The organism is Vibrio sp. PNB23_22_6, from assembly GCF_052877535.1.
The window spans coordinates 1-57,671 of the sequence record NZ_JBNFXP010000004.1 but is presented as its reverse complement, the minus strand read 5'-3'; the positions used below and the strand labels follow the sequence as shown (position 1 = coordinate 57,671).

Sequence of the window (57,671 nt, the reverse complement as noted above, 5' to 3'; positions counted from 1 at the left end):
TGGTCAACGACCACGTATTCACAGCGCGTGATCACTTGTTGAAGTATTCTCACGAGCTTGTTCATTTCTTCATGTGTCGCTTCACCGATAAATGCTAGGGTAATATGGAAGTTTGACGCACGCGTCTTACGACCAGATGACCGTTTCTGTGCCAGTATCTCTTGAGCCTGTCTAATCTTCGCCTTTGCTGAAGCATCGAACGTTAAAGCAAAGAACAATCTCATCATGCCTCCTGCGACTATCGCTTAACCAAGTAAGTTGAGGTTATGTTGATACCGTAACGAGTTTGGCAAATTATAGCTGATAAAAGAAAGCCCAGAGTTAAACTCTGGGCTATCGAATTACATCGCTGGTGCTAAGCAAGGCTTATACAAACACATTTCGCCTTCCGGGCGAGTTTTAAAACGGCGATGAAGCCACATGTACTGACTTGGGCTAGCTAAAATCGATTTTTCGACAATCTTGTTCACGAATACCGCCGCTTGGTCAGGATCGTTTTTCGGGAAGCCGTCAACAGGCGCACTGATCGTTAAGGTGTAATGACCATCCTCACCTCTCACCATCGTAAATGGAACAATCGCACAATCTGTCTGGTCTACCAATAAGCTGGTTCCCGTTGTCGTACATGCTTTTGATACCGCAAACAATGGTGCGAACGTTGAACGACGAACACCATAATCATGATCAGGAGCGTACCAAACACGTTGACCCGTATTCAGTGCTTCAAACATACCTTTCACGTTTTTACGGTCAATCAAAGTACGATTTGAGCGAGAACGCCCTTGGTACTGGAAATAGTCAAAGCAAGGGTTATTGTTTGGTCGGTACACGCCTGTTCCTGATTTTTTAATACCAAACGCTCTCGCGCCTAGCTCTAAGTTCATGGAATGCACAGCCAACATCAACACGCCTTTACCCTGCTTTTCAAGGGCCTCAATATGCTCCATGCCTTCGATAGTAACGTGTTTATTTATCCTTCTATCAGACCAAAACCAAGCCATTGCAGTTTCAAACAGCGCAATGCCCGAATTATCAATGTTATCTTTTAAAATCTTCTCACGTTCTTTGTCATCCATTTTTGGGAAGCACAGCTCTAAATTGCGCCTAATGGTTACTTGACGCTTTTTCATCAAACGCATGGCAATACGACCGATCCCTCGACCTAAAGCAAGTTGCGTATGAAATGGGAGAAGACTAAAAAGATACATTATTCCGATAATGGTAAGAGTTCCCCAGTAGCGTGGTGCCAACAATGCTGCTTTAAATTTGGGCGCGTTATATTTATTCATGAATAGGTCATCAGACGAGTCCGTGGTCGGACGGTAAAAATAAAATGTTTGATAAAATAAACTTTTATCATTGATTGTGCTTATAACAAAAACTAAAGCGCGCGGATTCTATGTTTGTTCGACACACGACACAATAAGAACTTACCCAAACTCCGACTGTCGTTTCCAAAATTGACATAAAAGTACAGATTTCACACAAAGTGAGTAATGACATCATGGATCAGTCCGCTAGTTAGGGAGAAGTCAGAATAAATAGAAGTGCTCTTATCAACTCAATATGGATAGCAGAATCACACGCTAAAAGTTTGTTTTTCTAGACTGCCAAGTGTACAGTTATGCCCTCTTGTTTGCTGACGCAATTCTTTTAACCAATTGGAATAAGAATGAACATCGACACCTTGTTCGCCTTTGGCGGAATTGTCTTCTTCCTCGCGGTCATTCCCGGCCCAAACGCTTTGCTCATCTTATTTACTGCACTGACACAAAGCCGCAGATTTGCCATTGCGAATATCCTAGGGATTTGGCTTGGTTTTCTTATCCATGCTTTTATTTCCGCAAAGGGCCTAAGTTTGCTTCTTTCTCAATCTGCCGTGGCATTCAATGCATTCAAATGGATAGGGGTTGCTTATTTAATCTGGCTAGGTCTCAACAATCTTAAAAGCGGGCTCAAGATGGCTGAACAAAAGCTCAAGCTTGACCGAAAAATCGAGAAACAAACACTTAAGCAAGCGTTTGTAAAAGGGTTACTCACGAATCTTCTCAATCCAAAAATCGTGCTATTTTACTTATCAATCTTTCCTCAATTCGTTCAGCCTACCCATATTCTTGAACAAAGTATGATGTTAGGTATGCTTCAAGCCTGTATTGTCGCAAGTTGGTTTTTATTTGTGATTTTTTTCGCGAGCAAAGTAAAAGCGATGCTCACGGCATCAAAAACCAGCAAATGGCTTAACTATATCAGTGGTGGTTTGTTCATCTTTTTTGGTATTGGTTTAGCCAACACTCGCTTGTAAGATTGAAACTCCACCGCTATCTAGTGCTCGGTGTAATCATGATAAGGGCAGACCTTTCCTTTCAGGAAGACCATATTCTCCCTCTGTTGCCTCGCCTTCAAACCAAGTCATTCTCACTGAGCCAAGCATCTTGAGGTTACTTGGGTATACACATTCATTGATATATTTTTCTGTATTAGCTTTGTGCAGTTTTCACCAACACTAACGTTTACATCAATAGAGAAGCATCGCCCAAACTTTCTCTTTATTTTTGTGTAAATACAGACCATTTTTGTCTATATACCTGCTGTTTATCACTGTCCTACAATGCCAGCCAAATCGAGTTTTTGCCCATAAAGGAGATAACCGACTGTCCCGACCAGAACAATTCCTACCCCAGTCCAGTTAACATACACGATCCCGACAGGCATGCTTTTCACGGTGACAGATAGTAAGAAAAATGCAATGCCATAACCAATTCGTACCAACTTACTTGGCATCATTTGAGTGAACTGTTCGGTCTTAGGAATATAAGAAGTGGCAATCACTTCACATACGATTGCAAGAGGCAAAGAAATCATAGGAGGCATGGCAACAAGCATTTTGAACATAAACAATCAACGCGCAATCAAATATATACTCGATGAAATATCGGAGTCTCTGAATAGCGCATGATAAGCAAATCCGCATGGCCGAACATAAAAAGGTGATGTAAGTCAAATTTTAGCAGGTAATAATGTTCTGCCAGCTAAGCGGCGTTCATGTTCGAACAAATACCTCAACCAACCCTGACTTATTGTTGCTGTTGCGCGATAGCAAAATAGATTTGCATGTCAATTGGCTCCGGCGTATTGAGCAGCATCTTACCTATTTCTCTCTGAAAGTGCCCATAATTACCAAGCTCTTCCGTCAATCCTAGACGCTCATAATTATCCTGACAGGTAAACATACCGTAAGCATAGTGAAATCGACAAATGTCATTGTGTTTGTCATACCCGAATTCATAAAGCGCCTGATCGATTTCTTCTGGTGTATAAGTACTTTTATCTCCAAATGAGCGCAATAAAACCGTAGGCACTTGCTGAGCAATGCTCTGAATTTTCTCTTTCTTTTTAAAAAGACCGAACATAACGTCCTCCACTGACGATATTAATACTAGCGTAGTACCGAAGAGCCTTTAATTTCTAGCTGCTGTCAGGATGATAAAATTATAGTAGTCTGTTTTCATAACGTGCACCAAATACAAATCAAACGTTGCAATATGATGTAATCAGAAACATTGGAGCCATCACACTTGATGATTTAACATGAAGCGCACACCACAGCCCCTTCGTACGCATCATAGCCATTTGCGTATCGACAATCGGCATTAATTGCGTTAACTTTAGATGTATAGACGTCTAAAGTTAAGCTTAGGGAGAAAGCCGTGCCAATTAGAATTCCAGATCAACTACCCGCTACCGATGTTTTAAGGACAGAAAACATCTTTGTGATGAGCGAGAGCCGCGCGGCAAGTCAGGAAATCCGTCCACTCCGAGTGCTTATTCTCAATTTAATGCCAAAGAAAATTGAAACAGAAACTCAGTTTCTGCGCCTGCTTTCAAACAGCCCTCTGCAAGTGAATGTTGAACTGCTGCGCATTGATAACCGCCCGAGTAAAAATACCCCAACAAAGCATTTAGACACTTTCTATCGTCAATTTGAAATGGTCAAAGACAAAAACTTCGATGGTATGATCATCACAGGAGCACCACTTGGCCTCGTTCAGTTTGAAGACGTTATCTATTGGGATCATCTCAAAACCATCATGGAATGGGCGAAAGACCATGTGACATCGACACTTTATGTCTGTTGGGCGGCGCAAGCCGGCTTAAAACTGCTTTACGATTTGCCGAAGAAAACACGCAAAGAAAAACTCTCCGGGGTATATCATCATAAAATTCACAACACTTACCACCCTGTGTTGAGAGGCTTCGACGATTCATTCTTAGCGCCCCATTCTCGCTATGCGGACTTTTCACTTGAGTTTCTCGAAACGCATACCGACCTTGATATCTTAGCGACATCCGATGTCGCAGGCGTATACTTGGCTACCACGAAAGACAAACGAAATGTGTTTGTGACTGGTCATCCAGAATACGACTCTCATACACTACACAATGAATATATTCGTGACTTAAGTGAAGGGATGGAACCTGCCATGCCCGTCAATTACTATCCTAACAATAACCCTGACAACCCGCCGTTTGCGAGTTGGCGCAGTCACGGACACTTACTGTTCTCTAACTGGTTGAACTACTGTGTTTACCAACAAACACCTTACGATCTCGACCATTTCAGCGAGTCCGCCTTTACCAAAGATGATTAGAGAAGTTATTTAGAGATTGTGAACTCAGCCGCCAGTTGGCGGCTTTTTCATACCAGTTTGCAAGCCCGATCGCATTGTCATTTATCCTGCATGGGTTTTCGTTTAGTAATCCATATCATGCAAAAAGGTTCAGGGATGGGGAATGAAAAATGAAGCTCACAAAACTTGGTACGTTATTGCTGATCAGTCAGTTAGGCGTCGTCGGCTGTGTAACAGTAAACGAGAACGGTCCAGTCGTTGAGGCCGATCCTGTCACTATGGCAGAATCCCGTATTGCCCTTGGGCTTGGTTATTTAAACAGTGGTAGCATGATCCGGGCACACGACAACTTACAGCAAGCACTGACGCACGCGCCAAACTACTACCGCGCACAACTCTCCATGGCCCATTACTATGAGGTGGTGGGCGAAGATAGCAAAGCTGAAAACATATATAAGCGTTCCCTGCGTCAACACAGCAATAACGGAAATGTTCTAAACAATTACGGGACTTTCCTGTGCAAACGAGGCGATTTCCCACAAGCAGACCAAATGTTCAATCGCGCGATCCAACAGCCCTATTACTACCTCATTCCCGCAAGTTATGAAAACGCAGGGTTCTGCGCGTTAAAATCAAATAATCCAGACAAGGCAAAATACTACTTCTCTCGTGCTATTGATCATGATCCTCATCGCCCGAAATCGATTCTACAATTAGCTAAGCTCGAGATTGATAGCGGAAACTACACCGATGCACGCCTTCGCTTAATGCGATTTAATCAAATGTATGGCGTTAAGCGACCTTCTCTTCAACTAATGGTCGAGCTTGAGCGGGAAGCTGGTAATAGAGTATTGGAGCAAAAATACCAAAAGCAATTGGATAAGTTAACCTGAGTTCAGGTTAACTCGTGAGAAACGGTCTAAAGCGTTATTCAAAGATAAGATACGGCTTGCTCTCTAACAGCACCTTTCTCACTGGCGTTTTAAACACCTCACCCAACCCCTCTTGGGTTAATACTTCATCAGCCGTACCAGATGAATAAAGGACGCCGTTACTCAACAGTAGCACTTTATCTGCATGCCTTAATGTTCGATTCAAATCGTGATTGGCAACCAAGACGGCAATGTCTTGTGCTGCCACTGCGTTTATCAGTTGATAGAGCAAACCTTCTTGCGCAATATCTAATGGCGCGGCGGGTTCATCCAAAATCAGTAGCTGAGAAAAAGGATTAATGGTTCGCCACACTTGCAAGCATACGCCTGCCAAACGCACGCGTTGCCACTCACCACCAGACAACGTTTGAATACTGCGATGAAGCTTATCTTGTAGCTGAACTAATGCCACAACCATGTTTAAGGCATCACGCACTTTGCTCTGAGTAATATTAGAATCAGCAATATTGGTGCCACTTGGTAAAGATAAGGCAAGGTATTGGAATACGTCGATATTAAACGCTGGTCTAGATTGTTGACACAAATAGCCTCGCAGGTGTGCTTGTTCTGGCAGTGGCATGGCTAGCAGATCTTTACCATCAATCATCACTTCCCCCTTCACGAGCTCGCGATGGGGTAACGTACCAGAAATCGCGCCCAATAGAGTACTTTTTCCCGAGCCATTTGGTCCGACAACATGCACTACCTCCCCTGCTTTACATTCAAATGAAAGTGGCAAAAGTCGATTACCGACGGTAATGTGCTTAACGTGCATCATGGCTTTTCACCAACATCCAAATAAAAATAGGCGCGCCAATCGTCGTTGTCATCACCCCAAGTGGCAGCTCGGCAGAATCTAATAGCAATCTCGCACCGATATCCGCCAACACTAATAGCGCCGCACCAGAAATCGCCGACAATGGCAAGAGATAACGATTTTCAGTACCAAACGCTAAACGTAGTAAATGGGGAACAACCAAACCGACAAAGCTGATGATGCCGCCCAGTGCGACAGAACCTCCAACCAAAATTGAAATAGCAAAGATCAATTTCCAACGCATTTGGTGTACATCGATACCTAACTGGGTCGCGTGAATCTCACCAAGCATCAGCTTATCTAACGGTTTGCCTTTGCTGCACAACCAAATCAATACTGGTAGCAGCACTAATGTCACGGAGTGCTGATACCAACTCGCACCACCAATACTGCCCATCAACCAGTACATTAACTGGCGTAAACTCAAATCATCGCTGAAGTAGAATGCCCAAGTTACGATAGCGCTAGATAAAATACCTAATGCCACACCAACAAGGAGTAGACGCGCGGTCGTCAAATGCATCGCCCTCGCAATGCCAACTAATATGACCGTAAACAGCATTGAGCCGGCAATGGCTGCCAACATAAAGATCATTGGTGAAGGTAAAACGGGCAAGGCAAACATGGCGAACACCATCGCCAAACTCGCACCACCAGAGATCCCAAGCACGCCCGGTTCGGCTAATACGTTACCAAGCAGTACTTGCAGCGTTGCACCAGAGACGGCCAGTGCTGCGCCAATAATGGCAGCAGAGACAAGACGCGGCAAACGCAAATCCAACAAGAGTTTTTGTTCAAATGTTGAGAGAGATTGAAAAGGAGAAAGAAAAACCTCTCCTACCATCAGGTGAATGGCAGAGAGCAGAACGAGAATCACTGACATGATTAAAAGATTACGCTGCCAGCGGCGCTCCTTGTTTAGGATAAGTTGTTGAAAATCCATAGTAGCCGATAAATACAAACAAGGCTTAACCTTACAGTTAAGCCTCGGTAAATTGCAAACGACTTAGTCGTCTTAATTGCCAATACCTAGGGTTATTTGGCATCAATCGTAGACTAATTCGCCATCTTCAAAGCGAGTCTTCACTTCACATACCATTAATGCAGCGCGTTGACCGATCGCGACACGGCGATTCGGAAATACAATCGCTTCATTATCATTCTTCGCCATCAGCGGCTTATCACCATCATGGCCAAATACTTCACCGTGCACAAACGACGTAAAGTTCTCGACGTTGTCATCAAACATGAAATCGAAGTCTTCGTGCAAGCGAACAATAGAGCGGCTGACACGGTACTTGATGCAAGGTTTCGATAAGTGTTCAGCTTGCGCTTCGGCAAGTAGATTGCGCAAAGACAAGTCGAATGCGGTTAGCCTATCCAGGTCATTTTCACCAATGCGAGCCACACGTCCCAGCTCCATGGTTAACGCTTGGGCACCATAGTTCTCAGCACTAAACCAACTGAACGTACTCGTTGGGGAGTTAGACAACAGTACCGCTTCGATGTGTGCGCTGTCTAGAAAGTCGATTAAGGCTTTGCTACGCACTGGGTGACGCGTTTTTGGGCTAACAGCGAAGGTGTAATGCTTAGAATCACGAATTGCACAGTGCAAATCGAGATGCCAACGTGTTTCGGTCGCAGTATCTTGGTAGAAGTCTCTCACCAACAACTTAAGCGTATCTGCGATCGTCAACTCTTTGCTTGGGTTGTGTTTTTTTTCATCAAACAGACGGTTGAGGTTTTCTTCAAGGAATCTCGTATGCGCCAATGTTGCATCTGGATGAGCAATAATAAACAGACAGCGAGCCTCGACTTTTTGGAAGCCTGATTCGATGTCTTTGATCATAGTATCCACCAGCTCCATCGGTGCCGTTTCATCCCCATGCACACCACATGAGATGATGATGTTCTTGGTTTCCTGCGTATATTCATCAGGAATCACTTCTAGCACACCACGCTGATAAAGTTTCAGTGTTACACCGTTAGGCAGCAGCAGCTCCGCTGGCGCAACATCAGTATCTACAGCTAACGTGTCGGTTAAAAACGATTGGCGAAAGAGAGACTTCGTCATACGTTACTCCTTAATAGCACGGCGGGTATGTTAATAAATTGTACAAAGAATTTTTGTCGTTGCGATCCCACTTATGAGCAGAAGCCAGCAATTTTCTCAAAAATCCCATACCTTTTCGCGCCATGCTCTCGAATCAAGCATTGAGGCGTTCATTTTCCAAACAATTACAAGGTGTTAGGGCTATGAATTTTACCACAGCCCTTAATATGATCATTATGATTTGATCAACTTTTGGCGTTTATTCACTGCGCTGGGCAAGTAAGCGTTCAAATTCATCGACTTTATCACGCACAAGCTCAACACTTTGCTGCCAGAACTCAGGTTGAGTAAGGTCCATCGATAAGTGTTTTGTTACCACATCTTCCGCCATCATGTTGCCTGTATCACGCAATAATGCGACGTAATCACCGTAGAAACTTTCCCCTTTCGATTCGCGCTGCGCGTAAATACCTTTACTAAATAAGAAGCCAAATAGGTACGGATAGTTGTAGAAACTCACACCTGAAATCGAGAAGTGTAACTTGCTCGCCCAGAAGTAAGGATCCGCTTCACTCATTACATCGCCATACCACTCTTTCCACGTCTCAGACATTAGTTCACAGAAGTCATCTGCCGTGAGTTCACCGTTTTGGCGACGCTCATAGAAGGCTTTCTCGAACTCGTAACGAACGGGAATATTTATCATCAATGCCAACGCGGAAGACAACTCCTCCCAAAGCATTTCGAGTTTGTCATCCACACTTTCTGCTTTTGAAATCAGATGATCACGAACGATGTTTTCCGCAAAGATAGATGCCGTCTCGGCCAAGGTCATTGGGTAGTATGTTTGACACAGCGGTAGGTCACGAATAACCCAGTTGTGAAATGCGTGCCCCAGTTCGTGCGCAAGCGTCATTAAATCAGAGCGGCTACCACTCCATGTCATGAATACCAATGGCGTACGAGTCGCTGGCAGCTTAGTACAGTATGCGCCAAGGCGTTTGTTAGCATTAGGTGCTGCATCAATCCAGCCATTTTTAACCATCATACGCACAAACTCTGACATCTCTGGATTAACCGTTTCAAATGCCTCACAGATAACGTCTATCGCTTCATCGAAGCCATAAACCTTTGCCTCACCGCTTAACGCTGGCATTGCCGCTAGGTGATTCCATGGTTTCATTTCATCCAAGCCGTGCACTTTCGCCATTAACAGACCCGCTTTCTGACCAACACCCCGGCTGTCTTTTGCTACTTTCATCATCGCATCAAGCGTTTCAGCTTTGATTCGGCTACCGTGCAGGCTTGGGTCAAGGAAGTGAACATCGTGCTTCGTCGAACGCTTTTTGTTTTCGGTCAAACGCCAACCAGATAAGGCATTAAGAATCGCAGAAAAAGACTCTCGGTGAGTAGCCATTGCACTTTGCACGCCTTTCCATGCTGCTTCTTGTCGTTCAAACTCAGAGCCATAAAGGATGCTCGCAGCCTGTGAAAAACCAAGCTCTTCACTGTTTCCATCTGCATATTCTAACTTCACTTTTAGTGAACCAGTTAGGTTGTCATACAGTTTGCCCCACGCTGATTTACCATCCACGCTCATCGCCGCAAGTAGCTTCTCTTCTTCTGTACTTAGACGGCTATCGGCTAACTTTCTCGAATTGAGAATTGAGAATGCTTGTCCACTGATGTCTGGATTTTCGTGATCAAGTACACGAGCGATAAATTCTTCATCGGCGTGCGTCAATGTTAAGTCAAACGCACTGAATGCTTGGGATAGCTCCGAGAACAGACGCGTCATTCGACCAAGCAACGCTTTTGCTTCAGCATTCGTCGCATCCACCGAGGAATAACAGTTGGCAAAATTAGCAATTGTACCTGCCAAACGGCTTGCCGCTTCACTGGTTAAAATGGCATTTTGCATCACGTCTACAGACTGACAATCTGTCGACTGTTTGTTAAGCAAGTCGATACACTGCTCTACCAGTGCAATATCATCTTGAATTCGTGGATCCGCAAGGTCGTTATAAACGATGGATAAGTCCCAACTAGGAGTGGTCATTTGTAGTTCCTTTTGATGTAATCGAGCCACTTCTTCGCGCTCTTAAACTCAGTAGAGCTCGAGATCGTGGCTACTTCCGTGACTCATTTTCAACAAATGGTACGCCTATAGAGCGAACTGAGGCGTAAATTTGATCATCGATGGTAATCGTTATATGTGTTACTGACGCATTTCCTATCGCTAATGTCGAATACCATCGTGGATTGCGCCAATCTACACCCAACACGTGGGCAAGAATCATTCTTATTACGCCACCATGCGTGACAATTAGCAAGTTGTCATTGATATCGTTGATTATTTGAGACCAAACACAACTAACGCGCTGGTAAAACGCTTCTAGAGTTTCAGCATTTGGCAGGGGGTGCTGCGCGGGTGCGTTCCAAAAAGCATTCAGCTTAGCCCAATGATCAGATATCGTATCGAATGGCACGCCATCAAAGTCACCGAAATTGAGCTCTTGTAGATCGTTTTCTACATTTATCGGTAACAGTTGCTGCTCTGCAATGATCTGCGCCAAGTCGTGACAACGTGACAGCGGCGACGAGATGATACCCGCTACCGATTCCCCTCTCCTTTCCCAAGCTTGAGCTATTTTTAGTTGCTCAACGTGATCCACTTTGAGATCCGTCTGGCCATGTAAACCAGGAGGTGCGACAACCTTTCCATGCCGGACTAAATAGAGATTAAGCGTCTTCATGTATTGATATTCTATGATTTCAGTTCAAGAGGCAAGCCTGCGGCCACAAAGGTCACTTGATCGCACACCTGAGCCAACTGCTGATGCATTCTCCCTGCATTATCGACAAAGTAGCGACTTACTGCACCAAGTGGGACGATGCCCAATCCCACTTCGTTAGACACAAAAATCAGTGTCGCATTTGAGCTAGACACTGCTTTTACGAGTTTTTCAATCTGTGCTTCTAGCTGCTCATTACAGCAACCGTCACCCAATTCAAATATCCAGTTGTTAATCCAAAGCGTTAAGCAATCCACCAGCACAACATCTTTTAGGCCGAAGCTACTAATAAGCTCTGGCAGATGTAGTGGGCACTCATGCTCTTGCCAACCTTCCCCTCGCTGCTTCTGATGGTGTGTGATACGTTGCTGCATCTCTTCATCAAATGGTAGTGCCGTCGCGACATAATGCAGCATCGATTGGTTTTCTTTCGCCCAGTGCAGCGCTCTGCTTTCTGCCAAACTGGATTTTCCGGAGCGAGCTCCGCCTAGGATGAGTTGCTTCATGATATGTGGTAAAACGCAATAAGAGTGAGATAAACAAGTAGCTCGGACAATTGTTGAGCCGCCCCAAGACAATCCCCCGTAAAACCACCAATGCGTTGTGTTAACCAACGCTTAAAGCCAATGCGAAACAGTGCTAGAACCAGCGCGATGATCACCGCCTGACTCACGCCAAGTAAAAGCGCGACAACACCACTAGTGAATAGCAAGATCGTCACTTCTAAGCTTGATTGCTTATTCGCTAGCGGTTTACTTTTCGAGGTGTCAGCATCACTGACATAAGGCATGTCATAAATCAGCGTGGCAGCCAATGCCCGACTCACGGTATAAGCCACGACAATGATCAACCAAAACTGAGGTACTCTGACTAGCTCGCTCCAGAATACAAATTTTGCTAACAGCGCCATCACCAGCGTCACCGCACCATAAGTGCCAATGCGACTGTCTTTCATAATTGATAAACGACGCTCTATGGTCATTCCACCGCCAATACCATCGGCCGTATCGGTCAGTCCGTCTTCGTGGAACGCCCCCGTTAACAGCAGGCTAAAAGCCATGGTTAACACTATCGCGACAGAAGGAGGAAAGAGAAGCGCAGTCAGTGAAAATACCACCGCGCATAGCAAGCCAAGTACCACACCAACGAGTGCGAAGTATCGACCCGCTTGATTCATACGTTCGTCACTGTAAGGTAAATGGGCAGGAACCGGCAAACGGCTAAAAAAGCTAACCGCTAACAGAAAAAGCTCGCCTTGATACCGCAGCGAACGAGTTTCTGATGACGTCATATTTTCAGAACAAGACACTAAACCGTTACTCCTGCACTCTCAAAGCTCGCCATTTTGTTGTAAAACTGAGCGGCTGCTTTGACGAGAGGTAATGCCAGCGCAGCGCCTGTACCCTCACCTAACCGCAAACCCAGATCTAACAGTGGCTCTGCTTTTAGGCACTCCAAAACAAATTTGTGACCATTTTCTTCAGAGTGGTGAGCAAACAACATGTAGTCACGCGTTTCTGCATCCAATAAGGTCGCGACATAAGCAGCAACAGAGACAATAAATCCATCGACTAGTACTGGCGTTTTAAGGCGCTTGGCTTCAAGAAATGCTCCCACCATCTGCACGATTTCAAATCCCCCCACTTGCGCTAATACGCCTTTGGCATCTAGCTCGTGGCAACGACTCACAGCTTGCGCAACCAACTTGATTTTACGGTTCAATTGCTCTTGAGCGATGCCGGTACCATAACCGACACAATGCTCGACTTCCAAAGGACTGAGTGCTGTTAACAGTGCAGAAGCGGAGCTTGTATTACCAATTCCCATCTCACCGAACATGAGTAAGTTTGAACCGTTTTGAATGCTTTGTTCAGCCACTTTTGCACCAAATTCTAAGCCCAAGCCAACTTGCTCTAGAGACATTGCGGTTTGCTTAGAAAAGTTTGCGGTACCGTTACCTAATCGCTTTTCAATCAAATTAGGATGATGTTTAAAATCAGGAACCAACGTATCGATTGGCGATAGCATGCCACAGTCGATCACTTTAAAATCGATTTGGTTAATATCGCAAAAGCAGTTAATCGCTGCGCCGCCCGCTAAAAAATTAGCAACCATTTGTTGTGTGACCGCGCTTGGAGCAATGCTTATGCCCTCTTCAGCAATACCATGGTCACCGGCAAAGATCAGCATAATTGGATTACAGATTTCTATATTGTCAACCGCTTGTGACTTACCTTGACTTTGAATGAGCGCAAGTTCTAATGCGATCTTCTCAAGTTGGCCAAGTGCTCCTAAAGGTTTGGTTTTGTTATCAATGCGCGCTTGAATTTCGGGGACAAAAGAGCGTTCCATGATGATGGTTCCTTTCTATTTATTTTGGGCGAGCGACAGAGAAAGCGTGTTCCAACCAAGCGATAAAACTACCTTGGCGATAATGTGCTAAAATTAACGTTCATGCGACGTCCTTGGTCTTAGAAAATCTTTTGAGATTTAAAATCTCTTAATTTGTAGATAGGACAAGTGTACCCCTCTTCTACCCAATTTCATCTGATTTTCTGTGTTAAAAGGCGTTTTTGTCATTTTAAGTTTCATTTTGATAAGCACATGAATTTACCAAATTAGTTTACTCCTTTAGACCAAGTCCAAAGCGTTGTCTGCTATGTATACCCAAGTAACCTCGAGATGCTTGGTTCAGCGTATCTAATACTAAAAAGTGAGGAACCATGTTTGCCAATCAAAGTCGCCGTCCCGCGAAAAAAAGTAAGTCTAATCCCCCACGCCATCGCCGGCGAGCCATTCCCTTGTCATTTTCCTAATCAAACGACCCGCACACTCTGCGGGTCACTTTGATGAGTTAAACACGACTTAAATGCCGAGGGGGATGAAATACGCTACACTAGCGTATGCAGCTGTTCTCAATAAGGAAGAATACCATGAGTAACGATACAAACGCCTGTGTGATTATCGCCGGAGCGACAGGGTTAGTAGGTAAAGAAATCGTTACCAACCTAGTGTCACAGTCTGGCATTGAAACCTTGTATTGCCTTTCTCGTCGAACTTTGGATGAGGTATCTGATCCTGAAAATAAAATCATTCCTATCATCGATGCAGACCTTTCTATCCACCACTGGGATGAACAACAACCGACGCCAAAAATTGGTTTCATTTGTTTGGGTACCACGCTTAAACAAGCGGGCAGCAAAGAAAACTTACGTAAAGTTGATGTCGAGCTAGTGTGTAAGGTCGCGCAACAAATGAAAATGATTGGGGTGAAACGCTTAGCCGTTGTCTCTAGCTTAGGTGCAAATGCCACCTCCTTATCCCATTACCTCGCTTGCAAAGGGCAGATGGAAAAGACCATTGAGAAGATAGGATTTGAAGAGGTGGTCTTTGTTCGACCTGGACCTCTCGTTGGAGAACGGACAACGCCACGTAAAGATGAAAGGCTGCTTCAAAGTGTTTTCAAGGTCATTCGCCCACTTATGATAGGAAAGTTGGCTGATTTCGTTCCAATTAACGCGAAAGACGTTGCCAACGCGATGATTTATCAAGTATTCAGCTACCAGAAAGATCCTGTGGTCTATCTGCATAGACGTGACATGCTCGATTTATTGCATCATTACGACTGACGTTAGGCACTTCGCCTTCCTGCATGCCCGTGTAGCATGACAAGTTACTAGGCGACTCGGTCTGGGAGTAATTCTATGCACTCGCAGAGTCATTGTATCTAAAACATCGCTCCGTCATGTCTCAATCAATATTTGCGACACAACCAAAACTTCTGGTACGAATCACCTTGTTAGCTGTACAATTTTCGTTAAATGTGAACAAATAAATAGTTAAGAATGCTAGAGCCAAATTTAGATAAATACCAAGCAATTATCTTTGATTTAGACGGAACCTTGATAAACTCTATGGTCGCTCACGCTGCTGCTTGGGAACAAACCTGCAATAAATTCAATATTCCCTACGACAAGGAGTGGCTTGATGATCTGGGTGGCATGCCCTCTCGCAAAGTTGCACTTGAGATTATCAAACGTTATGCGCTGACAATCGATCCCATCGCTGTTACAAAAGACAAAATTGCAAATTTTGAGGTGATTGAGAACAAGGGAAATATTATTCCTCAAATATACAACCTTCTAAAAGAGTATCAACGTTCTAAAAAGATAGGCATTGGAACTGGTGCTCAATACCGACATGCCAAAGAGATCCTAGACGCCACCGATATTCAGAGCCGCATTGAAGCTTTGGTTACTTCTGATGACGTAGAGAATCATAAACCTAATCCAGATACCTTCTTGAGAGTTGCGGAAAAGCTCAATACTGATACCGAAAAGTGTGTCGTATTCGAAGATACGACCATTGGTCGACAGGCAGCTAACAGAGCAGGGATGGATTGCTATCTCGTCAAACATGGCGAAATTATCGACTTCTACCCTGCAATTAAAACTAGAGAAGAATAATGAAAGAGTGCCTTATCGCTCCCTCTATACTTTCTTCCACTCTTGTTCGTCTTGGTTAAGATGCCGCCAATATCACTAGGTGCCGAATCTGACGTTTGGTCACACAGAAAAACCACACTGAATTTTCGTAATAAAACCACACATCTTGTTGACAGCCATCACACTTAGGTGCAAATTAGCCACATATCACACACTAAGATAAGAAAATACATGAACTCTAAAGTAATGACGGAAAAAAACAACGAGACTCTAGTAAAACCTTCTCTTCTAGGCGAGATGCAATTTTTCGCTAAACTAACTCTTGCCATGACTGCAATCGTAATACTAGTTTCATCAGCTTGGTTCTAATCTTTTAGAATTTAAGCCCGATAGAAAGTGTGTAGTGCGGTGTCAATTGAGCCTCTTATACATACTACCTTCCTAAAAAGATGCCATTGCAATAGATTATAGATTGACGACCCGTTCTCTTATCTGCGTTGAGAGTAAAGAGACATAAGTAATATACCAAGTAGGCCATTGGGAAGAACATCACCATTTTATAATCAAGTTCAAAGACTTCTTTGTATCGTGGTATCAAAGAGTGACTACAAACAATGATTATGCCCCTAATAAAGAATATCAACGAAAACAGCAGAGGTGTGTCATTTATAGAACACATCTTTAAAGATATTTCTCTACCTAGCGAAAAATAAATGAGAAAATAAAAAGCAGAAGTTACCTCCTGCTCTTCCTCTCAACAAGTAATGGTGTTTGTCTTAGCGTTAAAGATCTAAACCAGATTTATTAGCAATACGTTTAAGGGTTGATTTTGCCTGTTTGATATCTTCTAGCCAATTGTCATTCTGCGCCCACATCTCAATCACCAGCGGAGAACTGTAGTCTATCTCTGCTAATGTCTTAAAAATGGCTGCGAAATCTACCTGACCTTCACCAATAACCAGATCACGGAACTGCCCTTGACACGTTTCCGACACTCGCAGAGTGTCCTTCAAGTGGACTTGAACTAGATGATCACGACTCAGTTTTAACTCGGTACATACATCGTAATTCCACCCTGAGATGTTGCCTACATCTGGGTAAGCCATAAAGTATGGTGATGGAATCTCACGCTTAAGTACTTCAAACTTACTCAATGAGTTAAGGTAAGGCGTATCCATTATCTCAACACCTAACATAATACCTGCACGCTCTGCCATCTTCGTAGCTTCTTTCATGCCTTCAATAAAGCGAGTATGAGTCTCAGCTGATTGTGATTCATAGTAAACGTCGTAGCCTGCCATTTGAATACAGCGAATACCTAGCTTATAAGCAAGAGCGATGGCCTTATCCATGATGACAAAAGATTCCTTGCGCACGGCTTCATCCATTGAACCAAAAGGGAACTTACGGTGGGCACTCAAACACATCGATTGAAAAGGCATCTCGTACTTTTCACAAAGTCTGCGCAATTCATAAATCTCTGCGTCAGACCAATCCAATCGCGCTCGACGTTCTTCAGTTTCATCGACTGAAATTTCAACAAAGTCAAAGCCTAGTTCTTTCGCATAAATGAAACGTTCTTCCCACGTCAGAGAAGTTGGCATTGCCTTCTCGTAAATACCTAATCTGAATTTGTTTTTTGAATCAAACATCTTTATTCCTTAAAAGAGTTGTTGTTCGATACTTTCAGTAACTTTTTTAATTTTCCTTGCTAACTCTTCGTAGCCTAGTGCTTTCATTTTTGGTGTTAGCGAAGAAACACTTACTGCATATACCGGAAATTTATTTTTATCGAAAATAGGCACAGCCACGCATGAAATACCCGCTTCATTCTCTTCATCATCAAGGGCATAACCTTGCTCTTTAATCTGCTCAAGAACCTTGAAAAAGTCTCCTTTATCCAAGATGGTATTTTCGGTTAATGGCTTCATCGTGCTTGCGTTACGTTGCCAGTACGCCTCACGTACTGTCTCTGGACTAAACGCCAAGTAGCACTTACCCGCTGCCGAGCAATACATTGGTGAATGCAAACCAACATAAGTTCGGGTTCTAAATGATGCATCTGCTGGCTCAAATTTATCCTTAAAGATAATGTTGTCAGCATCAAAAGAGAGGAAGTTCACCGTCTGTTTTACATCAAGTAACAGACCTTCAAGGTGAGGTTTAACCGCTCCTGTCACATCAGAGTTTAATGCTGTGTGACCGAGGTGAACGAGTTTCATCGTCAATCGGTACTCCTTACCTGATAGCATTTGAGCCACGTAACCAGAAGCTTCAAACGTTGATAAGATGCGATGAATTGATGACTTATTAAATCCAGTCCCCTCAGAAATTTTTTGCAGCGAAACACCATTAGGGTAATCCCCGAGGAATTCCAATACAGTTAAGGCTTTAGACAGCGATTTAATTTGTTCACTCATATAAGTACTACCAGTGTTTTCCTATTTCTCTGTGGAAGTTATCCGCGATCTCACATCCATTTTCACCAGCCAATGCTCGGCCAGCTATGAAAGATTTTGCAGTAAGGTTCTTAAATAAATGCAGATCTTCTGGAACAATACCACCTGTTATAGATAGTTCAATTCCCAGTTCAGATAAATTTTTCATTTTGGCTAAATCTTCCTTGGTCCAACTTACACCAGCAAGCTCAGCATCACGTGAACGGTGGTAAATTGCTTGAGTAATGCCCATATCAATCCACGCCTTCGCATCTTCTAATGTCCAGTGACCATAAAGCTCGATTTGAACTTCACCACCAAACTCATCGGTCACTTTTTTCGCCGAGCGGATAGTCTCAATATGTGCTGCTGCACTCACTGTTACCCAGTTCGCCCCAGCCTCCATTGCAAGGCGAGTCAAGATAGCACTGGCATCGGTAATTTTCATATCGCATACAATGGTATGATTCGGGTACTTCTCACGCACAACCCGCACACTGTCTACCCCATGGGCAAACGCCAAAATTGTACCGACTTCAATCACATCTAATTTGTCTGCTACCTTTTCAACTGATACGAGTGCAGTTTGAATATCGGTTGCATCAAGTGCCATTTGTAGTAATGGTCTAGACATCACTCTCTTCCTCAAATTGTTTGAATAGCTCTACCAGTCGCTGATAATTTTTGAATTTTTTCTGATAGCGTTGGTAGTTGTCTCTGTTTGGATAAATTCGCTTACTGCCAGTCGCTAGTGTGTTGCTACACTCTTTTAGTGAAGTAAACTCACCTGCACCAACCATAGCCACCATTGCCGCTCCCAAAGAGCCGGTTTCATCAAGACTTGAAACTTCAACAGTCAATCCAGTTAGGTCCGCAAGCATCTGCATCCATACTGGGCTTGATGATGGACCACCAGTAACTTTAAGTACATCCGCCTTAGGGAAACGCTGACGCATACGCTCCAAATGAACGTTATGGCAGAATAGAATACCTTCCCAGATCGCTTGAATCGTATGGCCCTTGGTGTGGTGAGACTGCAAACCATAGAAGCCGGACTTAAGACCAAGACCTGCATTTGAGCCATATAGGAATGGTATAAAGTAGATACTACTGCTTGCTGGCTCTAGGGCTTCGACTAAGGCTTGGTTTTCAGCATGGTTTAGTTCACCGTCTTCACCTAGATAGTCAGCAAACCACTCATAGTTTCCTGCTGAAGTGGGACTAGCTTCATGAATGATATACTCACCATCAACCGCGTAGTGGCCATAGACAAAGTTATGTGATGCCTCTGTTACCTGCTTGGAGATACCAGAGGTTACCGCCCAAGTGCCCATTACATAGTTCAGTGTCTCCTCTGAGGAATTGATTCCAGAGCAGACTGCAGTTGAAACAACATCAAACAGACCACCAAACACTGGTGTGCCCTCACTTAACCCTGTTTCTGCTGCAACTTGTGCTGTGACTTTGCCAGCTTGCTGCTGTGGTGTCACAACAGGAGGCAATGCGTTCCAGATCTCTTCAATGCCAAAAGTCTCAAGCAAAGATTTGTCATATTGCCCAGTAATTGAATTGAAGAAGTTACTCTCCGAAATATTGGTTAACTCTGCCGCAACCTCACCCGTTAGGCGATAACGTAGGTAGTCATGAGACATCAGTACCGCACCAATTTGGTTATAGCGCTCGAAGTCGTTCTCTTTAATCCAACGGATAATAGAGACAGGGTGCCCGGTCCAAAGCGTTTGCAGAGTGGTTGGATAGATCTCTTGTGCCTTACCTTCCGCTAGCCACTGTTTAACTATTGGCAATGCACGCGAGTCCGAAGACATAATGCCATAGCCTAGGTTCTTCCCTTGCTTATCAAGTAGATAAACTCCCTTACCTTGAGCTGAAATGCTAAGCCCTTTGATTGCTGTTGGGTCAACCTGTGTTGTGCCAATGAGCTGTTTAATCACCGTCACCGCATTTGACCAAAGTGCGTCTAAGTCTCGCTCAACCCAACCTTGTTTGTCATTAATGACGCTTGCTGAAACACGCGCTAAACCTTGTTGCTCACCCTTTGCGTTGAACAGTGCGGCCTTCATAAACGTACCGCCTGAATCAATACCAATGTAGTAATTCATTATTTCGCTTCCAGTAAATCGTTGTGAATCTTCACCACTAACTTTCGCACTGGCTCACTGTTGCCATCTTCGATGTTGGTGACGTGGACGATATTCGGAGTGAATAGGTAGAACTGGTTCGGTGTCGCTTTAATAAAGTTAAGCTCAACACCTTCAGCCTTGTAAAACTGTAAGTCACGGTGTTCTAGGTATGGCTCCGCATCAATGTGCTCGCCAGTGTCGAAGGACCAAGCCATCGTTTCTGAGCCACGCAGAACAATCTGTAGATCTGAGTGGTACTTATGTACTTCTGGCTGAAAGTTTTCTAAAGGCTCTTTTTCGTATTCTAGAACCACAAACCACGCTCGATTCGACTCAAAGCTCGGCAACTCATGACGACCCAGCCCCAAAGATTGAGTATCTAAGCTATTGAGGTATTCAAGGACATTTTGCACAACAACCGGGTATGACTTAGTCATCAGTGTTGGCTGAGTATTTCCAACTAACATATAAATTCTCTTTTCACGAACTTCTACAGCAGCAACTCACGCAGTAAGTTAGCTAGGCTCGTTTCATCATCATTTGATTTTTCTGTTACAAGATTGGCATTCGCTTTCACCGTTTCATCGGCGTTTTGCATCGCAATACCAAGGCCAGCTGCGCTAAGCATCGAAATATCATTATGGTTATCTCCCACTGCAATACACTCCCCTAATGAGATGCCTAGAGGTTGAATATAATCACTAAGTGCATTGCCTTTTGTATTACCAGCGGCTGAGAAGTCAACACGATCAACCCAAGATCGTTCACCATTAAAGTTTTGTTTTACAAATGGAAGATTGGCAAAACTATCAATGTCTCTTCCCTCAACAACAAACTTCCAAACAAATTCTGTTTGTTGCACCTCATGGTGGAAGTCCTCCACTTTCTGAATATTTGGGCGCTTCTCTACAGGGAATGTTTGGGACCATTCTAGCAGCGAATCCATATAGGCAATTGGACGCTTTACTGAATAGAGCATTGCATCACGAGCATACATCACCATTTTCATACCATGCGCTTCAGAGATAGAAATAAACTCAGCGGCATTCTGTTTTGAGATTGAATTTTCATTTACAACAGAGTCTGTTGCGTAATCAAAAACATAAGTGCCGTTACAGCAGATTATTGGCGTTGTCAGCCCCAGCATGTCGTAGTAAGGTTTTGCCGCAATATGATGACGACCCGTGACAATCACGACGTGTGTCTGCCGCGAAATTTCCTCAATGACTTCCACCAAAGTTGGGCCGATGGAATGTGCTGAGTTCAATACTGTTCCATCAAGATCTAACGCCAATAATTTATGCATAGTTGCTGCCTTTATTTCTGACCATAGTAAGAATTAGCACCGTGCTTACGACTATAGTGCTTATCCAGTAGCTCTCGTTGAATAGCAATTTCAGGGTTAATGGCACGAGTCGCGGTTGCCATTGCAGCAATTTCTTCCATTACGACTGCATTGTGTACTGCATCTGTTCCGTCTTTACCCCAAGTAAAAGGGGCATGACCACAAATAATTGCACCAGGCATGGCAGTAGGATCGATATCGCGTTTACTAAACTCTTCTATAATTACAAGACCAGTATTTTTTTCGTAATCGTTACTAATCTCTTCAATTGTTAACTGCCGGGTACATGGTACGTCCCCATAAAAATAATCAGCATGAGTAGTACCTAAGGCCGGGATATCTTTACCTGCTTGGGCCCAAATGGTCGCGTTGCGAGAGTGCGTATGTACGATGCCACCAATACTTGGGAATGCCTTATAGAGTTCGATATGTGTCGCAGTATCGCTTGATGGATTTAAGTGGCCTTCAACATGATTACCCTCGAGATCAATAACTACAATGTCGTCTGTTGTCATAACATCATATTCAACACCAGAAGGCTTTATAGCGATTACACCGCGTTCTCGGTCAATTTCAGAAACATTACCCCAGGTAAACGTAACTAGGCCATACTTAGGTAGTTGCAAGTTTGCTTTTAGCACTCGCTCTTTGAGTTCTTGGTACATAAATGCCTGCCGATATTTTGATAATTTAATTCATGAAGTCGGGTAGAAATTAGGCTACCCCGTAGAAGATACAGGGTGACCTAGTCCGGAACTATTTAGCTGCAACTTTGATCTTGTTGATCATAGTGTCACCATTCTTCTCAATATATGCACTCCATACTGGTTGGATAGCCTTTTGGAATGCGGCACCATCTACGTCACGGTTAACTTTCATACCGTTCGCTTCTAGTTTAGCGATCATCTCATCTTCTTTTTCGATGCTTAGCTTACGTTGCATTGCTACTGCTTCAGTTGCTACTTCTTCAATAACTTTTTGCTCTTCAGCGCTTAGATTATTGAACTTACGTAAGTTCATCGTTAGAACTAGTGGAGAATATGCATGCTGGGTAAGGCTCAGATACTTCTGTACTTCATCAAACTTAAATGACAACGTAACTGAAATTGGGTGATCTTGAGAGTCAACAACCCCTGTCTCTAGAGCAGTGTATAGTTCAGCAACTGGAAGCTGTTGAGGGTTAGCACCAAGTTCATTAAACATATCGTTTAGTGCTTTCGAGCCATTCACGCGCATTTGTAAACCTTTCACATCAGCCGGAACACGAATTGGTTTTTCGTTGTTCGTCATGTTACGGTAGCCATTTTCTGGGTAACCAAGCCCTTTTAAGCCAAACTTCTCAAAGTTTTTCAAAACCTCTTTACCTGGTTCGCCATCAAGTACCTTATAAGCCGTTTCACGATTAGGGAACATGAACGGTAATGTGAAGGCTGCAGACTCAGGCATCATACCGTTGTAGTTATTTAGACCAACCATCGCAAAGTCAACGATACCTGCACGACTGCCATCGATCATTTGCTTATCATTGCCAAGCTGGCCTTGAGGATAGATATTGATCTTAATATCGCCGTTTGTACGAGCTTCAACTTCTTTTTTAAAGAACAGAGACAGATCCTGTTGAAGGTCTGATTCTGGTGCCGCATGAGCCAGTTTCAAAGTCGTTGCAGCAAAAGCGTTTGAGCCCATTGCGATTGTTGATGCTATTACAGTGAGTTTTAGTAGGGTTTTCATTTTTATTTTCTCCATCGAGGGTTAACCAATGACAAATGACATTGGTATAGTGATGATGCTCGGAAAGATGATAAACAACGTGAGCAGAGCTATGTAGGCGCCAATGAATGGAAGTACTCCTTTCACCGCCGTTGACATTGGAACTTTAGCGACACCACACACCACATTGAGTACCGTGCCTACAGGAGGCGTAATTAGGCCAATTGAACAGTTAATTACAAACAGCAGGCCAAAATACGTAGGGTCGATGCCGGCCATTTTGATAACAGGCATCAATAAAGGAACAAGAATTAGGATTGTTGGGCTTAAATCCATTACCATGCCAACACACAATACCAGTAGCATGATCACTGCCATAAGTAGACGTGGGCTATCAACCAGTGGGCCTAACATTTCTGCAAGTTGTTGAGGAAGCTGGGCGACGGTAATTAGCCAAGCTGCTACCATTGCACAACCAACCAAGAACATAACCATTGCGGTCGATCTGCCAGCGTTGATTACTATTTCATAGAATTTCTTAATGGTTAGCTCGCGGTAAACAAACGTCGAAATAAAGATTGCGTATACCGCTGCAACAACTGCTGCTTCTGTTGGTGTAAAGATACCGAATCGAATACCAACAATGATGATAATCGGTAGCAATAGTGCCCAAACACCATCTTTCAGTGCTGCACGTTTCTCTGTTTTGGTCGCTTTTGGCGATGTATCTAGATTCTCTTTTCGAACCGTCATACGCCAAACAAACATCAACGTTACCCCCATCAACACGCCGGGTACGATACCGCCAAGGAATAGGTTTTTAATTGAAATACCGCCAGCAACACCAACTAAAATCAGTGGGATTGATGGTGGAATAACGGGTGCAATGATACCGCCTGACGCTAGTAGACCCATTGAAGGAGCTTCCGGGTATTTTGCCGCTTTCATCATAGGGTAAAGAATACTAACCAGTGCTGCTGCGTCCGCCACTGCAGAGCCTGATAGACCGGCAAGCAGTACCGAAGTCATGATAGCCACATAGCCTAATCCACCCTGACGGTGACCAACGTAAGTTGTTGCTAGTCGAACAATACGTTGAGATAAACCGCCCGACGCCATTACTTCACCCGCGATTAGGAAGAATGGAATCGCAAGCAATGTAAAGCTGTCTACACCATTAATTAAAGACTGCGCAAGAATGTCTGCACTAAAGAAATCCATCTGAACCATGAGCGCCATTGAAGACAATAGCAACGCAAACGCAACAGGAAGACCAAGTAAGATTGAGACAATCAATACCGATAAGAAAATGGCCAACGTCATTATTCGTTCTCCTCTTCTAGACTATCTAACTGCCAATCCGGCTTGAAGATGCGCACAAAAGCAATCACCCCCATCAATGCACCAGAAACAACACCAGCTAGATAAAATAATGCTGAAGGAAGCCCTGTAAGTTGAGAAATATCTGACCAGTTAGACATCATTTGACGGTAAGAACCTACATAGAGCATGCCAACAGAAATCAGTACAACCACCCAACAAATACGTCTTAGTACAGGTACTGCTTTCGGGAATAATCGTTCAGAAAACTCCGACACAGCAAGGTGTTCACCACGGCGCAGCACCACTGCTGCACCGAGCATTACTACCCATACAAGACCAAGGCGAGATAGTTCTACTGAGGGACGAAGGCCAGAAGAAAAGCCATAGCGCAACACCACGTTGGTGAACACCAGCACGATCATGCAAGTCAAAATGATTGCCATCATCACATCTATGCTTTTCCAAATACTCTTTAGCACACTTTGCATAAAGCTTTCCCCACCTATGGTAAATTACAGAGACGTAATTTGTTCCCAGATACCGTCATTAATTTCGATACCACCGGCTGCTTCATGTTTATCAATGAAGTTTTGGATTTCAGAACCTGCAATCATTACTGAACCTGATTCAGCAGGCTCAGAAGCAAGTACGTAATCACGAATGCGCTTCATCTCTTTTGCGTATTGGCCTTCATCCATTGTCTTGCTTAGGTCGATAGCGATTAGGAATTGAGATACACCAAACTCACCACCCATATCTTCAGTGAGAGCGGGTACTGAGTTACCACCAGTGATGGCTGTAAGCATCATGTCGAGTACGATTGCCATCGAAGAACCTTTCCAGAACCCCATAGGCAGTAGACGCTTGTTTTCCCATAGAACATGTGGGTCTTTGGTTAGCTCACCGTTGTTGTCAAAACCACCAACAACCGGAAGCTCTTTATCTGCTAATACATAGTTTTGTAGTTGCCCGTATGAGAACTGGCTCATTGAGCAGTCAACAACTACTGGTGGCTCGCCTGCAATTGCCATAATTAGCGGGTTTGAGCCAATGCGGTGATCCTTGCCACCCCACGCAGGCATAACTGCAATTGAGTTAGTAGATGCAATACCAGCAAAACCTTCACGTGCCATTTTTAGGACATAAGCCCCACCTCGCATCCAGTGGTTTGAGTTACGCATACCCACCATGCCGATGCCGTAGTCACTTGCTAGCTCCATTGCACGCTCAGCACAGATAAGACCATTTAGAACACCTGGCCCAAAGTTGCAGTCCCACTGTTCAAGTGCGCCCATGCGGTTCACACACTCAGGTTCCGCATTAAGTTTGATTTGCCCCTTATCGACTTGATCTATGAAAACAGGAAAGCGATTAATGCCATGTGAATAAGTACCTTCATTCGCCATCTCTACAAAGCCAGCAGCAAGTTTAGTTGCCATTTCAGCTTTCATTTCACGGGCTAGTAAGATGCGTTCGTATTCTTGTTGTAGTTTTTCAATTGATACTAGAGGCATTGCCTTTCTCCAAAGATTATTAATTCCGCCATACGGAATTAATAATTGCTACAATTCCATTTTTTGTCATTATTTCTTACCAAGAAGTTTGACACCATACAAACTTTAATCATAAGTGTATGTTTTTAATAGCATTTTTAGAGAAAGTACAAATTGTGACCACAAACGCAAAGTTATTATAATGCGAAACAAAATAAGCACGATTTTTGAACAAATTCACAGATATAATATTGGAAACTTTGTATTTGAGCCCAGAGAGATTCCGTAATACGAAATATAATTGAGATCTTAATTCGCAATACGGAACAAAAATTTCGTAATTACTAATTTAAAAGACTTAAAAAACCTATCGTATACTTCGGATCAGACCGATTAGTCATTTCCGCTGTTTTTCATTCGTCACACCATGACCCGTTGGTTACGCGCTTATGGCTGCAGGTCAGTGGAGCACCACAGTGCTGGGGCATCGTCCTGATAAAGCGACGCTGCCCCAATCGCAACCGCTTAGTTTCCTGCCATGATGGCCGCCCATAACGTTCTTGAGCGCATTTTACGCGGGCTACAGGGTCGTGAGGGCCTGCGTTTAGAACGCTTCACGTGGTGAGTGTCATGCGTACCAGAACGTAAACGTTTCTCGCTTAATCGACAGTCCTTTATTTTTGCTATACTGATTTACTGCCGATATTGTGATTGGTTTGAGAATTGATGCCCCCGGAAATAGGTGATCATCATAGATATTCATCAACCTTTCCAACATTGGTTTTATATGTTTAGGAATGGGCCTGCGGATAGGATTGGCTGTTTTGCTAAGTTCTGGTTCAACTGTCTAGATATCATTGGCCACATCGAAATGTCTTCGTTTAGACGTACGGAGTTCTTAAAATTGATTCCCCCCCGAAAGTGCAATCTCGGGATATCTTCCCTCTTCTCTCAACTCAAGCATCCTTTTATGGATTTGCCTTGCATTTTAAAGAGTGATTATCGGATACTTGCCAATACGAATACGTTTTTTTTGCCGTTAAATCTGCAACGATATTGAAATGTGATGTTTGCTTTGGCGATATTTTCGCAATCAGTCCCTCACCGTCATTCAGTTCTGCTGGGCCGTCATATTCACTTAACTTCGCAATAGCTTTTAACTGGTTGTCTGTGATACTCAAGGTACCCCCTTAGATTTGGACGCAGCATTCACAAAAATCGGACGCACATTTGGACGCAAATGAAAATGTAAAACACTTCAAAACAATAAAAGCCCAGTAAAAAAACAGTACATAAGGCAACGCTAATCTACTGATAAAAAAGGACTATTTTGAAGAATAACGAACAAAAAGTGAAAACTATGAACAATTCAGAACAACCGACATTCTTCTTCTTTGACTATGAGACTTGGGGAACCAACCCTGCCAAAGATCGTCCAAGTCAGTTCGCTGGCGTTCGTACCGACGAAAACTTTAATATCATCGGCGAACCGCTCGTGATGTATTGTCGACCACCTGCTGATTATCTCCCTTCACCAGAAGCAGCGCTAATTACGGGAATTACACCACAAAAAGCCATGCAAGAAGGCCTTCCCGAGCCTGAGTTTATTGCCAAAATTCACGCAGAACTTGCAAAGCCGAATACGACCAGTCTGGGCTATAACAGTATCCGCTTCGATGATGAGGTGACTCGCTATACCTGTTACCGCAATTTTATTGATCCGTATGCATGGAGTTGGCAAAACGGTAACTCTCGTTGGGATATGCTTGATGTGATGCGTGCATGTCATGCATTACGCCCTGAAGGTATTGAGTGGCCGGAAAACGATGAAGGGTTCATTAGTTTTAAACTTGAGCACCTATCCGTAGCCAATGGCATTGAACACAGCAACGCTCACGATGCAATGGCAGACGTGATTGCGACGATTGAAATGACCAAGAAGATCAAAGCGGCACAACCTAAGCTGTTTGATTACTTCCTCTCTATGCGTAATAAACGTAAACTGAATGAGTTGGTCGACATCGTAAACATGACGCCATTGATGCACGTTTCAGGCATGCTTGGACGCGAGTGTCAGTACACCAGTTGGATTGTTCCGGTGGCTTGGCACCCAACCAACAACAACGCTGTGATTACCATCGACCTCGCGAAAGATCCACAGCCAATACTTGAGCTTTCGGCCGAAGAGTTACACGAACGTCTTTACACCAAACGCAGTGAGTTAGGTGATTTGCTGCCGGTACCGGTCAAACTTGTGCACCTGAATAAATGCCCGATCCTTGCTCCAGCCAAGACGTTAACCGCGGAAAATGCAGAATCGATCGGTATTGATCGTCAGCAGTGTTTAAACAATCTTGCACTGCTTCGTCAGCACCCAGAAATTCGTGAAAAACTCATTAGTCTATTTGCGACTGAACGTGCATTCGATAAGAGCGATGACGTGGATACGCAGTTGTACGATGGATTCTTCTCCCCTGCAGATCGCGCGGCCATGGACATTATTCGCGAAACCGATCCAAATAACCTTGCCGCGTTGAATATCGAGTTTGACGATAAACGCATCAAGCCGCTGTTATTCCGCTATCGTGCACGCCATTACTCAAACACGCTAGATGAACAAGAGCAAAGATGCTGGGCACAACATTGCCGTGAGGTGTTTGAAAGTCAAATTGAAGAGTACATGCTGAATTTAGAAAACTTAGTTCACGAACATGAAAGTGATGAAAAAAAGATAGCGATACTAAAATCTGTGTATCGCTATATAGAGAGTTTAGCCTCATAACTTTCTCCTTAATTCCAGCGCACCTTCGGGTGTGCTTGTTGTTTTATATGCCAACAAAATGAAAAAAGAACGATTATTACAACTGGTCCATGTTTTTATTTCCCTCGCATTGATCATGGGTGCACTCGGTATCGGTAACACGATTCAAAAATACACAGCCATCTCAGTTCCTGGCAGCGTGATTGGCATGCTTGTGCTGTTTCTGTCTATGGTCTTGGGTATCATAAAAGTGGAATGGGTTAAGCTAGGGGCGACACTCTTTATTCGCTACATGATCTTACTATTTGTTCCAATCAGTGTGGGTCTTATGCAGCACTTCGACATGCTCATTGCAAACGCTCTACCTGTTTTGGCAAGTGCCGTCGGGGGATCACTGATCGTATTAGTTAGCCTTGCATGGTTCCTTAATTACCTGCTCAAGGAGAAAAACTGATATGTGGTTAATTGTCACGATTGTTGTGTTTCTCTCCGCTCGCCAAATTTCGATTAAGCTGAACAACCCAATAGCAAACCCGCTTTTGATCAGTATTTCCGTACTGATTCCACTGTTAACTTACTTAAAAGTGCCATTTGAAACTTACTATGCTGATAATCAATGGCTCAGCTTTTTACTTCAACCGGCAGTCGTTGCGCTTGCCTATCCTCTGTATGAGCAGCTACCACAGATCAAAGCCAATTGGCGCATTATTGCCTTGGCTTGCACTTTAGGCAGCGTCATGTCGATGCTTACAGCAACGCTTATCGCGGTCGCTTTCAAAGCCGACATCAGTCTCATCGCAAGCCTGATAGGCAAGTCCGTTACGACACCGATTGCAATGGAGATCTCCAGCTCCCTTGGCGGAGAAGCGGCAGTCGCGGCAATTCTGGTTCTGATTGTTGGCTTGTTTGGGGCTATTTTGGCTTACCCTATCTTCAACATCATCGGCATTAAGCACCCCATCGCACGTGGGTTAACAATGGGTACCGTTTCCCATGCTTTAGGTACGGCAACATGTGCGGAGAAACAACCTGGCGATGCAGCATTTTCTTCTTTAGCGTTAGTGCTGTGCGGCATTATTACTTCAATATTAGCACCAAGCTTCTTTGCTCTCGCGGTTTGGTTGTATCAATAACCCTCCGAGGCTTGCCAACGAAGGGCAAGCCTTTTTACTCGCGTATCAAACTCGCAATATGAAAAAGCGTTGATATAGTTATTTATGAGGCAAAGGTAACATTATCACTTAATGCAATCGAATACATGTGTGAGCTCACCCAAGCAATGAAATGAAATGGGTTATTGCACACACGAACATGATCTGGAGCACGGATTGTTTCCCTATTTCGCATAGAATAACTGTCCATGCAATAACAAGGATTCAACATGAAAAGTCGCATTGAACAGGCGCTAGCAAGCGCTCCCGAAGCACTTTCAAAACATCTTGCTCCTATCGTCCAAGCTGACGATTTTGATGCCACTCTTTCTGAGCAGCAATTTGAACAGCTGCTTACCGCTACAGGTCTAGCAGATAAAGAGCTTCGTGTTGCTCTGCTTCCTTTTGCCGCCGCATACTCTTATGCTCCAATTTCTGAATTCTATGTAGGTGCAATCGTTCGTGGTCTTTCCGGTCGCTTGTACTTCGGCGCAAACATGGAATTCTTTGGTGTTCAGCTAGGTCAAACCGTTCATGCCGAGCAATCGGCAATCAGCCATGCTTGGATGAAGGGCGAACGTGGCGTGAAAGACATCACCATTAACTTCAGTCCTTGTGGTCATTGTCGCCAGTTCATGAATGAACTATCGACCGCTAGTGAACTAAAAGTTCAGCTACCTGAACGTGAAGAAAAGTCACTGCATGAGTATTTACCAGAAGCATTTGGTCCAGCAGACCTAGGCGTCGAGTCTGGCTTAATGGCAGAGATGAAACATCAGTTCGCTTGTGATGAAGACGATGCACTGATTCAAAAAGCCGTTAATGCAATGAACATGAGCCACGCACCATACACAAACAATCTCAGTGGTTTAGCTCTAGAAATGACCGATGGACGCGTGTTCCAAGGTTCATACGCAGAGAATGCCGCCTTCAACCCAAGCCTCCCACCGTTACAAGTGGCTCTTATCCAAATATTGCTGGCCGGTGGAGAATTCGAGAATATTAAAGCCGCCGCATTAGTAGAAAACTCACAAGGTAAGATTAGTCACCTCGCTTGTACACAATCAACGCTAGAAGCGATTAACCCTGATATTCCTGTCAGTTTCGTAAACCTGTAATTACATTGAGTGCATCAGGAAAGCTCTACAACCGTAGAGCTTTTTTTATTGTAAAAAATCACACGCAAACGTTTGCTTGGCCGTAAAAATTCAGTATGATCCCCTGCAATTTCTGTTTCATCACTTTATTTTGTAAGGGAACACTATGTTCGGTACTGCAACTAGCACACATGCTACCCGTGTATTGCTTTTAGGCTCAGGCGAGCTTGGTAAAGAAGTGGCAATTGAATGCCAACGACTTGGCTTAGAAGTCATCGCCTGTGACCGTTACGCAAATGCGCCAGCGATGCAAGTCGCTCATCGTAGTTACGTTATCGATATGCTAGATGGACACGCACTAGAAGAGATCATCAATAAGGAGCAACCGGCTTACGTCGTTCCAGAAATTGAAGCCATCGCAACAGATAAATTGGTCGAACTCGAAGAGAAAGGCTTGAATGTTGTCCCTACAGCAAAAGCAACCAAACTGACCATGAACCGCGAAGGCATTCGTCGTCTGGCGGCGGAAGAGCTTGGCTTGACGACCTCCCCTTACCAATTTGCCGATAACTTTGAAGACTTCAAAGCGGCAGTTGAACACGTTGGCATTCCTTGTGTTGTGAAGCCTGTAATGAGCTCATCAGGTAAAGGTCAAAGCGTTATCAAAACGGAAGAAGACGTCCAAATCGCTTGGGATTACGCGCAAGAAGGTGGTCGTACAGGCGCAGGCCGTGTGATTGTAGAAGGCTTTATTGACTTCGACTACGAAATCACTCTTCTAACCGTACGCGCGGTTGATGGCGTGCATTTCTGTGCTCCGATTGGCCATCGCCAGGAAGACGGTGACTACCGTGAATCATGGCAGCCTCAAGCCATGTCTGACAACGCAATCAAAGCTGCAGAATACACCGCTGAAAAAGTGGTTAACGCGCTTGGTGGTTACGGCATCTTCGGTGTAGAACTGTTTGTTAAAGGCGATAAAGTGATCTTCAACGAAGTGTCCCCTCGTCCACATGACACTGGTATGGTGACAATGATTTCGCAAGAGATGTCGGAGTTTGCGTTACATGTTCGTGCATTTACCGGCATGCCAGTCAACAGCATCATTCAATATGGTCCCTCTGCATCGGCCGTTATTCTTGGCCAAGGCACATCGACGAATATCCGTTTCGACAACTTAGAAAAAGCATTGGCGCAGCCACAAACCCAAGTGCGTTTGTTTGGTAAGCCAGAAATCGATGGAAGACGCCGCTTAGGCGTGGTGTTAACTCGACGCAAGACCATCGATGACTCGCTTCAAGATGCGATAGAGTCTGCTTCAAAAGTAAATATCGTTTACTAACCTTATTGATAAAGTTGATAAACAAAAGCGCAGCTAAATTTGCTGCGCTTCTTCTTTGTTTAAGGTTATTTCGCCCTACTCGCTCTCGATTAAGTACACTTCTTCAGAAAAACGACTTAAACCTTTCTTGATGATTTTAGGATGATTCTCATCAGCTTGATCCACATTTAAACAAGCTACCTTGTATCCATTAAACAGCGTTTGTATCTCTTCGGCTGGCACACTGAAAGGAGGACCTGCCATTTCTTCTTGCACGTAGTTCAATGTCACCAGCAAAATTCGTCCGCCAGGTTTTAAAAGTTGCTTCACTCGGCCTGCGTATTCTTCTCGCATTTCCTGAGGTAGGGCAACGAGCGCGGCACGGTCGTAAATGATGTCGGCTTTAGACACAGGTGCGGTAAAGAAGTCCCCAGTGTAAATAGACAGTTCATCAAACTGATACAGTTCGTGCATCCCATTCACTGGGGTTACCGTCGGTGTATAGAAATGTTCCGCAAAAAATGCGCGTACTGCGATTTGGCTTAGCTCCACACCTTGAACGTCGTTATGTTTCGAAGCAAGCCAAATTAGGTCTTCTGACTTACCACATAAAGGAGCCAATACGGTGTCTTCGCGCTTTGGGTTCGTATATTGCCAAAATGCAGGCAATAGTGGGTTCACATCATCAAGGTGGAAACCAATTTGGTTACTGGCCCACTTGTTATGCCAAAATTCCTGATCTCTCATTTTACTTCTACTTTTGGTCGGCTGATTGATAATTATCACGAGCGATACGCTCTATTTTAGTGGGATAAGACTAATGATTTTTTCAAATTTGTCTATGCTGTTCATATTTTGTCAATCAAGCGATGGTAAGATAGTGTCCGTTCTGGATTGCACGCTTTCATTTTCTGCTTGTCAGAATGAAAGAAAGAAAAATGGTGATCTAAAACACGATTTCCCTAAATGGGTAGAAACGAACCTTGGAGTCTTTTGTAGAGCCCCATTTATTATGGTAGTACCTGATTTGCAAATCTTAGTGACTTTTTAGTTCCCTTTTTTCTAAGTGCAAGCAAGTTAAGGAGAGTGAATGAGCTTATTTTTACGTACTACAGCATTGATGCTTTTAGTACTAAGCCGTGCGCCGGCGTTCGCCGCACTTCCAAATGCCCCGAGCAACGAGCAAAACCGTTCTGAAAGTCAAAACGAGGTTTGCTCCAAATTATTCAAACACAGCCTTAGCGGTCTTTATGGTATTCAATCTATCGATGCCAAACCAACCCAACCGTATTCAGATTTCGATATTCTTTACACCAAAGCTCATCAAGCCCAGTTCGAGCTAGAAACCATCTGTAAAAGTACCGCCCTACTGACCGATGCCCAACCTTATTTTGTAGGTGTAAAATCCAAACATAGAGCCGAAGAAAAGATCGCTCATGAATTAGATGGTCAGGTAGAACGAATTACTGACCTTGCACGAGCTACTATCGTTGCAAATGATGTGGCTAGCCTCGTTTCAATTTACGAAACTCTGGAACGTGAAATAACCATCGTCAAAGTAAAAAACCGCTTTAAGAAACCCGTTGCCTCTGGTTACCGTGATTTAAACCTTCTCGTTCGCCTACCAAAAACCAACCTGATTGCCGAAATTCAGCTGCACTTAAAAGCCATTGCCGATGTAAAAAATGGTCCAGAGCATGACCTTTATGAGAAGATTCAGAAGGTTGAGCGTCAAGCCTTGATAGAAGGTCGAGACCTAAGCGAGTGGGAACTCGCATCCATCACACAAATGAAGAGCCAATCAAAAAACTGGTACCTGGAAGCTTGGCAGCCTTACTTAACCACACACTTGGAAGCAGCCTAATATATTAAGCATTAGAAACAACAAAACCACCTCTTAGGGTGGTTTTGTTTAAGCACAATATAATCCTTCAATCAGGATTTAATCGCTTGGTTTACTGTTCTTTTTTCAGATTCTCGACACGAGCCTTTAACTTTTGACCCGGACGAAACGTGACAACACGTCGAGCAGTAATAGGAATATCTTCACCGGTTTTCGGGTTACGACCAGGTCGTTCGTTTTTGTCACGAAGATCAAAATTACCGAAGCCTGATAGCTTTACCTGTTCGCCACTTTCAAGTGCCTTACGAATTTCTTCGAAAAACACCTCCACCGTCTCCTTGGCGTCCCGCTTACTAAATCCCAAATTATCAAACAGGTTTTCTGCAAGTTCGGCTTTTGTGAGCGCCATAAAACTTTCCTCAAAGCTATGTTAAACAATGCTACCTATATGTAGCGCCAGAGCAGTTTTACCCTACCAATTCAACAACATATCGGGCGTATATCAGCAAGTGTATGACAAGCTTATGATTTTCGCCAACTTTTTCTTGGCGAATATAAAAAATCTATCAAAGCTCATACTTGCGAGGCACTTCAAATTTCGAGTTTTAGTTTAGCATGCACCGAATATCAGAAATATATTGGTCATTAATACTAGTCTAAAATCAAACCTCAGTATTAAGCACTATTTAATAAAAACATCAGCGATGGTATGATTTACGAACAATTGACATAAACATATCGTAATTTCAGTAGCTTGTGTTAACAGCTATCGAGTTAGCGGAGATAAAGCTTTAGCCGTACTTACATCTTGATTTATAACTGGTTAGAGCATATACAATGCGAGTTTCGCTAAATTGTAAGCATCCACATAGCCCGAATGCTGACGCCCTTCCCATTCAATGTCTTTCGCTTCTTGAGCCGCTTTATGTCCAATACGTTTGTCTTTAAGGCGATTTTGAATACGATATAGCGTCGCTAGATTGATGAACTCCGTAAAGGGCGCATCGATGCCTTTTTCCTCGCATTCTTGCAGTAAAATAATGTCATCCCGACCCCAAGCCGCATATATTTTATTACGTCCACCAAAGTTCTTAATCATTGATTTGATCACCTCGGCGAGAGGACGTCCCTGCTTTTCGATTTTACGCGGAGTAATGCCGGTTAGCTCTACACAAAATAGCGATACTTCATCGTGCTCAGGCTTTACATAATACTGTGCACGTTTCACGATTTCGCCTTTAGACAAATCTATTTCAGCCAGGCCTACTTCAATGATCTCCCCTGTGCGGCCAACACCATTTTCGTTCCAACAGCACATTTCCAAATCGAAGCAAACGACACGGTTATGATTCATAGTCTGTCTTGATTCCTACACAAATTTGAGAGCGAGAGATTCTACCCCAACCAAGATAAAAACTCGAATTTGCTCGCTGAATTAATCACCATTCGCACGCGGTTAAGTGCTATTTTTTATTTATACTGATTGTCTTTAGAAAAGCGCAAATCCAGCAAGCTCAGTTTGCATTAGACTTAACATCAACTGAGCACTGATATCGCTCCAAACAGGCAGAAAATTAAAGTGAGATGGTCGCTAGATGGTAAAATTGCTGACATTTCGAATATCAGGGCAACCAAAAAGAACACGAATTACGGATAAACCAAAGTAACGGTGTCTACTGCGAGGTCTAATCGTTGCATTCTTATGCTAATCGAGGGCTAAAATCACGAATTATTGCAGCCTTAAGCCTTGAATATGCTACCATCCACCATCATTTTAATGTCTAAACTTGGTGCAGACCGCAATGCGGATCTTTTTTGCAAAGAGATATGAGCCAATACTCGCACCAATAAATCAATAGAAAGAGAAAAATGTCATGAACATTGATTTGAACCTAATTCCTCAAACGTTCGATATGTTGCACGCAGGCCTTCTGGCTTCGAGCGTTTTACTTCTTCTGATTGCGGTATCACGCAAATCTAAAGTGGTTGAGAAAGTGGTCGAAAAGCCTGTCGAGAAAATCGTCGAGGTTGAAAAGCCGGTTGAGAAGATCGTCGAAGTAGAGAAAGTGGTTGAAGTAGAGAAAATTATCGAAAAAGTAGTCGAAGTAGAATCGAAGCTTGCGACTGCTTCTACTGACTCTGCGATGCAACTCCTGTCGATCATGCAGCAAGAAGCTCGTCTGATCGACTTCTTAAAAGAAGATCTGAGATCATTCTCTGATGAAGATGTTGGTGCGGCTGCTCGCGTAATTCACACCGGTGGTCAGAAAGTACTGAACGACTACGTGACGCTAGCGCACGTTCGTAACGAAGATGAAGAAACTCGCATTACGGTAGAAGAAGGCTTTAACCCACAAGAAATTCGTCTGACAGGTAACGTAACAGGTAGCGCGCCATTCCACGGTACGCTTGTTCATAAAGGTTGGAAGGCAACGTCTATGCACCTGCCTAAACTGGCCGAAAACTACGATGCATCAGTGATCGCTCCAGCAGAGGTTGAGCTGTAATGGAACACATGAATCAAGAAAACCATTCTCAAGAAGCGTCTGTTGAAACACAACAAACGCCTAAATTTAGTGTCGGTATCGACTTAGGTACTACGCACTGTGTTATGTCTTTTGTCGACACGCACGACGAAGACGCGCGCGTAGAAGTGATGCCTATCCCGCAGCTCACTGCACCAGGCACTGTGGAAACGCGAAACCAATTAGGCTCTTTCCTATACCAGCCGCACGAACACGAAATGGACCCACAATCTCGCGTTCTTCCTTGGTCGAGCGAGCCAAAAGCTCTCGTTGGTGCGATTGCACGTAACTTAGGCTCAAAGACACCAATCCGTCTTGTTGCAAGTGCGAAATCTTGGCTTTGCCACGCAGGTGTGAACCGTCGTGAAGCATTTCTGCCAGCGGGTAGCCCAGAAGAAGTGGAAAAAGTATCCCCTCTTCGCGCAACGGAGCTTTACCTAGAGCACCTAAAAGACGCTTGGAATCACGCGAATCCAAACCACAACCTTGCCGATCAAGACGTCACCATTACGGTTCCGGCTTCTTTTGATCCTGCTGCTCGTGATCTAACAGCCGAAGCTGCGCGCAACGTCGGTTTTGTGCATCTCACGCTTCTAGAAGAGCCGCAAGCTGCGCTTTACAACTGGATTGATAACAGCGACGACAAATGGCGCGACGAAGTCGAAGTTGGCGACATCGTGCTGGTGGTCGATATCGGTGGGGGTACAACCGACCTTTCTTTGGTTGAAGTAACTGAAGACGACGGTAACCTAACTCTGAACCGCATCGCGGTAGGTGAACATATCCTACTTGGCGGTGACAACATGGACCTTGCACTTGCGTACCGCTTGAAGATGAAGCTAGCGCAAGAAGGCAAAGAGCTACAGCCATGGCAAGTTCAGGCGATGACGCACGCATGTCGTGATGCGAAAGAAGCGCTATTGAACGACAGCGAACTTCAGTCAGTGCCAATCGTGGTACCAAGCCGCGGTTCTAAACTGCTTGGCGCAACGCTGAAAACAGAACTGACTCAAGAAGAAGTACAACAAACACTGGTTGACGGTTTCTTCCCTCAAGTTGCGATTACGGACCACCCTGTTCAACGTAACCGTGGTGCACTAACGCAAATGGGTCTGCCTTACGCACAAGATGCGGGCATTACTCGTCACATTGCAGCGTTCTTGTCTAAGCAAGCCAATGCCCTTTCTGCTTCAGGAAATGGCGACGCAGAAGCAGCAGCTCAAGACTTTAATCCATTCGCTAACATGCCGGGTATGCCAGGTGCGGATGCAGCGCAATCGGCTGACTTCATCAAGCCAACGGCAATCCTATTCAACGGTGGTGTGCTGAAATCGAAACTTCTAGCAACTCGTCTAGAAGACACGATCAACGAATGGCTAATTGAAGCAGATGCAGAAATGGCGAAACGCCTAACAGGTGTGGATCTAGACCTTGCGGTTGCTAGCGGTGCAGCTTACTACGGCTCTGTGCGTCGTGGTCAAGGCGTTCGTATCCGCGGTGGTATTGCTTCGGCATACTACGTGGGTATCGAAAGTGCGATGCCAGCGATTCCGGGCATGGCGCCTCCAATGGAAGCATTATGTGTAGCCCCATTTGGTATGGAAGAAGGCTCAAGCGTTGACGTACCAAGCCAAGAGTTTGGTTTGATCATCGGTCAGCCAGTTAACTTCCAATTCTTTGGCTCAACCGTTCGTCGTGATGACCTAGCGGGTACTCACCTAGACTACTGGGCACCAGAAGAGCTTGAAGAGCTACCAGAAATTCAAGTAACGCTGCCAGTATCTGAAGGTCGTCGTGAAGGTGAAGTGGTTCCGGTAACCCTCGCCTCTCGCGTCACAGAGCTTGGTACGCTTTACTTAGAAGCCATTGCGGCTGATAACGGTCAAAAATGGCATGTTGAGTTCGATGTGCGCGAAGACGCGAAAAGCAACTCAAACGAAGAAGAATAAATAGAAATCAAACGGCATCCAATCGGGTGCCGTTTTTAAATACACGAAGGTTTGTATGGCATCTCCTCGTTTTCTTGTTGGTATTGACCTTGGCACCACGAACACTGTGGTGGCGTACTGTGAAATCACCGACAAGCTTGAACAATCCGAAGTATCCCTATTCGACATCGACCAATTGATTGGTCCGGGTGAAGTGGTTCGTAAGCCACTGCTGCCCTCTTTCCGTTATCACCCTGCAGTTGGTCAAATCTCCCCTTCTGACCTAACACTTCCTTGGGAAAACGAACCTGTATCTGGCGACATTAGCAATGTGGTTGTTGGTGAATGGGCTCGTGAATTAGGCGCGAAGGTGGAAGGACGTCAGGTATCCAGTGCAAAAAGCTGGCTATCGCACCAAGCGGTGGATCGTCGTTCAGATATTCTTCCTTGGGCTGGCGCGCAAGACGTAGATAAAGTCTCACCTGTCGTTGCCAGCGCAAGCTACCTCAACCACATTCGTCAAGCATGGAACTACCGTCACCCTAGCAACAAGCTAGAAGAGCAAGATGTGGTTGTGACCGTTCCAGCATCGTTCGATGAAACCGCTCGTAAGCTCACGCTTGAAGCTGCGCAGCTGGCTGGTTTAAAGAAAATCGTCCTGCTTGAAGAGCCACAAGCCGTATGTTACGACTGGTACGCACGCCACCAGCAAACCGCAGCCGATGAACTTAAAGAACTGCCACTGATTCTGGTGTGCGATGTGGGCGGTGGCACCACCGACTTGAGCTTGATTGAAGCAAGTTTCTCTTCTCAAGATGAGCTAACCCTTGATCGTATTGGCGTTGGCGAGCACTTGATGCTTGGTGGTGATAACCTCGACTTAGCATTAGCACACCTTGCAGAAAGCCGCTTCAATCAAAGTAAGAAGCTCACTGCAGCAAGCCTGACGAAGCTGATTCAGCAAACTCGCAAGGCGAAAGAAAACCTGCTTTCAGCGAATGCACCAGAAGAAGTGAAAATCACCATGCTGGGCAGCGGCTCTAAACTTCTTGGCGGAACAAAGAGTATTGGGCTGAGCAAACAAGAAGTGCACCAAATCGCTTTGGATGGCTTCTTCCCACTTTCTGATTTCAGTGAAGTACCAGACAAACGCCGCAGCGCCGTTGTCGAGTTTGGTCTTCCATACGTTGCCGATCCAGCAGTGAGCAAACATGTTGCCGAGTTCTTAACGACGCATCAGCAAGTGTCTCGTACCGCTCTCGGCATTGAAGACGACACACAAAATGCAATTCCAGTCGGTTTGCTACTCAACGGTGGTGTGTTCAACAGTGAACTTGTGACGGAACGTGTCACTACCCTACTTTCCGATTGGCGCGGTGCGCCGGTTACGGTATTAGATAACCCACATCCAGATTGGTCTGTTGCACTAGGTGCTGTTGCATTTGGTAAAGCACGTCGTGGTGCACAACTAAAAATTGGTGGTGGCGCAGCGCGTTCTTACTTCTTGCATCTTCAAGAAAAGAACAAGATGGGCAAAGCGCTCTGTTTGCTTGCTAAAGGTACAGAAGAAGGTCACGAGATCCGCTTAAGTGGTCGTCGCTTCTCGCTTACCCTAGGTGAACCAGTTCGCTTTAACCTGCTGACTTCTACCCACGACACCTTAACCAATAACACCGCCATTCAAAACGGTGTGATGGTTGACGTTGATCCCGACTTATTTGCTCCTCTACCACCTTATATCACCACCCTTGAAGGTGAAGGTGCCGAACTGCAAGCCAACCAGAAAGAGCGTGTAGAAGTACAACTTGCGTGTCAGTTGACCGAAGTCGGCACGCTTAAGATGGAATGTGTCAGCGCGGAAGACGACAACAAACGCTGGGAGCTGGAGTTCGAGGTTCGTAACAAGCAAACCGACGACAGTGAACAAGTTAAGCTTCACCCTAAGTTGAACGAATGTAAGGAGCTGATTGCTCGCCTTTACAGCGGTAATAAGAAAAGCGCGGAAAGCAAAGAGATCAAAACCTTAGCCAAAGATCTTGAGAAGAAACTTGGCAAGCGCGACGAGTGGGATTTCACGACCCTACGCCAACTGTTCGATACCTTTGCACAAGGTCGTAAGCGTCGCCGTCGCTCTGAACAGCATGAGAAAAACTGGCTTCGTTTAGCTGGCTTTGCATTGCGTCCAGGCTTTGGCGATCCAACCGACTCATGGCGCATTGAACAAGTTTGGGGTCTATACCAACAAAACATTCAGTTCAAGAACCATCAAGGTTGGACTGACTGGTGGGTATTCTGGCGTCGTGTCGCAGGTGGCTTGAGCCAGGAGCAGCAAGAGACCATCTTGGCAGACATCGCGAAATACCTACACCCAGGTGCAATGAAAAACCCGCAATCGGCAAAAGCGGCGCAAGAGATGGGTTATGAGTCGATGGTTCGTTTAGCGGCATCGCTTGAGCACCTCGAAGTGGAAGACAAAGTGCTACTTGCAACATGGTTCCTGAGCAAAGCCATCAACCACAACCAGTTTGAGCAAGCACACTGGTGGGCAATGGGTCGCTTGGCATCGCGTACACCTTTGTACGGCAGTCAGCACAACGTGATTCCTCGTGAACAAGCGGAACAATGGTTACCTAAATTGCTCGAACAAAACTGGCAGAAAGAGCCAATGATTGCATTCGCAGCAGTGATGATTTGTCGTAAGACAGGTGACCGCCTGTTTGACATTTCAGATGACTATCGCGGGCAGGTTCTGGCTAAGCTGAAACTGAACAAAGTCCCAGAATCTTGGGTATCACTGGTTGAAGAAGTCAAAGAGCTGTCTGAGAGCGAGTCGAAACGTGTGTTTGGTGACGCACTACCAAGCGGTTTAACCCTAGTCAGCCACTAAACCCACAAGCACCTTAAGCATCACAAGCCCTTCCATTGAAGGGCTTAATTTTTATTGTTCGGTATAAATGGATTCAGTTCATCTCTGTGGTAATCACCACATCTCGCGTTTCGTTGTCCATATCGCTGATCCCAACAACAGACACTTCACGGTCCGACAAGTTTTCAATCAAGCTATCTTCCAAGCCGCCATCGGCTAACCAAGAGTAGAATTTCTCCGCCACGCGCTCCGAACCTTCTCCAACAAACGTTAATGTGACCTTCTTCATTTGTGACACTCCATTAATTTACGATTCAGCTACTTAAGCGTAGTATGTTTGGCAAACATCGTATGGACTGAATTTGTTTATGAGTATCGAAAAATTTGACGCCATTTATCAACGCGCAGCCGAGCGCAAAGGCGGTAAAGACCAACTTGAAGCGCTTTTGTCTCACCCACTGAGCAAAGAAGAATTAGCAACCATTCAAGATGACCGTTGGCTAGCCGCATTTTCGATGAAAGTATTCCAAAGTGGGATCTCGTGGAGTGTGGTTCGTAACAAATGGCAGAACTTCGAGGACGTCTTTTTCGGCTTTAAAATTGAGCCGCTATTGATGCTGTCTGACGATCAGTGGGAAACCAAAGCAACGGACAAACGCATTATCCGCCATCTGACCAAAGTAATGTCAATCCCTGCCAATGCACGTATGATCCACGAAGCAAGAATCGAGCATGGTTCATTCAGTAAAATGGTGTCCGATTGGCCGCAAGAGAAGATAACCGACTTGTGGACGTATTTGAAGAAACACGGTAATCGCTTGGGTGGCAATACCGGTCCTTACACGCTGCGCCAAATGGGCGTCGACACCTTTATCCTGTCTAGCGACGTTGAAGCTTATCTGCGTAATTGCAAGATCATTGAAGGTGGCAAAGAGACTAAGAAATCACTCGATGCGACTAACAAAGCGTTTGTTCAGTGGCAACAAGAAAGTGGCAGAAGTCTCACAGAGATCAGCCAAATTATAGCGTTTAGTACAGGCGACAACCGGGTATAAGCACACCTCGATCATGAGCTGACACTAAGAAAATCTTTAAGTCATATTGAAGTTTTCTTAGTGTTCTCTGTCATCACATCCCCCCTCCTTCCACACATTAACAATGCGTTCACATAATATTGTTGCATGCATACGTTGCAGCAATAGATAACTCTCATGTCGACAATACAGCGACAAATGCAACACAATCTGTTGTTTTCAAATTTGCACAAAAAATACGCTTGTAAAGTCATCATAAGAATAAATAATAGATCCATTATAATTCAATACTTTAACGCAGGAGGCGCTATGAGAATATTCTGGCAGCTTCGTTGGTATTTCCAACTTAAATGGAAACATTATGTCGGTTCAATTCTTCTACTCGCTGTTATCTCAGCCCTTCAGCTCGCCCCCCCGAAAGCCGTAGGCATCATCGTAGATGGCGTTGTCGATAACACCTTAGACACCACAACCTTGCTGCTGTGGTTGTTTGGTCTGGTGGTGTTATTTTTCACTGTTTATGGCTGTCGTATTCTTTGGCGAATCTGGTTATTTGGTGCCAGCTCGGAGTTAGGTACCATTTTGCGTAACCGCCTATATCGTCATATATCCACACAACCCCCTCGCTTTTTTGAGCGTTTTAAAACCGGCGACCTTATGGCTCGTGGCACCAACGATGTCCGTAATATTGTGATGACTGCAGGAGAAGGCGTACTAACCGCCGCGGATTCGTTGATCACCGGTATTGCCGTTTTGATCGTAATGGTGACACAAATAAGTTGGAAGCTCACATTAATGGCGCTGTTGCCTATGCCATTTCTAGCGCTCACTATTTTCTTTATCGTTCGTATTCTTCACCAACGATTCCGTGTTGCTCAGGAGGCATTTTCTTCCATGTCAGATATGACTCAAGAGTCATTAAATGGCGTGAGAATGCTGCGTGCGTTTGGTTTGGAAGCTCGCGAACAACAACGTTTTGAAGACGTTGTTGATGACACAGGAGATAAAAATATTGCCGTGGCAAGAGCAGATGCACGCTTTGATCCTGCGATCCAACTGACCATTGGGCTCTCCTTTCTTCTAAGTATTGCATCGGGTGCGTACTTGGTCGAACAAGGTGAAATCACCCTAGGCGACCTGACCGCTTTTACCATGTACCTTGGTATGATGATCTGGCCAATGCTCGCGTTTGCATTCCTATTTAATATCCTTGAACGAGGCTCAGCAGCCTGGAATCGTTTACAAGAAGTTTTCGATGAAAAGCCCGACATCGTCAGTGGCGATATCCCCTTATCAGACCGACCTCTGCCTTTAAATATCCAAATTAACGACTATCACTGGTCAACGGATTTACCCCCAGCTCTCAGTGATGTTCACGTTACACTTCAACCAGGACACATGCTGGGTGTCGCTGGGCCAGTAGGAAGCGGTAAGTCAACTTTGCTCGCCTTACTCCTCCGCCAACACGAGCTAGAAAATGGTACCATTTTATTTGGCGACATCGACATTAAAAACGCGATTCTGCCACAATGGCGCAACCGTTTTGCCGTCGTGAATCAAAGCCCATTTCTATTTTCAAAATCAATCTACGACAATATCGCGTTGGGTAATCCATCGGCTTCGCAGGCCGACGTGTATCGCGCTGCCAAACTGGCCTGTATCCATGATGATATCGAAAAATTCCCGCAGGGCTACCAAACTGAGGTAGGTGAAAAAGGCATCACACTCTCAGGCGGCCAAAAGCAACGAATTGCCATTGCACGTGCAATGCTACTCAATGCTCAAGTGCTGGTTTTAGATGATGCCTTGTCTGCTGTTGATGGACGAACAGAGCACCAAATCCTCAAAAATCTAGAAACGCACTATCGGGAACAAGCGTTGATAGTCATTGCTCATCGCCTTACTGCGCTCGAAGCTGCCGAAGAAATCATTGTCCTCAATCATGGACACATCGCCGAACGGGGTCAGCATCATGCATTGCTGCAACAGTATGGCTGGTATTCAGAAATGTATCGATATCAGAAACTTGAACAAGCAATGGAGGACTAACTTTTGAAACAGAGTACGATTTTCAAGCGGTTATTGTCTTACCCGCTGTCACAGCCGAAACCAATGATACAAGGTCTTGCACTGCTGTTTATTGCAGCAATAGCAAATGCTGGTGGCCCATGGCTAATTCAATATTTTATTGATGAACACATTACTAAGGGCGACTACTCGACCAACGTGCTGATATCTTTAGCGGTGGGCTATATCTCATTACAGCTTATCTCAGCCACGTTCCAATATCTGCAATCGCTGCAATTTAGTATCGTTGCGACTAACACCATCAAAACGATTCGTAAGCAAGTGTTTTTTGGTGTTATCAACCAACCCCTTTCCGAATTTGACTACACACCAGCAGGGAAGCTGGTCTCCCGTATTACTAACGATACGGAATCATTACAGCAATTTTATGAGTTACTCATAGCAACCGTGATCAAGAACTTGGTCATGATCTTGGTCATGTTGGGCGTCATGTTTTACATGAGCTGGAAGTTGGCGTTGGTCGTCGTCCTATTACTGCCGATTGTTGTCGGTTTCATGTATCTATTTAAACGTCTTAGCACAGAGACGTATCGTTGCATGCGTGACTTGCTGTCTGACATCAACGCTAACCTTAGCGAATCGATTCAAGGGATGAGTGTCATTCAGCTTATGCAGCAAGAAGACCGTTTTAACAAACAGTTTAACGAGTTAACCGCTGAACACTTGGTTGCGTCAAAAAGAGTCATTCGCTTAAATGGGTACTTACTGCGTCCACTTATGGATATGCTCGCTGGTATCGCCCTACTGTCGCTTGTCGCCATCTTCGGTTTCAACGGTGTTGAAGTGATCGGGGTTGGTGTTCTTTATGCCTTTATTAGCTATCTTGCAAGGGTAACTGAACCCCTTATCGAGATGACTCAACAACTGGCTCTGTTGCAGCAAGCGCTCGTTTCGAGTGAACGCGTATTTGAGTTAATGGACGCCAAAGAGCAAACTTATGGCGCGGATCATGCTCCGCTAAAAACGGGGTCGATTAAGCTTGAGCAGCTCACATTTAGCTACGATGGACAGCAAAATGTGCTCAATAAAATTTCGTTGCAGGCGGAACATCAGGACTTCGTCGCCCTAGTGGGTCATACTGGCAGCGGGAAAAGTACCCTCGCTTCTCTGTTAATGGGGTTTTATCCAACAGAGATTGGAGCACTGTTAGTCGATGGCCGTCCGTTGAAGTCATTAGGTAAAGAGGTGCTCAGAAAAGATATCGCCATGGTTCAACAAGACCCACATATTCTGCCTGCATGTGTAAAAGAAAATATCTGCTTAGGCCGAAGTGTTACGGACGAACAAGTTTGGGATGCATTAGAGAAGGTCGGTCTAGCCGAACAAATTCACCGCTACCCGCGTGGGTTAGATACTCAACTTGGCCAAGGTGAAACCAACTTATCTGCTGGTCAAAAACAGCTGCTCGCCCTCGCACGCGTATTAGTGGCAAAGCCAAAAATACTCATCTTAGACGAGGCTACGGCAAACATAGATTCTGGTACAGAGGCTCTGATCCAAAAAAGCTTAGAAGTACTGCGTAAAGACATGACTCTGGTCGTCATTGCGCATCGCCTCTCGACCATTTTGAACGCGGACCAAATCATCGTACTGCATCATGGTGATCTAGTAGAAAGCGGCACACACAGCGCGCTTCTTAAACAAAATGGGCGTTATGCAAGAATGTATCAACTTCAGCAGGCGAATCGACACATCCAAGAAATTGAGGAACTGGAAGAGAAACAGTTTGAAGAGGCCATTTGATCTCAACGGTTAGGCAGCGTTATGGTGCACATCATCTCATGTGCACCAACTATCTTCATAATTTACACATTTCTTATATTTCTTGGTTAATATTGACATAAACCCTCGCTATTCTTTGCGAGGTCGTTGTAAAATCGTCAAATACAGCAACCTAACCCTTTATAAACAGTATTGTCACAGCACGATGTTGTTCGGTTGGCGTCTGCACATTCCCAATGTTACTAAGTAATTTCATGATTAGAGTCCATGGACCAAGATAAATTTACAAATATCTATCGCTTGCCCGGTTCGCTGCAGATTCGAATCGGTAAATGGCAAAAAACTTTCCGCGGCACATCTGATTTGGTTCTTCATCAGGTGCTCATGGAACGTAATAAGCAGTTTAAGCAACCCACCTTTTTACCAAAGGGCTGGTGTATTACGCCTGTTGATGAAAGCGACATCACCATCACACACCATGGTAAATATATTCAGACGGTAATGCGTACCATGTTGGACAGAAAGGTCTCATACAAACGATTGTTCCTTTCTCGTATGGATGCAGAAGCTGGCGAAAAAGTACTGCGTGAATATAAACTTGAGTGGTTACGCAAACACAATCAAATCGCAAAAAAATATAATCAAATCAAGAAAAAACAGTACATGAGTTTAGCAAGGGAAGAAGAAGAAACGCTTTACCCTTCGATAGAAAAAGGAAAATTCGATAAGGCACTCTGGAACAAACTCGTTATCTCTGCCTTTGGTCCAGAAAAGAAATACAAAAATCCGCACTATGTTCGAAAAGCGAACTTCTGATATTGCATCTTATACCCAAGTAACCTCAAGATGCTTGGGTATAAATAAGTGAAGCTGTGGCATTAAAGAATAAACTAGCCGCAGCGAATACGAAGGCTTAATGACGCGCATCTCCACTAAAATCGACTTCTTTATAGATATCAGCTAACGACTGCTTGCCTTTAACTGAACGCTTTTTCTTCGGCTGATAATGATACTCTTGGTCATGCAAAGCTTCTTCGTGCTCCTTTGCAGACTCGACGAAATCAGAGTTTGCCAATGCTTGTTGGCGCAGGCGGTTTACTCGTTCAAGGGTTTCCCACAGCATACTTCACCTCCAAACCTAATTACTGTATATAAAAACAGTATTATTTATCATTTCCTCCACGTCAAGGTTTAACGTCTAATCGTTGCTTTTACATCAAACCTATCCCCGTACAATGCTCCGGGTATTTGTTGATGACTTGTTTTATGTAGTTTTGATGCTCTCTTAAAGCATTTACGCACTCTCTCGAGAATAGGCCCTGATAAACTTGCTTCTCTAACTCTAGCAGCGCATAAGTCACTGACCAAGCTTGCCGATACGGATGGTGGGTAGTCATCACATCAAACGCATTGGCGACCGCCACTATTTGTGCAGCGATTGGAATGCTTGAACCTTTCAACCCAAATGGGTAGCCAGACCCATTTAAGTTCTCATATTGATAAGTGATTATTTGGCGAAAGACATTCACACCGGGGTGAACAGGATTACCGATACGTGCAACGATGTTGTCTGCAGATTTGATACACTGATCAATATGCTCAAGCAACAAAGCTTCTTGTTCATCCGAAAAGTGGCAACGGTCATGATCAATTTCAGCAGAAAGCGGTATCGCACTCAAATTATGGTAGCGGGCAAATACGCTGATTTGCTCCACCAACTCATCGCTGAACTCATGGGCATCAGCTAAGTATTTGGCAATTAACTGACTGTAAATGCCCACCCTCTTACTATGAGAATACACTTCACGCGAATAACCGGGCATTAAGCACTGCATTCGCTCGGCCATAAGTTCAATACTGTTCACCACATGATCTTCCGATCCCACCGCAAACTGAATCATTTCAAAATATGGTTTAAGGCTATTGAGCGCATTCAAACTGAATGCATGGGTTTTAACGGAGTTAAGAAAGACAAAACCCGTAAAAGTTTGATGGTCATAGCAAGGGATCGCCACTGACGATTGATAGCCTCGTTTTAGAAGCGTTTGAATACGTTGACAATGGTTAATGTCATGAAGGTCATCGACAATACGTGGAGTCGCGCTACTAGCAGCAATGCTGAGGTGATGAAGTTTGCGTAGTGGTGCTTCATGATGCGCTAAACGCCAAGTGCCGAATTCACTTTCAGCGAAAGACTTGAGTATACCGTGTTGCGGATAGTATTTGACAAACGACACTCTATCAACAGAGGATAAGTGTGCCTGCATCCTAATCTTCAACGTTTGCATTTGCTCATTAAGCGGTTTTGCAAACGGGTAAAAACTCCGGTGTGCCATACTTCACCTCCACACCCAAGCATAGAAACTAGAAGAAAAGCCTAATGAAACTCAGAAGATTAAATGTAATTAAAGCGACTTTTCTCCACCTAATTTATCGACATACCACAACTTAAGTGTACGAAATAGAAACAGGTCACCGCCAATTATTTCACCGAATATTCAACGATAATTTGATCAAGATTAAAAAGGCCAGTGCGCCTTCACCCACTGACCGTCACTTTGTATCACAACCAATGATTAACCTAGAGCAGGAAGCACGCCAACCGTAATAAGAACTTGTGCCAGAACAATCGCCGTACCTGCAATCCCCGTCACAACCAAGGTTCCTTGGCCACCCGCAACGCGGTATTCACCCGTAAATTCATCTGAGCGACGCACTTTTATCACCATCACTAGTGGTAAGAAAATCGCTAAGATAGCGAGTGCAATTGCAGCGTAACCCAACGCCATAATGAAGCCTTGCGGATAAAACAATGCAAAACCAAGTGGTGGGGTAAATGTTACTAGGGCCGCTAACAATCGGTTAGGTTTTTCGTTATCGCCTTTAATGGTATCCCCCAAGAACTCAAACAGTCCTAAGCTTACACCGAGGAAAGACGTTAACAATGCAAGGTCTGCGAATACACCGACGACATTGCCTAGATTTGATTGTTGTACGGTTTGCGATAGTTGGCCGATAAGCGCACTTAATCCACCATTGTCAATCAACGTGTTTTGGCTAACGACACCAAGCGTCACAATCTGCCAAAAAATGTAAATCACTAACGGAATCGTTGAACCAACCATGATTGCTTTACGCAGTGATGATGTATCCCCATCAAGGTAATTTACAATCGCAGGAATACTTCCGTGAAAACCAAATGAAGTAAAGATAACCGGAATAGCGGCAACAATAAGACCTTGTTCAACTGGCATACTGAGCAGGTACGATTGAGTAACGTTTGGGGCAAGGAAAAACAATACGGCGATCATGGCTACCATCTTCAAACCAAACAACACGCGGTTTACCTTATCAACCGTGCTCGTTCCAACCGTCACTACAAGCGTCACGATAAGCGTAAAAATAATGGTTGATGCCGAGCCAGAAAGTTCTAAGTCAAACCAATCAGTGAGTCGGTCACCAAACTGAGCCCCACCACCAGCAATGTAAGCGGCGCACAGTGAATAGAACAGAAACAACATCGAGAAACTCGCAATCCACTTGCCTTTCTGTCCAAGAATTTTTCTTGCCAGCGTGTGCAACGTCGCATTGCTATCAGCATATTGGTGCAATTCCAACATGAGTAGCGCAGTAAACGCCATCAATGCCCACAAACTCAACATAATAATAAGGGAGGTGGAAAAACCAATGCCTGCAGAGGCAAGAGGTAGCGCTAGCATTCCAGCACCAATTGTAGTCCCAGCAATAATCAGGGCACTACCAAACACTTTAGATTGACTCATTGTATATTTATCTTTACAGCCTAATAAGATTAATCAGCATGAGGTCAGGAAACCGTCTACCAAACCCAATACCACTATTGGAATACAGTTTGATTCTGTCGGATCTCTCAAATAAGATCAAGTAAAGTGTAAGGATTAAGATGCAGTAATGTACATTTAGTTTTACACCCCTACTTTAAGTCCGAATTTGGGCAAGTAATTAAGCGCATCGGTTGTTTGCTCAATACCAACTGCTTGATACAACAGCTAATGGCAGGTACTTAAAAATTAGCTTAATAGCAGCGATAGAATAGGCTTGGGTTTCTTGCGTTGCATTACGTGAAATATAGGCTTCTAAGGCATGAGTTAAAGCATCGATACCAGTATCGGCGGTGACCTTAGCCGGTAAACTAATGAGAAGATTTGCATCCAATGCCGCCATCTTAGGTACGAGCTTGGGATCAATTAAGGGTGTTTTCAGATGTGTAATAGGGTCAGACACGACTGCTGCAATGGTTACTTCGGAAAAGGTACCACCGACGCAGCAACTTTCAATCCGTTGGTATGTCGAGTTGAGCCAAACCTTTAGATAGAACACGAAAAGAAACACCTGATTTTCCGTGCTGCTGGATTAGTAAAAAAATATTACATACTGATATACTGAACAAAATCACACGAATTAGTCTTGCGAATGGATTACATAACACTCTCACGCATTAGCCTTAAACACCTAACGGTACTGCACATGCTACTCATGACACACAGCGTGACTCAAGCGGCGGAACAACTTTGCGTGACCCCTTCTAGCGTGAGTAAAACGCTCAGTCAATTGCGTGACATTCTGAAAGACGACCTTTTTTACCGCGATGGCACTCGTTTAGTCCCGACTCCGTTTGCTTTGAATATAGGCCCTTCGGTGCACGGCATTCTTTCCAGCATGAACGGTTTGCTTTACCAAGGTTCGTTTAATCCCGCCTATTATGAAGGTCGATTCTCATTAGCAATGCGTGAAAGCACCTTTGAGATCTTCGCGCCTATGCTACAGAACCTATCTAAACAGATGGGCAGCCGAGCGCAATTGAACGTCTATGCGAAAGAGCAAATGAGTTTCGATTCTCTGATCCGCGGACAGGTCGACTTTTTGATTCTGCCGCATGACATCAGCCAGCCGCCAACCCACAGCAAAGACTTGGTATGGCAGACGATTCTAGAGGATGAAATGATCTGTTTGATGGGCAGAAATAACCCGTTGACAAAAGAAGAGCTTTCGATAGAAAACTATCTGTGTGCAAGACACATAGGCATTCACGATAAAGACTTATCCCAGCCCTACTTTGAACAGAACTTAACCCAGTGCTATACCAAACGCAGTGTCGCGATGCACGTGGCAGACTTTGGATCCGCAGCAGTGATGTGTCACCACTCCGATTATCTATTCACTTGTTCAAAACTTTGGGCGCAAATGGCACTGCAAGCGAATAGCTTGGTAGAAAGACCTTTGCCATTCGAGTACGGGCAAGTGGCGTACAGTTTGGTGTGGAATAAAGCGAGTCTGAACGATCCCGCTTTGAGGTGGCTACAACAGCAAGTGCTTAAAGCGTGTGAAACCTTGGGAGGATGCAGCAAACCGAGAGTGAATTAAGTTCTAAACTTGTTTGCCTTTACTGCGATACACGTAGACCGATGGCATAGTCATTGGTCTGCTGACAAACTGACTTAATTGAGCGTGAAAGCGTTCCATTTCATCCTTAGAGCATTTCTCCCATTCTAGCGCTTCGCCTGTCACACCATGATGTTGAAACGCGTTCAAACGAATGTTGACTGATTTCGGCAACGATTGCAGATAGTGCCCAACAGTGGCTATTTCTGTATCTAGATCACTTTTACCCGGTATATGAAGCAAGCGCACTTCATACAGCTTGTCAGCGTTTGCTAAATACTGAATCGTCTGGAATACGCGGTGGTTATCTCGCCCGACAAGCCAGTGATGCGTTTCACTTTGCCACGATTTAAGATCAATCATTGCGCCATCCATATACGGCAACACTCTTTCCCAACCTGAGGTTGATAAAGACCCATTGCTATCGATGAAGCAAGTAAGATGCTGCAATTCAGGATCCTGCTTGATCCCTTTAAACAGCGCAATAATGAAAGGAAGCTGTAAGGTAGATTCCCCACCGGATACAGTAACACCGCTAATAAAAAAGCGCTGTTTGCGTATCAAATCGAGCATTGCCTCCACAGAGTAGTCAGTAATTTTTGGATTTGATTGGTGCTGACATATCTCTGTGCAACGCTCGCAGTGGGTGCACTCCTCTTTAAGCCAAACAACGTTGTTGCTTTCGTCGAACTTCAGCGCGCCAACCGGACACACGCTTACACAATCACCACAATGATCACAGTGATTGATGGTGTGCGGATTGTGGCAGTTGATGCACTGATAGTTACAACCCTGTAGAAAGATGACTAGACGGTTTCCCGGTCCATCAACACAAGAAAACGGAAGGATTCGAGTGACCTTAGCCAAGGGATTTACCGATCGTCTAGTCATCTTATTCTTGTTTGTCACTCGTTACTTAACGTAAGGCGGTGACATTTCATGGCTCACCACACGTGGTGAACGTTCTAAAATACCCGTATTCTTCGCCGCTTCTGCACCTAGGAATGTGGTATTGGTACGTGAACCTTGTGCATCGTATTTGGCGATATCAGACAACTTCACCATGTAACCTGTTACGCGAACCAAGTCATTTGACGCAACGTTTGCCGTGAACTCACGGTAACCTGCGTTGAGCGTGCCTTTACAAAGGTTGAACATCGCTTCCGGGTTTGATTTCACCGTTTCGTCGATGGTCAAAATGTCGCTGATGCCAGAACGGTAGTACTGGTGATGCCCTGCCGTTGCTTGCACGTAAGAGACAGGATCCGGCTCGTTGCCGTAAGGAATACGAACGCCCGGAGTAACATCCAAATCAAGGCTAATGCCGCCCTGTGCATGCAGTAGCGCTTTGCCGTCTAAACCAAACTTCACAGGCGTACTTTCTACTAGCTCCGACAATTTAGCTGAGATTGCGTGGCCCAATTCGTTCGCTGTTGCATCTTGACCGTAACGGCTCGTATTGCCCTCTTTCTGTAGCAATACGTTTACCGCTTCTGCCATGCCGTAAATACCATACATTGGCGCAAAACGAGACTCTTCAATCAAACCTTCTTGTGTTAGGAAGCCTTTAAAGAACTCAGATTTCTCATGCAGGTGTGAAGCACGGGCATCCATGAGCTCAACCATCAAACCGTGGTATTCCGGCAGCACGTTGTTGAAGAAATCGTCACAGTTGTCTGAACGATTCGCCGCTTCTTTAAGATTCATACGCACAAGTGTGTTTGAACCACCAGCCAATGGCAGAGAGTTGTAGCAGCTCACGATACCAAAGCGACCACCTTCGTACGCGTTTGCATGCATTGGGTAATTCGCGATGTGTGGCTTGCTGCACTCACAAATGTTTTGTGTTGCTTGTTTTAGCAGATCGTCTGGTGTTACTCCTTCGTCGTACATGAGCGTTAAGTTTGGCGCGATCTGTTTTAGCTCAGCGTCTACTTTCAAAATCGTACGACAAATAATGTTGTCCGTCGGACCAATGTTCACGTGCATAAACGCATCGGGCAATGTGCGATCAAGCATGACCCAAAAGTGTTTTAGCTTTTTGTAGACTTGCTCGTCAGTAAGGCCACCGACGTAAGGCATAAGCACATCATCAAGTTGACCAAGGTACACTGGGATGTTAGTTACCGAAGGCACATGATGGTAAATGATGGTCAACATGTTGATTGCATCATCAAAATCTTCTGCTGGATCTAACTCCAAGTATTCAGAGCCTTGAGAAAGAAATTTTGCGTAATCTGGCAAAACATAACGCGGCTTAAACGGCGCATGACCTTCAAACATGTCACATATGACGCCTTGCTGCATTGCTTGGCTTACCTCGTCAGAGACAGTCATATATGGAATAGTCGCTTCAGCTTCCAAAGCAAGAAAGTTCGATTTCTGTTTTGGAGATAAGTTGCTATCTGTCGCGATAGCAAGGAAACGCTGCTGAAGATCGGAAAGGCTTTGAGTCATCTAAGATGTTCCTGGAGAAAATACAACTAATGCCCCCCTTTCAAGTCTATACCTCGAAAGAGTGACTTGTATTATACGCTTGAGAAGTCTTTGCCACTAATGAAAAAAACAAAACGGGTAATTTCCATTTTGGAAATAACAACTTCCTAATTTGGCTAAGACTGAATGCGTTAGCTAAATTATACTTCTTTTAGCTTCGATGCGCTGTCGACAGCATCACGCCCGCACTGATGAAGACACCCCCCGTCAGGCGATTGAATAACTTCGCTCGTCCTTTCGCAAATAGCCAATCCGATGTTCTCACCCCTAGCAAACCATAGAAGGTCAACCAACTCAGTTCGAACACTACAAAGGTACTGGCAAAGACAATGTACTGTGTGATTAACGATGCAGAAGGGTCGATGAACTGAGGAAACAGCGCAGTGAAAAAAACGATGGCTTTTGGGTTACTCGAACCAACAATAAAACCACTGGTAAACGCGCTTAAGTAATTTGAAGAAGTTCGCTCAGGTTGCGCTTGCGAGAAGTCAGTTTGTTTTGAGCGCAGTGCTTGGATACCAAGCCAAATAAGATACGCAGCGCCACACCATTTGATGATGTTAAAGGCCAACTCCGAAGAAGCGATTACGACGCCGAGGCCAGTAAAAGATAAGGTAAGGATGATAGTAATTGCGATCAAACTGCCAAGAGCGGTCGCAAAAGCATAGCGAAATCCGCTACTGACCCCTTTGCTCAGACAAAGTAGTGAACTAGGACCCGGAGAGGCAGTAAGAACCAATATGGCTAGCGTGTAATAAATCCATGTATCCAGTTGCATTGGCATTCCCTTCCAATCCGTTATGTACTGTACTCAAGTTACGGTTACTAACCTCTAAGTACGACCATTTTTCTGTCCTTAAACGCAGAGCAATCAACAAACTTAACGCTAGTAATCTGGAGTAATCGCGCCTAACCAGCGCAGTTACAATGCGATTAGTTATGCACTAAAAATACTGACATTATGCAACCATGTAAAGAGATAAGTTAGCCCTTCATAACTCAATCATAAAAAGGTTGGGGATCAACTTCTAACGTGGATGGGGCGATTGCTTTTTCGATCGCATAGGCACTGTTTTTCAAATCCACCATCGCAACATCAATATAACGGTTAAACTTGCGAGAATAGAAACACTTAATAATTGGCTTTAGTGGCTGTAATGAATTTGACGTCCAGACGATACCCACTCGACCATCGTTAAGTTGGACAATGGAGCCGACGGGATACATACCAATACAATTAATAAACTTATAGACAAGATCCGCATCGAGATGAAATGGCGTAAGACTTAACAGGATTTTGAACGCTTCCGCAGAACTCATCCCTTTCTTGTAAACTCGCTCCGCTGTTAATGCATCGTAAATATCGACAATACAACTCATTCGCCCATGAACAGGGATTTGCTCACCAGCTAGGCCACGTGGATAACCTTTGCCATCCAGTTTTTCATGGTGCATTAAGCAAACATCACGACTGATTTCGCTCACCCCTTTAACCCCAAGTATTATTTTTCTCGCATACACCTGGTGCAGCTTCATGTGCTCAAATTCTTCTGGCGTTAACCGAGCAGGTTTATGCAAAATCTCATCATCAATTTTTATCTTGCCGATATCATGAATAATCCCACCAACGGCCAGCTGTTTTAAGGTATCTTTATCCAATCCTAGATGCTTACCAAATGTAACCAGCAGACAAGCCACATTCACTGAGTGCTCAAGCAAGTAAGAATCTTTTTTGCGCAGTGCGGAAACACATTGAAGTGCATCCGAATCGATAAACACGCTGTCAATCATGTCGTCAGCCCACGATTCAATCTCATCGACTTCAATAAGCTTGCCTTCAAACGTCTGATTGAGCAGTTTTTGTGCTAACCCCTTAGCCTCTGCAATGAGTTTTTTGGCACGCTTATGCTGAGCTTCACGAGAACGAAACGCACGCTTAATTTTTGAGGTGGCGATGACTTCTGATGCACCCAGTGTCACATCGTGCTCTTCTTCGACGGGTTTAAACACGCACCCTTGGGCAGAGAGTTTTTGATCAACCCAAACGTACTTAATGCCGCCCGATTTTAACTTTTGAATACCTTGTAATGAGGAGACGCGGCCAGCATTCGCTAAGTTGACTCGCTTGCTCTGTTGGATCGAGGTGACGAACATGCCAATACTCAAATCTGCGATCGCTATTTTTATCGATTCTTCTGTTTTGTACTGCATGCCGGCATATTCATTAAACGCTAAAATAATAAAAATGGATTATAAGAGATAAGACTATTCACTGTTACAAAAATTTGAAATTTATGCGCCTTCAATCAAATATTGGGCAAATTACGTACCACTTGTCCCTTTTATTTTTAAGGACTTAGACTCAGCACACATTAACCCGCATGAATTTTCAAAATTTTGTGGCACAAATCAACAACAGCTTTGAATAAATAGTATCTAATGCTGAATGCACTTAAAAACGCAGAAAATCAAATCCATTGCGCTATAACAACTATTTATAACACTTGAAAACGTGAATCTCATAATAGACCGCACCCAATGGCACACTGTATAAATATGTCATTTACGCTTGGATCGATTATGTTATTCGTTCCTCAAGGAGATTACGATGTGGAGAAATATCTAGACCATCAAGGTGAATGTAGCTGTCTCCGAGTATAATCGTGAGTCTCTTCCGGTTCTCGAAGTAAACCTAAAACAATGGCTAAACTCGGTTCTCTAAATCACGTTCAATGATAAGTGCCAGCTGTTATACATTAAGCTGTTCAATCAACATCTCCCTCGGCAAAAGGCATATTACGAACCGTTGCCAAGGAAGCGCACATTAGCGAAGATGATCAAACACGACATTTTGCTCGAGGTGAGCATGATATTGAGTGTAATCCAACCCCATCTCAAATATGTATTTCGTCACCAAATTCCGCACCCACTCTACTAATTGGCCAGCCTGCCAAGGCTTTTCAACATATCGATCAATGCCCGCTAAGTCGATAGGATTTATGATATCAGTATGAATGGCCTGTCCAGTGAACAGAACTTTGCTAGTACGTAGAAAGCGGCTGTCTTTGGATATCTCGTTCAGCAATCCGCTTCACTATTGACAGCCCTAGCCCAAAAGAGACAGTGTGCCATTGACGTACCCAGTGCCGTCATGATTGGCATCAGCAAGTTTGCTGTCGCTGTCTGAGACATAACATTAGCCATCAGCAAACGTAATATACTGAATAGCCACCAAATCAGTAGACACTCTTTAACTTGATTTCATATTGCTTTTCATACTCTACTGGCGACAACTGAT

Annotated in this window: 55 protein-coding genes and 2 pseudogenes (1 of these 57 running past the window's edge); 19 read left to right on the top strand and 38 right to left on the bottom strand. The window is 44.4% G+C overall.

Annotation, left to right across the window (positions count from 1 at the left end):
* Together thpR and ACVA54_RS04750 are read right to left on the bottom strand one after the other, a co-directional pair.
* A protein-coding gene (thpR, locus tag ACVA54_RS04755; protein WP_446619196.1) for an RNA 2',3'-cyclic phosphodiesterase crosses the window boundary here: on the bottom strand, positions 1-227 show its 5' end (the start). It extends 298 nt beyond the left edge of the window; only the first 227 of its 525 coding nucleotides appear in the window; it begins with the start codon at positions 225-227; its stop codon lies beyond the left edge, outside the window.
* Between the two features lie 114 nt (positions 228-341).
* On the bottom strand, positions 342-1,289 hold the full coding sequence (locus ACVA54_RS04750; RefSeq protein WP_099078087.1) for an LpxL/LpxP family Kdo(2)-lipid IV(A) lauroyl/palmitoleoyl acyltransferase: 948 nt from the start codon (positions 1,287-1,289) through the stop codon (positions 342-344).
* Positions 1,290-1,672: 383 nt separating this feature from the next.
* Between ACVA54_RS04750 and ACVA54_RS04745 the strand changes: the two genes are divergently transcribed.
* Positions 1,673-2,302 (top strand): LysE family translocator, encoded by a 630-nt coding sequence (locus ACVA54_RS04745; RefSeq protein ID WP_099078088.1) that lies wholly within the window; start codon positions 1,673-1,675, stop codon positions 2,300-2,302.
* Positions 2,303-2,595: 293 nt separating this feature from the next.
* Here ACVA54_RS04745 and ACVA54_RS04740 read toward each other — a convergent pair whose 3' ends face one another.
* Entirely contained in the window at positions 2,596-2,892 is a 297-nt protein-coding gene (locus ACVA54_RS04740) for a DMT family transporter (RefSeq protein ID WP_446608757.1), read from the bottom strand.
* A gap of 182 nt (positions 2,893-3,074) precedes the next feature.
* Positions 3,075-3,410 carry a hypothetical protein gene (locus ACVA54_RS04735; protein ID WP_099078090.1) on the bottom strand — a complete coding sequence of 112 codons (336 nt, stop codon included), beginning with the start codon at positions 3,408-3,410 and terminating at the stop codon, positions 3,075-3,077.
* A 297-nt stretch (positions 3,411-3,707) separates the two neighbouring features.
* Here ACVA54_RS04735 and metA point away from each other — a divergent pair, with 297 nt between their 5' ends.
* Both metA and pilW read left to right on the top strand, forming a co-directional pair.
* A complete protein-coding gene (metA, locus tag ACVA54_RS04730; RefSeq protein ID WP_099078091.1) occupies positions 3,708-4,649 on the top strand; it encodes a homoserine O-acetyltransferase MetA in 942 nt (313 codons plus the stop codon).
* Positions 4,650-4,798: 149 nt separating this feature from the next.
* Positions 4,799-5,521: a type IV pilus biogenesis/stability protein PilW gene (gene pilW, locus ACVA54_RS04725; protein WP_099078092.1), complete on the top strand. Its 723-nt coding sequence runs from the start codon at positions 4,799-4,801 to the stop codon at positions 5,519-5,521.
* A gap of 34 nt (positions 5,522-5,555) precedes the next feature.
* Here pilW and btuD read toward each other — a convergent pair whose 3' ends face one another.
* The 8 genes from btuD to cobT all read right to left on the bottom strand — a co-directional run bounded on the left by btuD (position 5,556) and on the right by cobT (position 13,577).
* A complete protein-coding gene (gene btuD, locus ACVA54_RS04720) occupies positions 5,556-6,338 on the bottom strand; it encodes a vitamin B12 ABC transporter ATP-binding protein BtuD (RefSeq protein WP_446649429.1) in 783 nt (260 codons plus the stop codon).
* On the bottom strand, positions 6,325-7,320 hold the full coding sequence (gene btuC / locus ACVA54_RS04715; RefSeq protein WP_099078094.1) for a vitamin B12 ABC transporter permease BtuC: 996 nt from the start codon (positions 7,318-7,320) through the stop codon (positions 6,325-6,327). Before btuC ends, btuD begins: the two co-directional genes overlap by 14 nt.
* 102 nt (positions 7,321-7,422) lie before the next feature.
* Positions 7,423-8,451: a succinylglutamate desuccinylase gene (locus tag ACVA54_RS04710; RefSeq protein ID WP_446649428.1), complete on the bottom strand. Its 1,029-nt coding sequence runs from the start codon at positions 8,449-8,451 to the stop codon at positions 7,423-7,425.
* A 238-nt stretch (positions 8,452-8,689) separates the two neighbouring features.
* The gene (locus tag ACVA54_RS04705) at positions 8,690-10,489 is read right to left on the bottom strand and encodes a M3 family oligoendopeptidase (RefSeq protein ID WP_099078096.1); all 1,800 of its coding nucleotides are present in this window, start codon (positions 10,487-10,489) and stop codon (positions 8,690-8,692) included.
* Positions 10,490-10,559: 70 nt separating this feature from the next.
* On the bottom strand, positions 10,560-11,186 hold the full coding sequence (gene cobC, locus ACVA54_RS04700; RefSeq protein WP_099078097.1) for an alpha-ribazole phosphatase: 627 nt from the start codon (positions 11,184-11,186) through the stop codon (positions 10,560-10,562).
* An 11-nt stretch (positions 11,187-11,197) separates the two neighbouring features.
* The gene (cobU, locus tag ACVA54_RS04695) at positions 11,198-11,731 is read right to left on the bottom strand and encodes a bifunctional adenosylcobinamide kinase/adenosylcobinamide-phosphate guanylyltransferase (protein ID WP_099078098.1); all 534 of its coding nucleotides are present in this window, start codon (positions 11,729-11,731) and stop codon (positions 11,198-11,200) included.
* Positions 11,728-12,516, bottom strand: coding sequence for an adenosylcobinamide-GDP ribazoletransferase (locus tag ACVA54_RS04690; RefSeq protein WP_446649453.1), 789 nt, complete (start codon positions 12,514-12,516; stop codon positions 11,728-11,730). Before ACVA54_RS04690 ends, cobU begins: the two co-directional genes overlap by 4 nt.
* Before the next feature lie 17 nt (positions 12,517-12,533).
* Positions 12,534-13,577, bottom strand: a complete 1,044-nt coding sequence (gene cobT, locus ACVA54_RS04685; RefSeq protein WP_446643621.1) for a nicotinate-nucleotide--dimethylbenzimidazole phosphoribosyltransferase — start codon at positions 13,575-13,577, stop codon at positions 12,534-12,536.
* Positions 13,578-14,158: 581 nt separating this feature from the next.
* Between cobT and ACVA54_RS04680 the strand changes: the two genes are divergently transcribed.
* Positions 14,159-14,854 carry an NAD(P)H-binding protein gene (locus ACVA54_RS04680; protein ID WP_099078100.1) on the top strand — a complete coding sequence of 232 codons (696 nt, stop codon included), beginning with the start codon at positions 14,159-14,161 and terminating at the stop codon, positions 14,852-14,854.
* A 216-nt stretch (positions 14,855-15,070) separates the two neighbouring features.
* Positions 15,071-15,691 carry an HAD family hydrolase gene (locus tag ACVA54_RS04675; protein ID WP_446649427.1) on the top strand — a complete coding sequence of 207 codons (621 nt, stop codon included), beginning with the start codon at positions 15,071-15,073 and terminating at the stop codon, positions 15,689-15,691.
* A gap of 761 nt (positions 15,692-16,452) precedes the next feature.
* On the opposite strand, the gene ACVA54_RS04670 is transcribed toward ACVA54_RS04675, so the two are convergent.
* The 13 genes from ACVA54_RS04670 to ACVA54_RS04610 form a co-directional block, all read right to left on the bottom strand.
* Positions 16,453-17,322 carry an L-ribulose-5-phosphate 3-epimerase gene (locus tag ACVA54_RS04670; RefSeq protein ID WP_099078102.1) on the bottom strand — a complete coding sequence of 290 codons (870 nt, stop codon included), beginning with the start codon at positions 17,320-17,322 and terminating at the stop codon, positions 16,453-16,455.
* A 9-nt stretch (positions 17,323-17,331) separates the two neighbouring features.
* Positions 17,332-18,090 carry an IclR family transcriptional regulator gene (locus ACVA54_RS04665; RefSeq protein ID WP_099078103.1) on the bottom strand — a complete coding sequence of 253 codons (759 nt, stop codon included), beginning with the start codon at positions 18,088-18,090 and terminating at the stop codon, positions 17,332-17,334.
* A gap of 7 nt (positions 18,091-18,097) precedes the next feature.
* Entirely contained in the window at positions 18,098-18,742 is a 645-nt protein-coding gene (locus ACVA54_RS04660; RefSeq protein WP_119464678.1) for a 3-keto-L-gulonate-6-phosphate decarboxylase UlaD, read from the bottom strand.
* The gene (locus tag ACVA54_RS04655; RefSeq protein ID WP_446631702.1) at positions 18,735-20,228 is read right to left on the bottom strand and encodes an FGGY-family carbohydrate kinase; all 1,494 of its coding nucleotides are present in this window, start codon (positions 20,226-20,228) and stop codon (positions 18,735-18,737) included. The genes ACVA54_RS04660 and ACVA54_RS04655 overlap by 8 nt, the downstream gene beginning before the upstream one ends.
* Complete coding sequence (locus tag ACVA54_RS04650; RefSeq protein WP_099078106.1) at positions 20,228-20,716, bottom strand: YhcH/YjgK/YiaL family protein; 489 nt, start codon at positions 20,714-20,716, stop codon at positions 20,228-20,230. The genes ACVA54_RS04655 and ACVA54_RS04650 overlap by 1 nt, the downstream gene beginning before the upstream one ends.
* 23 nt (positions 20,717-20,739) lie before the next feature.
* Entirely contained in the window at positions 20,740-21,555 is an 816-nt protein-coding gene (locus ACVA54_RS04645) for a Cof-type HAD-IIB family hydrolase (protein WP_099078107.1), read from the bottom strand.
* Positions 21,556-21,566: 11 nt separating this feature from the next.
* The gene (locus tag ACVA54_RS04640) at positions 21,567-22,259 is read right to left on the bottom strand and encodes an L-ribulose-5-phosphate 4-epimerase (protein ID WP_099078108.1); all 693 of its coding nucleotides are present in this window, start codon (positions 22,257-22,259) and stop codon (positions 21,567-21,569) included.
* A 91-nt stretch (positions 22,260-22,350) separates the two neighbouring features.
* On the bottom strand, positions 22,351-23,325 hold the full coding sequence (locus ACVA54_RS04635; RefSeq protein ID WP_099078109.1) for a TRAP transporter substrate-binding protein: 975 nt from the start codon (positions 23,323-23,325) through the stop codon (positions 22,351-22,353).
* Between the two features lie 21 nt (positions 23,326-23,346).
* Positions 23,347-24,627: a TRAP transporter large permease subunit gene (locus ACVA54_RS04630; RefSeq protein ID WP_099078110.1), complete on the bottom strand. Its 1,281-nt coding sequence runs from the start codon at positions 24,625-24,627 to the stop codon at positions 23,347-23,349.
* Complete coding sequence (locus ACVA54_RS04625; RefSeq protein WP_099078111.1) at positions 24,627-25,115, bottom strand: TRAP transporter small permease; 489 nt, start codon at positions 25,113-25,115, stop codon at positions 24,627-24,629. Before ACVA54_RS04625 ends, ACVA54_RS04630 begins: the two co-directional genes overlap by 1 nt.
* A gap of 24 nt (positions 25,116-25,139) precedes the next feature.
* Positions 25,140-26,141, bottom strand: a complete 1,002-nt coding sequence (gene yiaK / locus ACVA54_RS04620; RefSeq protein WP_446579264.1) for a 3-dehydro-L-gulonate 2-dehydrogenase — start codon at positions 26,139-26,141, stop codon at positions 25,140-25,142.
* A 607-nt stretch (positions 26,142-26,748) separates the two neighbouring features.
* On the bottom strand, positions 26,749-26,883 hold the full coding sequence (locus ACVA54_RS04615) for a hypothetical protein (RefSeq protein WP_301182216.1): 135 nt from the start codon (positions 26,881-26,883) through the stop codon (positions 26,749-26,751).
* Between the two features lie 205 nt (positions 26,884-27,088).
* Positions 27,089-27,301, bottom strand: a complete 213-nt coding sequence (locus ACVA54_RS04610) for a hypothetical protein (protein ID WP_253252649.1) — start codon at positions 27,299-27,301, stop codon at positions 27,089-27,091.
* Positions 27,302-27,480: 179 nt separating this feature from the next.
* Between ACVA54_RS04610 and sbcB the strand changes: the two genes are divergently transcribed.
* From sbcB to purT, 5 genes are all read left to right on the top strand, one after another.
* On the top strand, positions 27,481-28,902 hold the full coding sequence (gene sbcB / locus ACVA54_RS04605; protein ID WP_099078113.1) for an exodeoxyribonuclease I: 1,422 nt from the start codon (positions 27,481-27,483) through the stop codon (positions 28,900-28,902).
* A 58-nt stretch (positions 28,903-28,960) separates the two neighbouring features.
* A complete protein-coding gene (locus ACVA54_RS04600) occupies positions 28,961-29,335 on the top strand; it encodes a CidA/LrgA family protein (RefSeq protein WP_099078114.1) in 375 nt (124 codons plus the stop codon).
* Between the two features lies 1 nt (position 29,336).
* Positions 29,337-30,014, top strand: a complete 678-nt coding sequence (locus ACVA54_RS04595) for an LrgB family protein (RefSeq protein WP_446649426.1) — start codon at positions 29,337-29,339, stop codon at positions 30,012-30,014.
* 248 nt (positions 30,015-30,262) lie between these two features.
* Positions 30,263-31,150 (top strand): cytidine deaminase, encoded by an 888-nt coding sequence (cdd, locus tag ACVA54_RS04590; protein WP_099078116.1) that lies wholly within the window; start codon positions 30,263-30,265, stop codon positions 31,148-31,150.
* A gap of 145 nt (positions 31,151-31,295) precedes the next feature.
* Positions 31,296-32,471, top strand: a complete 1,176-nt coding sequence (gene purT, locus ACVA54_RS04585) for a formate-dependent phosphoribosylglycinamide formyltransferase (RefSeq protein ID WP_446579262.1) — start codon at positions 31,296-31,298, stop codon at positions 32,469-32,471.
* Positions 32,472-32,546: 75 nt separating this feature from the next.
* On the opposite strand, the gene ACVA54_RS04580 is transcribed toward purT, so the two are convergent.
* The gene (locus ACVA54_RS04580; protein WP_446619203.1) at positions 32,547-33,197 is read right to left on the bottom strand and encodes a thiopurine S-methyltransferase; all 651 of its coding nucleotides are present in this window, start codon (positions 33,195-33,197) and stop codon (positions 32,547-32,549) included.
* Positions 33,198-33,540: 343 nt separating this feature from the next.
* On the opposite strand from ACVA54_RS04580, the gene ACVA54_RS04575 reads away from it, so the two are divergent.
* On the top strand, positions 33,541-34,314 hold the full coding sequence (locus ACVA54_RS04575) for a phosphoribosylglycinamide formyltransferase (RefSeq protein WP_099078119.1): 774 nt from the start codon (positions 33,541-33,543) through the stop codon (positions 34,312-34,314).
* A gap of 91 nt (positions 34,315-34,405) precedes the next feature.
* On the opposite strand, the gene ihfA is transcribed toward ACVA54_RS04575, so the two are convergent.
* Together ihfA and ACVA54_RS04565 are read right to left on the bottom strand one after the other, a co-directional pair.
* Positions 34,406-34,702 carry an integration host factor subunit alpha gene (gene ihfA, locus ACVA54_RS04570; protein ID WP_099078120.1) on the bottom strand — a complete coding sequence of 99 codons (297 nt, stop codon included), beginning with the start codon at positions 34,700-34,702 and terminating at the stop codon, positions 34,406-34,408.
* Between the two features lie 414 nt (positions 34,703-35,116).
* Positions 35,117-35,647: a 3'-5' exonuclease gene (locus ACVA54_RS04565; protein WP_099078121.1), complete on the bottom strand. Its 531-nt coding sequence runs from the start codon at positions 35,645-35,647 to the stop codon at positions 35,117-35,119.
* A gap of 520 nt (positions 35,648-36,167) precedes the next feature.
* Here ACVA54_RS04565 and ACVA54_RS04560 point away from each other — a divergent pair.
* The 3 genes from ACVA54_RS04560 to ACVA54_RS04550 are packed head-to-tail and all read left to right on the top strand — an operon-like array spanning position 36,168 to position 41,633.
* Complete coding sequence (locus tag ACVA54_RS04560; protein ID WP_446579261.1) at positions 36,168-36,800, top strand: DUF2760 domain-containing protein; 633 nt, start codon at positions 36,168-36,170, stop codon at positions 36,798-36,800.
* Complete coding sequence (locus ACVA54_RS04555) at positions 36,800-38,767, top strand: Hsp70 family protein (protein ID WP_172438044.1); 1,968 nt, start codon at positions 36,800-36,802, stop codon at positions 38,765-38,767. Before ACVA54_RS04560 ends, ACVA54_RS04555 begins: the two co-directional genes overlap by 1 nt.
* A gap of 55 nt (positions 38,768-38,822) precedes the next feature.
* Positions 38,823-41,633, top strand: coding sequence for an Hsp70 family protein (locus ACVA54_RS04550; protein WP_446644548.1), 2,811 nt, complete (start codon positions 38,823-38,825; stop codon positions 41,631-41,633).
* Positions 41,634-41,706: 73 nt separating this feature from the next.
* Here the strand turns inward: ACVA54_RS04550 and ACVA54_RS04545 are convergent, their stop codons facing one another.
* Entirely contained in the window at positions 41,707-41,901 is a 195-nt protein-coding gene (locus ACVA54_RS04545; protein WP_172438045.1) for a hypothetical protein, read from the bottom strand.
* A 79-nt stretch (positions 41,902-41,980) separates the two neighbouring features.
* On the opposite strand from ACVA54_RS04545, the gene ACVA54_RS04540 reads away from it, so the two are divergent.
* The 4 genes from ACVA54_RS04540 to ACVA54_RS04525 all read left to right on the top strand — a co-directional run bounded on the left by ACVA54_RS04540 (position 41,981) and on the right by ACVA54_RS04525 (position 47,272).
* Positions 41,981-42,667, top strand: coding sequence for a DNA-3-methyladenine glycosylase I (locus ACVA54_RS04540; RefSeq protein WP_119464685.1), 687 nt, complete (start codon positions 41,981-41,983; stop codon positions 42,665-42,667).
* Positions 42,668-42,955: 288 nt separating this feature from the next.
* On the top strand, positions 42,956-44,695 hold the full coding sequence (locus ACVA54_RS04535) for an ABC transporter transmembrane domain-containing protein (RefSeq protein WP_446579259.1): 1,740 nt from the start codon (positions 42,956-42,958) through the stop codon (positions 44,693-44,695).
* A gap of 3 nt (positions 44,696-44,698) precedes the next feature.
* The gene (locus ACVA54_RS04530) at positions 44,699-46,477 is read left to right on the top strand and encodes an ABC transporter transmembrane domain-containing protein (protein ID WP_446608764.1); all 1,779 of its coding nucleotides are present in this window, start codon (positions 44,699-44,701) and stop codon (positions 46,475-46,477) included.
* A gap of 246 nt (positions 46,478-46,723) precedes the next feature.
* A complete protein-coding gene (locus ACVA54_RS04525; RefSeq protein WP_099078128.1) occupies positions 46,724-47,272 on the top strand; it encodes an MSHA operon transcriptional regulator in 549 nt (182 codons plus the stop codon).
* A 97-nt stretch (positions 47,273-47,369) separates the two neighbouring features.
* Here ACVA54_RS04525 and ACVA54_RS04520 read toward each other — a convergent pair whose 3' ends face one another.
* From ACVA54_RS04520 to ACVA54_RS04505, 4 genes and pseudogenes are all read right to left on the bottom strand, one after another.
* On the bottom strand, positions 47,370-47,579 hold the full coding sequence (locus ACVA54_RS04520; RefSeq protein WP_119464688.1) for a hypothetical protein: 210 nt from the start codon (positions 47,577-47,579) through the stop codon (positions 47,370-47,372).
* Between the two features lie 88 nt (positions 47,580-47,667).
* Positions 47,668-48,792, bottom strand: a complete 1,125-nt coding sequence (locus tag ACVA54_RS04515) for an HD-GYP domain-containing protein (RefSeq protein WP_099078130.1) — start codon at positions 48,790-48,792, stop codon at positions 47,668-47,670.
* 240 nt (positions 48,793-49,032) lie between these two features.
* Positions 49,033-50,238 (bottom strand): aromatic amino acid transport family protein, encoded by a 1,206-nt coding sequence (locus ACVA54_RS04510; RefSeq protein ID WP_446644549.1) that lies wholly within the window; start codon positions 50,236-50,238, stop codon positions 49,033-49,035.
* Between the two features lie 229 nt (positions 50,239-50,467).
* Positions 50,468-50,752: pseudogene (locus ACVA54_RS04505) on the bottom strand (iron-containing alcohol dehydrogenase); the annotation flags it as partial.
* A gap of 156 nt (positions 50,753-50,908) precedes the next feature.
* On the opposite strand from ACVA54_RS04505, the gene ACVA54_RS04500 reads away from it, so the two are divergent.
* Positions 50,909-51,859, top strand: coding sequence for a LysR family transcriptional regulator (locus ACVA54_RS04500; protein ID WP_446644550.1), 951 nt, complete (start codon positions 50,909-50,911; stop codon positions 51,857-51,859).
* A gap of 3 nt (positions 51,860-51,862) precedes the next feature.
* Here ACVA54_RS04500 and ACVA54_RS04495 read toward each other — a convergent pair whose 3' ends face one another.
* The 5 genes and pseudogenes from ACVA54_RS04495 to ACVA54_RS04475 all read right to left on the bottom strand — a co-directional run.
* Positions 51,863-52,768 (bottom strand): YjjW family glycine radical enzyme activase, encoded by a 906-nt coding sequence (locus tag ACVA54_RS04495; protein WP_446644551.1) that lies wholly within the window; start codon positions 52,766-52,768, stop codon positions 51,863-51,865.
* A gap of 21 nt (positions 52,769-52,789) precedes the next feature.
* Complete coding sequence (locus tag ACVA54_RS04490; protein WP_446649425.1) at positions 52,790-54,334, bottom strand: YjjI family glycine radical enzyme; 1,545 nt, start codon at positions 54,332-54,334, stop codon at positions 52,790-52,792.
* 190 nt (positions 54,335-54,524) lie between these two features.
* Positions 54,525-55,151, bottom strand: coding sequence for a LysE family translocator (locus tag ACVA54_RS04485; protein ID WP_446649424.1), 627 nt, complete (start codon positions 55,149-55,151; stop codon positions 54,525-54,527).
* Between the two features lie 221 nt (positions 55,152-55,372).
* On the bottom strand, positions 55,373-56,584 hold the full coding sequence (locus tag ACVA54_RS04480) for an HD-GYP domain-containing protein (RefSeq protein ID WP_099078135.1): 1,212 nt from the start codon (positions 56,582-56,584) through the stop codon (positions 55,373-55,375).
* Positions 56,585-57,197: 613 nt separating this feature from the next.
* Positions 57,198-57,440, bottom strand: a pseudogene (locus ACVA54_RS04475) (response regulator); the annotation flags it as partial.
* Positions 57,441-57,671 lie beyond the last annotated feature (231 nt).

What these genes read in the sequence shown, in the direction of transcription:
- ACVA54_RS04750 (WP_099078087.1), bottom strand. Translation starts at nt 1,289, where the DNA reads ATGAATAAATATAACGCGCCCAAATTTAAAGCAGCATTGTTGGCACCA.
- ACVA54_RS04745 (WP_099078088.1), top strand. Translation starts at nt 1,673, where the DNA reads ATGAACATCGACACCTTGTTCGCCTTTGGCGGAATTGTCTTCTTCCTC.
- ACVA54_RS04740 (WP_446608757.1), bottom strand. Translation starts at nt 2,892, where the DNA reads ATGTTCAAAATGCTTGTTGCCATGCCTCCTATGATTTCTTTGCCTCTT.
- ACVA54_RS04735 (WP_099078090.1), bottom strand. Translation starts at nt 3,410, where the DNA reads ATGTTCGGTCTTTTTAAAAAGAAAGAGAAAATTCAGAGCATTGCTCAG.
- pilW (WP_099078092.1), top strand. Translation starts at nt 4,799, where the DNA reads ATGAAGCTCACAAAACTTGGTACGTTATTGCTGATCAGTCAGTTAGGC.
- btuD (WP_446649429.1), bottom strand. Translation starts at nt 6,338, where the DNA reads ATGATGCACGTTAAGCACATTACCGTCGGTAATCGACTTTTGCCACTT.
- btuC (WP_099078094.1), bottom strand. Translation starts at nt 7,320, where the DNA reads ATGGATTTTCAACAACTTATCCTAAACAAGGAGCGCCGCTGGCAGCGT.
- ACVA54_RS04710 (WP_446649428.1), bottom strand. Translation starts at nt 8,451, where the DNA reads ATGACGAAGTCTCTCTTTCGCCAATCGTTTTTAACCGACACGTTAGCT.
- ACVA54_RS04705 (WP_099078096.1), bottom strand. Translation starts at nt 10,489, where the DNA reads ATGACCACTCCTAGTTGGGACTTATCCATCGTTTATAACGACCTTGCG.
- cobC (WP_099078097.1), bottom strand. Translation starts at nt 11,186, where the DNA reads ATGAAGACGCTTAATCTCTATTTAGTCCGGCATGGAAAGGTTGTCGCA.
- cobU (WP_099078098.1), bottom strand. Translation starts at nt 11,731, where the DNA reads ATGAAGCAACTCATCCTAGGCGGAGCTCGCTCCGGAAAATCCAGTTTG.
- ACVA54_RS04690 (WP_446649453.1), bottom strand. Translation starts at nt 12,516, where the DNA reads ATGACGTCATCAGAAACTCGTTCGCTGCGGTATCAAGGCGAGCTTTTT.
- cobT (WP_446643621.1), bottom strand. Translation starts at nt 13,577, where the DNA reads ATGGAACGCTCTTTTGTCCCCGAAATTCAAGCGCGCATTGATAACAAA.
- ACVA54_RS04680 (WP_099078100.1), top strand. Translation starts at nt 14,159, where the DNA reads ATGAGTAACGATACAAACGCCTGTGTGATTATCGCCGGAGCGACAGGG.
- ACVA54_RS04675 (WP_446649427.1), top strand. Translation starts at nt 15,071, where the DNA reads ATGCTAGAGCCAAATTTAGATAAATACCAAGCAATTATCTTTGATTTA.
- ACVA54_RS04670 (WP_099078102.1), bottom strand. Translation starts at nt 17,322, where the DNA reads ATGTTTGATTCAAAAAACAAATTCAGATTAGGTATTTACGAGAAGGCA.
- ACVA54_RS04665 (WP_099078103.1), bottom strand. Translation starts at nt 18,090, where the DNA reads ATGAGTGAACAAATTAAATCGCTGTCTAAAGCCTTAACTGTATTGGAA.
- ACVA54_RS04660 (WP_119464678.1), bottom strand. Translation starts at nt 18,742, where the DNA reads ATGTCTAGACCATTACTACAAATGGCACTTGATGCAACCGATATTCAA.
- ACVA54_RS04655 (WP_446631702.1), bottom strand. Translation starts at nt 20,228, where the DNA reads ATGAATTACTACATTGGTATTGATTCAGGCGGTACGTTTATGAAGGCC.
- ACVA54_RS04650 (WP_099078106.1), bottom strand. Translation starts at nt 20,716, where the DNA reads ATGTTAGTTGGAAATACTCAGCCAACACTGATGACTAAGTCATACCCG.
- ACVA54_RS04645 (WP_099078107.1), bottom strand. Translation starts at nt 21,555, where the DNA reads ATGCATAAATTATTGGCGTTAGATCTTGATGGAACAGTATTGAACTCA.
- ACVA54_RS04640 (WP_099078108.1), bottom strand. Translation starts at nt 22,259, where the DNA reads ATGTACCAAGAACTCAAAGAGCGAGTGCTAAAAGCAAACTTGCAACTA.
- ACVA54_RS04635 (WP_099078109.1), bottom strand. Translation starts at nt 23,325, where the DNA reads ATGAAAACCCTACTAAAACTCACTGTAATAGCATCAACAATCGCAATG.
- ACVA54_RS04630 (WP_099078110.1), bottom strand. Translation starts at nt 24,627, where the DNA reads ATGACGTTGGCCATTTTCTTATCGGTATTGATTGTCTCAATCTTACTT.
- ACVA54_RS04625 (WP_099078111.1), bottom strand. Translation starts at nt 25,115, where the DNA reads ATGCAAAGTGTGCTAAAGAGTATTTGGAAAAGCATAGATGTGATGATG.
- yiaK (WP_446579264.1), bottom strand. Translation starts at nt 26,141, where the DNA reads ATGCCTCTAGTATCAATTGAAAAACTACAACAAGAATACGAACGCATC.
- ACVA54_RS04615 (WP_301182216.1), bottom strand. Translation starts at nt 26,883, where the DNA reads ATGAATATCTATGATGATCACCTATTTCCGGGGGCATCAATTCTCAAA.
- sbcB (WP_099078113.1), top strand. Translation starts at nt 27,481, where the DNA reads ATGAACAATTCAGAACAACCGACATTCTTCTTCTTTGACTATGAGACT.
- ACVA54_RS04600 (WP_099078114.1), top strand. Translation starts at nt 28,961, where the DNA reads ATGAAAAAAGAACGATTATTACAACTGGTCCATGTTTTTATTTCCCTC.
- ACVA54_RS04595 (WP_446649426.1), top strand. Translation starts at nt 29,337, where the DNA reads ATGTGGTTAATTGTCACGATTGTTGTGTTTCTCTCCGCTCGCCAAATT.
- cdd (WP_099078116.1), top strand. Translation starts at nt 30,263, where the DNA reads ATGAAAAGTCGCATTGAACAGGCGCTAGCAAGCGCTCCCGAAGCACTT.
- purT (WP_446579262.1), top strand. Translation starts at nt 31,296, where the DNA reads ATGTTCGGTACTGCAACTAGCACACATGCTACCCGTGTATTGCTTTTA.
- ACVA54_RS04580 (WP_446619203.1), bottom strand. Translation starts at nt 33,197, where the DNA reads ATGAGAGATCAGGAATTTTGGCATAACAAGTGGGCCAGTAACCAAATT.
- ACVA54_RS04575 (WP_099078119.1), top strand. Translation starts at nt 33,541, where the DNA reads ATGAGCTTATTTTTACGTACTACAGCATTGATGCTTTTAGTACTAAGC.
- ihfA (WP_099078120.1), bottom strand. Translation starts at nt 34,702, where the DNA reads ATGGCGCTCACAAAAGCCGAACTTGCAGAAAACCTGTTTGATAATTTG.
- ACVA54_RS04565 (WP_099078121.1), bottom strand. Translation starts at nt 35,647, where the DNA reads ATGAATCATAACCGTGTCGTTTGCTTCGATTTGGAAATGTGCTGTTGG.
- ACVA54_RS04560 (WP_446579261.1), top strand. Translation starts at nt 36,168, where the DNA reads ATGAACATTGATTTGAACCTAATTCCTCAAACGTTCGATATGTTGCAC.
- ACVA54_RS04555 (WP_172438044.1), top strand. Translation starts at nt 36,800, where the DNA reads ATGGAACACATGAATCAAGAAAACCATTCTCAAGAAGCGTCTGTTGAA.
- ACVA54_RS04550 (WP_446644548.1), top strand. Translation starts at nt 38,823, where the DNA reads ATGGCATCTCCTCGTTTTCTTGTTGGTATTGACCTTGGCACCACGAAC.
- ACVA54_RS04545 (WP_172438045.1), bottom strand. Translation starts at nt 41,901, where the DNA reads ATGAAGAAGGTCACATTAACGTTTGTTGGAGAAGGTTCGGAGCGCGTG.
- ACVA54_RS04540 (WP_119464685.1), top strand. Translation starts at nt 41,981, where the DNA reads ATGAGTATCGAAAAATTTGACGCCATTTATCAACGCGCAGCCGAGCGC.
- ACVA54_RS04535 (WP_446579259.1), top strand. Translation starts at nt 42,956, where the DNA reads ATGAGAATATTCTGGCAGCTTCGTTGGTATTTCCAACTTAAATGGAAA.
- ACVA54_RS04525 (WP_099078128.1), top strand. Translation starts at nt 46,724, where the DNA reads ATGGACCAAGATAAATTTACAAATATCTATCGCTTGCCCGGTTCGCTG.
- ACVA54_RS04520 (WP_119464688.1), bottom strand. Translation starts at nt 47,579, where the DNA reads ATGCTGTGGGAAACCCTTGAACGAGTAAACCGCCTGCGCCAACAAGCA.
- ACVA54_RS04515 (WP_099078130.1), bottom strand. Translation starts at nt 48,792, where the DNA reads ATGGCACACCGGAGTTTTTACCCGTTTGCAAAACCGCTTAATGAGCAA.
- ACVA54_RS04510 (WP_446644549.1), bottom strand. Translation starts at nt 50,238, where the DNA reads ATGAGTCAATCTAAAGTGTTTGGTAGTGCCCTGATTATTGCTGGGACT.
- ACVA54_RS04500 (WP_446644550.1), top strand. Translation starts at nt 50,909, where the DNA reads ATGGATTACATAACACTCTCACGCATTAGCCTTAAACACCTAACGGTA.
- ACVA54_RS04495 (WP_446644551.1), bottom strand. Translation starts at nt 52,768, where the DNA reads ATGACTAGACGATCGGTAAATCCCTTGGCTAAGGTCACTCGAATCCTT.
- ACVA54_RS04490 (WP_446649425.1), bottom strand. Translation starts at nt 54,334, where the DNA reads ATGACTCAAAGCCTTTCCGATCTTCAGCAGCGTTTCCTTGCTATCGCG.
- ACVA54_RS04485 (WP_446649424.1), bottom strand. Translation starts at nt 55,151, where the DNA reads ATGCAACTGGATACATGGATTTATTACACGCTAGCCATATTGGTTCTT.
- ACVA54_RS04480 (WP_099078135.1), bottom strand. Translation starts at nt 56,584, where the DNA reads ATGCAGTACAAAACAGAAGAATCGATAAAAATAGCGATCGCAGATTTG.